This is a genomic window from Shewanella sp. 3_MG-2023 (genome assembly GCF_030548765.1).
Lineage (GTDB): Bacteria > Pseudomonadota > Gammaproteobacteria > Enterobacterales > Shewanellaceae > Shewanella.
The window spans coordinates 57,672-106,806 of the sequence record NZ_JAUOSH010000017.1; the positions used below are offsets into that span (position 1 = coordinate 57,672).

General features: G+C 41.2%; 35 protein-coding genes and 4 tRNA genes (1 of these 39 running past the window's edge). 14 read left to right on the forward strand and 25 right to left on the reverse strand.

All coding sequences use genetic code 11. From position 1 onward, the window contains the following. Window positions 1–691, forward strand: the 3' portion of a protein-coding gene (locus tag Q4591_RS11290; RefSeq protein ID WP_303461097.1) for a methyltransferase. The gene continues 386 nt to the left of window position 1, outside the view; only the last 691 of its 1,077 coding nucleotides appear in the window; its start codon lies beyond the left edge, outside the window; it ends in the stop codon at window positions 689–691. Window positions 692–805: 114 nt separating this feature from the next. Here the strand turns inward: Q4591_RS11290 and yfcC are convergent, their stop codons facing one another. Continuing rightward, complete coding sequence (gene yfcC, locus Q4591_RS11295; protein ID WP_102439871.1) at window positions 806–2,332, reverse strand: putative basic amino acid antiporter YfcC; 1,527 nt, start codon at window positions 2,330–2,332, stop codon at window positions 806–808. A gap of 352 nt (window positions 2,333–2,684) precedes the next feature. After that, the gene (gene focA, locus Q4591_RS11300) at window positions 2,685–3,599 is read right to left on the reverse strand and encodes a formate transporter FocA (protein ID WP_102439872.1); all 915 of its coding nucleotides are present in this window, start codon (window positions 3,597–3,599) and stop codon (window positions 2,685–2,687) included. 531 nt (window positions 3,600–4,130) lie between these two features. Between focA and pflB the strand changes: the two genes are divergently transcribed. Beyond that, window positions 4,131–6,413 carry a formate C-acetyltransferase gene (gene pflB, locus Q4591_RS11305; RefSeq protein WP_102439873.1) on the forward strand — a complete coding sequence of 761 codons (2,283 nt, stop codon included), beginning with the start codon at window positions 4,131–4,133 and terminating at the stop codon, window positions 6,411–6,413. A gap of 88 nt (window positions 6,414–6,501) precedes the next feature. Beyond that, on the forward strand, window positions 6,502–7,233 hold the full coding sequence (gene pflA, locus Q4591_RS11310; RefSeq protein ID WP_102519459.1) for a pyruvate formate lyase 1-activating protein: 732 nt from the start codon (window positions 6,502–6,504) through the stop codon (window positions 7,231–7,233). 55 nt (window positions 7,234–7,288) lie between these two features. Here the strand turns inward: pflA and yfbV are convergent, their stop codons facing one another. Next, window positions 7,289–7,732: a terminus macrodomain insulation protein YfbV gene (gene yfbV, locus Q4591_RS11315; RefSeq protein ID WP_102439875.1), complete on the reverse strand. Its 444-nt coding sequence runs from the start codon at window positions 7,730–7,732 to the stop codon at window positions 7,289–7,291. Between the two features lie 177 nt (window positions 7,733–7,909). On the opposite strand from yfbV, the gene ackA reads away from it, so the two are divergent. The 3 genes from ackA (at window position 7,910) to Q4591_RS11330 (ending at window position 12,600) form a co-directional block, all read left to right on the forward strand. Next, the gene (ackA, locus tag Q4591_RS11320; protein WP_102439876.1) at window positions 7,910–9,109 is read left to right on the forward strand and encodes an acetate kinase; all 1,200 of its coding nucleotides are present in this window, start codon (window positions 7,910–7,912) and stop codon (window positions 9,107–9,109) included. 71 nt (window positions 9,110–9,180) lie between these two features. Further along, the gene (pta, locus tag Q4591_RS11325) at window positions 9,181–11,328 is read left to right on the forward strand and encodes a phosphate acetyltransferase (protein WP_102439877.1); all 2,148 of its coding nucleotides are present in this window, start codon (window positions 9,181–9,183) and stop codon (window positions 11,326–11,328) included. An 822-nt stretch (window positions 11,329–12,150) separates the two neighbouring features. After that, a complete protein-coding gene (locus Q4591_RS11330; RefSeq protein WP_102439878.1) occupies window positions 12,151–12,600 on the forward strand; it encodes a hypothetical protein in 450 nt (149 codons plus the stop codon). A 607-nt stretch (window positions 12,601–13,207) separates the two neighbouring features. Here the strand turns inward: Q4591_RS11330 and hrpA are convergent. The 9 genes from hrpA to norR all read right to left on the reverse strand — a co-directional run bounded on the left by hrpA (window position 13,208) and on the right by norR (window position 24,341). Then, window positions 13,208–17,083, reverse strand: coding sequence for an ATP-dependent RNA helicase HrpA (hrpA, locus tag Q4591_RS11335; protein WP_303461100.1), 3,876 nt, complete (start codon window positions 17,081–17,083; stop codon window positions 13,208–13,210). 82 nt (window positions 17,084–17,165) lie between these two features. Next, window positions 17,166–17,582 (reverse strand): CBS domain-containing protein, encoded by a 417-nt coding sequence (locus tag Q4591_RS11340; RefSeq protein WP_076539977.1) that lies wholly within the window; start codon window positions 17,580–17,582, stop codon window positions 17,166–17,168. A 371-nt stretch (window positions 17,583–17,953) separates the two neighbouring features. Continuing rightward, a complete protein-coding gene (locus Q4591_RS11345) occupies window positions 17,954–18,904 on the reverse strand; it encodes a GGDEF domain-containing protein (protein WP_303461102.1) in 951 nt (316 codons plus the stop codon). A 271-nt stretch (window positions 18,905–19,175) separates the two neighbouring features. Beyond that, window positions 19,176–19,577: an ACT domain-containing protein gene (locus Q4591_RS11350; RefSeq protein ID WP_303461105.1), complete on the reverse strand. Its 402-nt coding sequence runs from the start codon at window positions 19,575–19,577 to the stop codon at window positions 19,176–19,178. Window positions 19,578–19,657: 80 nt separating this feature from the next. After that, a complete protein-coding gene (locus Q4591_RS11355; RefSeq protein ID WP_102439886.1) occupies window positions 19,658–20,251 on the reverse strand; it encodes a hypothetical protein in 594 nt (197 codons plus the stop codon). Window positions 20,252–21,044: 793 nt separating this feature from the next. Then, window positions 21,045–22,085, reverse strand: coding sequence for an isoaspartyl peptidase/L-asparaginase family protein (locus Q4591_RS11360; protein WP_303461107.1), 1,041 nt, complete (start codon window positions 22,083–22,085; stop codon window positions 21,045–21,047). Window positions 22,086–22,202: 117 nt separating this feature from the next. Then, entirely contained in the window at window positions 22,203–22,448 is a 246-nt protein-coding gene (locus tag Q4591_RS11365; protein WP_241903572.1) for an HAD hydrolase-like protein, read from the reverse strand. Window positions 22,449–22,462: 14 nt separating this feature from the next. Next, a complete protein-coding gene (locus Q4591_RS11370; RefSeq protein ID WP_241903570.1) occupies window positions 22,463–22,672 on the reverse strand; it encodes a hypothetical protein in 210 nt (69 codons plus the stop codon). Window positions 22,673–22,751: 79 nt separating this feature from the next. Further along, the gene (gene norR, locus Q4591_RS11375; protein ID WP_303461110.1) at window positions 22,752–24,341 is read right to left on the reverse strand and encodes a nitric oxide reductase transcriptional regulator NorR; all 1,590 of its coding nucleotides are present in this window, start codon (window positions 24,339–24,341) and stop codon (window positions 22,752–22,754) included. A gap of 230 nt (window positions 24,342–24,571) precedes the next feature. On the opposite strand from norR, the gene norV reads away from it, so the two are divergent. From norV to Q4591_RS11395, 4 genes are all read left to right on the forward strand, one after another. After that, window positions 24,572–26,149, forward strand: a complete 1,578-nt coding sequence (gene norV / locus Q4591_RS11380) for an anaerobic nitric oxide reductase flavorubredoxin (RefSeq protein WP_303461112.1) — start codon at window positions 24,572–24,574, stop codon at window positions 26,147–26,149. Continuing rightward, window positions 26,149–27,285 (forward strand): NADH:flavorubredoxin reductase NorW, encoded by a 1,137-nt coding sequence (norW, locus tag Q4591_RS11385; RefSeq protein ID WP_303461113.1) that lies wholly within the window; start codon window positions 26,149–26,151, stop codon window positions 27,283–27,285. The genes norV and norW overlap by 1 nt, the downstream gene beginning before the upstream one ends. 355 nt (window positions 27,286–27,640) lie before the next feature. After that, on the forward strand, window positions 27,641–29,434 hold the full coding sequence (locus Q4591_RS11390) for an autotransporter assembly complex family protein (protein WP_303461124.1): 1,794 nt from the start codon (window positions 27,641–27,643) through the stop codon (window positions 29,432–29,434). After that, complete coding sequence (locus Q4591_RS11395; protein ID WP_303411298.1) at window positions 29,434–33,378, forward strand: translocation/assembly module TamB domain-containing protein; 3,945 nt, start codon at window positions 29,434–29,436, stop codon at window positions 33,376–33,378. The genes Q4591_RS11390 and Q4591_RS11395 overlap by 1 nt, the downstream gene beginning before the upstream one ends. A 67-nt stretch (window positions 33,379–33,445) precedes the next feature. Here Q4591_RS11395 and rplY read toward each other — a convergent pair whose 3' ends face one another. From rplY to Q4591_RS11410, 3 genes are all read right to left on the reverse strand, one after another. Next, window positions 33,446–33,733: a 50S ribosomal protein L25 gene (gene rplY, locus Q4591_RS11400; protein WP_076539958.1), complete on the reverse strand. Its 288-nt coding sequence runs from the start codon at window positions 33,731–33,733 to the stop codon at window positions 33,446–33,448. Between the two features lie 187 nt (window positions 33,734–33,920). Continuing rightward, the gene (locus tag Q4591_RS11405; RefSeq protein WP_102439896.1) at window positions 33,921–34,469 is read right to left on the reverse strand and encodes a DUF882 domain-containing protein; all 549 of its coding nucleotides are present in this window, start codon (window positions 34,467–34,469) and stop codon (window positions 33,921–33,923) included. 150 nt (window positions 34,470–34,619) lie between these two features. Beyond that, on the reverse strand, window positions 34,620–36,047 hold the full coding sequence (locus tag Q4591_RS11410; RefSeq protein ID WP_303461115.1) for a murein L,D-transpeptidase: 1,428 nt from the start codon (window positions 36,045–36,047) through the stop codon (window positions 34,620–34,622). Window positions 36,048–36,286: 239 nt separating this feature from the next. Here Q4591_RS11410 and Q4591_RS11415 point away from each other — a divergent pair, with 239 nt between their 5' ends. Then, window positions 36,287–36,562, forward strand: coding sequence for an HU family DNA-binding protein (locus Q4591_RS11415; RefSeq protein ID WP_076539954.1), 276 nt, complete (start codon window positions 36,287–36,289; stop codon window positions 36,560–36,562). Between the two features lie 129 nt (window positions 36,563–36,691). Continuing rightward, a complete protein-coding gene (locus tag Q4591_RS11420; RefSeq protein ID WP_102476063.1) occupies window positions 36,692–38,575 on the forward strand; it encodes a metallophosphoesterase in 1,884 nt (627 codons plus the stop codon). Window positions 38,576–38,897: 322 nt separating this feature from the next. On the opposite strand, the gene Q4591_RS11425 is transcribed toward Q4591_RS11420, so the two are convergent. From Q4591_RS11425 to Q4591_RS11445, 5 genes are all read right to left on the reverse strand, one after another. Next, window positions 38,898–39,863, reverse strand: coding sequence for a hypothetical protein (locus Q4591_RS11425; protein WP_102476062.1), 966 nt, complete (start codon window positions 39,861–39,863; stop codon window positions 38,898–38,900). 183 nt (window positions 39,864–40,046) lie between these two features. Next, window positions 40,047–41,336 (reverse strand): NTP/NDP exchange transporter, encoded by a 1,290-nt coding sequence (locus Q4591_RS11430; RefSeq protein ID WP_303461118.1) that lies wholly within the window; start codon window positions 41,334–41,336, stop codon window positions 40,047–40,049. 677 nt (window positions 41,337–42,013) lie between these two features. Further along, window positions 42,014–42,099 (reverse strand) — tRNA-Leu (locus Q4591_RS11435). A 203-nt stretch (window positions 42,100–42,302) separates the two neighbouring features. After that, window positions 42,303–42,890, reverse strand: a complete 588-nt coding sequence (locus Q4591_RS11440) for a uracil-DNA glycosylase family protein (RefSeq protein ID WP_102531537.1) — start codon at window positions 42,888–42,890, stop codon at window positions 42,303–42,305. A 60-nt stretch (window positions 42,891–42,950) separates the two neighbouring features. After that, window positions 42,951–44,330, reverse strand: coding sequence for a leucine-rich repeat-containing protein kinase family protein (locus tag Q4591_RS11445; RefSeq protein ID WP_303461120.1), 1,380 nt, complete (start codon window positions 44,328–44,330; stop codon window positions 42,951–42,953). Between the two features lie 140 nt (window positions 44,331–44,470). Between Q4591_RS11445 and yqfB the strand changes: the two genes are divergently transcribed. Both yqfB and Q4591_RS11455 read left to right on the forward strand, forming a co-directional pair. Further along, entirely contained in the window at window positions 44,471–44,791 is a 321-nt protein-coding gene (gene yqfB / locus Q4591_RS11450; RefSeq protein ID WP_102440275.1) for a N(4)-acetylcytidine aminohydrolase, read from the forward strand. A gap of 27 nt (window positions 44,792–44,818) precedes the next feature. Continuing rightward, window positions 44,819–45,532: an SGNH/GDSL hydrolase family protein gene (locus tag Q4591_RS11455; protein ID WP_303411316.1), complete on the forward strand. Its 714-nt coding sequence runs from the start codon at window positions 44,819–44,821 to the stop codon at window positions 45,530–45,532. A gap of 496 nt (window positions 45,533–46,028) precedes the next feature. Here the strand turns inward: Q4591_RS11455 and Q4591_RS11460 are convergent. From Q4591_RS11460 to uvrC, 5 genes are all read right to left on the reverse strand, one after another. Beyond that, a tRNA-Leu gene (locus tag Q4591_RS11460) sits at window positions 46,029–46,114 on the reverse strand. Between the two features lie 45 nt (window positions 46,115–46,159). After that, a tRNA-Cys gene (locus tag Q4591_RS11465) sits at window positions 46,160–46,233 on the reverse strand. Window positions 46,234–46,248: 15 nt separating this feature from the next. Continuing rightward, window positions 46,249–46,324, reverse strand: a tRNA-Gly gene (locus Q4591_RS11470). Between the two features lie 183 nt (window positions 46,325–46,507). Continuing rightward, window positions 46,508–47,056 (reverse strand): CDP-diacylglycerol--glycerol-3-phosphate 3-phosphatidyltransferase, encoded by a 549-nt coding sequence (gene pgsA / locus Q4591_RS11475; protein ID WP_076539933.1) that lies wholly within the window; start codon window positions 47,054–47,056, stop codon window positions 46,508–46,510. A 45-nt stretch (window positions 47,057–47,101) separates the two neighbouring features. Next, window positions 47,102–48,934, reverse strand: a complete 1,833-nt coding sequence (gene uvrC, locus Q4591_RS11480) for an excinuclease ABC subunit UvrC (protein WP_303461122.1) — start codon at window positions 48,932–48,934, stop codon at window positions 47,102–47,104. Window positions 48,935–49,135 lie beyond the last annotated feature (201 nt).

The following is a 49,135-nucleotide window of genomic DNA, read 5'->3' on the forward strand; positions in this document are numbered from 1 at the left end:
AGCTGAAGGCTTAAAATACCTTGGCGATTGGGACACCATTTACCCGGGATTAAGCCAATTACCTGAGCAGGTTAAACGCAGCTGGTTTGAGTTTGACCATTACTATTCCGATCATGCGTTTGATAGTCTTTTACCGTTAATTTTTCGATCTAAGCCTCAACATATTGTTGATGTGGGCGGCAATACAGGTAAGTGGGCGTTTGCTTGCACAGGCTATGATGACCAAGTCAACATCACCATTATGGACTTGCCGGGTCAGTTAACTGTAGCGATGGAAAATGCCAAGATAAATCAGGTTGCCGATCGTGTGCATCCACTTGAAACAGATTTGCTTGATAGTGATAAACCTTTCTATCAACATGCTGATTTATATTGGATGAGCCAATTCTTGGATTGTTTCTCAAAACAGCAAATTATCACTATTTTAAAACGCGCCGCTGCTGCAATGCGCTCTGATAGTGAGTTGTGTATCTTAGAGACTTACTGGGACAGACAACCATACGAAGCGGGTGCCTACTGTGTTAACGCCACCTCACTATATTTTACTGCAATAGCGAATGGTAATAGCCGCATGTATCACAGTAAAGATATGCTAAAAATGATCAGTGAAGCAGGCCTTTATGTGGATGAAGATATAGATAACATTGGCATAGGTCATACTTTGTTACGCTGTAAGAAAAAGCCTTGTTAAGCTCATTTTTAAGTTAATGACTTATTTAGTCGTTATCACAATAAAAAAACGGCATCAATTCATTGATGCCGTTTTTAATAAATGCCATTTATAATAAATAATATCGCGCCTTGTTTAACTGAAGCCTAAATAATGGGCCGTAATCACTGCAATGCTCGAAAGCACCATAAGCGCTACCATAAAGCGCCAAATAAACTTAACCCAATCACCCCAATCCACTCGGCATACGCCTAAAGTCGCCATCAGCGACGCTGAAGTAGGCACTAACACATTGGTAAAGCCGTCGCCTAACTGAAACGCCAGTACTGATACTTGACGAGTCACACCCACAAGATCTGCCAGTGGCGCCATCAATGGCATGGTTAACGCCGCTTGGCCTGAGCCTGAGGTGACGAAGAAATTAAATACCGACTGGAATAACAACATAAACCAAGCAGATAAGGCATTCGGTAGCTGGCCAATCACGCTACCTGCACTGTGCAAAATACTGTTTAGCACACTCGGTTCTGTTGCCCCCCCACTGCCAATTAATAATAAAATGCCAGAAGCTAAACCCACTAATAGTGCAGGCTCGAGCATGGTGCCTGCACCTTGCTTAAAGCTTTGAGCTACTTTATTCATGGTTAAGCCGTTTAGGTTGAACAATATGCCAATAATACCGACTACAATGCCCATGGTAAAAAACTGGCTGGCAATTTCAGGAATAAACCACGCATGAGCAATCACGCCCCAGATAACCCAGCCTATGGTTGCTGCAATGGTTAGTAATACCAATATGTCACCCATATTAAAGCGACTGTCTTTTACTGTTCCTTGCTGGTTATCTCTAAAATGCTGATCACTATGAAAACTAAACGACAAGCTGGGTTGCTTTTGAATTTTACTGGCGTAGCGCATGGTAAAAATAATCCCAATTAAGGTAAAGCCAACCCAAAGCCCAAAGCGTACCCCTGCCCCAGATAATACCGGCACCCCTGAAATGCCTTGAGCAATCGCCACACTAAATGGGTTCATCCACGAACTGGCAAAACCAATTTGTGTCGCAACGTAAGTCACCATCACGGTACATATGCCGTCGTAACCAAGGCGGATCATTAACGGGCAAATGATAATTGCAAAGGCGATTGCCTCTTCGCCCATACCAAAAACCGCCCCGCCTAAAGAAAATAAACTAAAGATAACCGGAATAAATAACTGCTCGTTGCCCTTGGTTTTATCGATTAAGCGTAAAATACCGTTATCAATGGTGCCAGTGGCCATCACCACTCCAAATGAGCCGCCGATCACTAACATGAACATAATCACGCCAATGGCACTGCCCCACTTAGAACCAGAAACTAAGCCTTCAAAGGCGAAGTTAAAAAAGCCCATGCCACCATCACCTTTAAATAGCCCCATTGGGCTAAGTAGTGGCTCACCTTGTTCATCTGTTGCATAGCTAAACGAATTAGGGTCGACAACACTGCGTGTCTTTTCCACACCATCGACAACATAATGTGCCTCTTGGGTAGTAAAGGAGCCAATGGGCACCACATAGGTCAACAGTGCTGCAGCAAAGGCAACAAAGAATATGATCACTAAGGTATCAGGCATTACTTTGGTTGTTTGGGGGGGATTACTGGCTATTTGTTGCTCTAACATTTCATTACCACTGTTATTGTTATTATCAGGTAGGTTTTATTTATAAAATTCTAGCATTTAAATAGTCTTAAATATTGCAGACTTTTAGTTAAAATATCTAAAAATGGCAGGTTAACAATATATTAGCGCCTAAAAAGTAGCCTTAACGCATATTCGTTTGTTATTGAAAAAGTTTAATCGAATAAAAACCAGTCAACAATAAAAGCCTGATGATATTAGTACTTGATATCAAATGCTGCTGAGTTTGAAATTGCTTTGGTAAAAAAGGCTAGCTACAAAAATGCCCAGCAAAGGCTGGGCATTCAAATTAAGACTGACAGTAGTTCTATGCAGACTTCATACTCTAAGGTGCTTAATCGTTTTTAGGCTCAACACGGCTTGTAATAGTGCCGTGACTTGCGCCGTCAGTGCCAAGGGTTAATTTACCTTGTTCAACTAACCAAAAGCCGATGCCAACAAACACCCCACCACCCACTATATTACCTAAGGTTACAGGGATCAGGTTATGAAACACGAAGTTACTCACAGTAAGATCGGCAAATTGTTGCGGGTCTAGGTTAAGTGCTACATAAAAACTATCCGGTGCAAATGAATGGATAGCAATACCAATTGGCACCATAAACATGTTGGCAATACTATGCTCAAAACCGCTGCTCACAAACATGGCTACAGGCAGGATCATCAGTAAGGATTTCGTCAGGAGATCTTTGGTGGCAAAGGTCATCCACACAGCTAAGCACACTAACATGTTACATAAAATACCTAAGGTAAATGCTTGTGACCAAGTGTGATGAATTTTGTGCTGTGCAAGCTTCATTGCACTTAACCCCCATTGACCATCATTGAGTTCAAACATGCGCGCACTCATGATCAGAAACACCATCAATAGTGCGCCGACTAAATTGCCCGCATAAACTCTGGCCCAACAACGTAATTGGGTCGCTGTTTTGACTTTTTTCTGCGCCCAAGGGATCGAGGTTAACACTGTACTAGTAAATAACTCTGTGCCGCACACCACAACTAAAATTAATCCTAAGCTAAACGCAATACCGCCAATAAAGCGTGTCATGCCCCAGCCCATAGTACTGCCGTTAGTCACTGTAATGTAAAACACAAATGCAATCGCAATAAATGCACCGGCAAATATCGATAACATAAATGATTGCCAAGGGCTTTTAGCAACTTTAGCTAAACCAAATGCTTCAGCATTTTGGAAGGTGGTTGGCGTCGCAGCAATTTGCTGTTGATCGCCAGATGCATTTTTCATAAAAACCCCGAGCAAAACTATAAGTTAAATTGGTATGACCAAGAACAAAGATTAAAAAATCTACCAGCACCATGACCCAATTAGATTAACAGCCACTAATTAAGTATCAGTTTTTCTAAAAGGTGCTATAAATCAGTATAGCAAGCAATATAGGGCTAAGCAGCCTTAGCAGCACGCTTGCAAAAGGTTAGCAAGAATAGACCCAATTGATTAAATAAAAAACTTTTTGCTCAAAAACTGTTAAGCACTTAACAGTTTCACTGTTCGCATAGCCAAATTTTATTTTTTTAAGTGAAGTTAACCCAAAGCTATGTTAATCTTTGCAGGGTAAATTGGTCTTACCAATTTAGACAAATGGGAAATTTAGCTTAATCGCTATTACGATAACGGTTAAGCCAACGGATTAGATGCCCTTGCGATCATCCATCAATAGGGATCTCAATTTTTGTTCTGCAAACTTGTTTGTAATAGACATCAACTAACATCAAGTCGCAGTTCAGCAGCAGTTAATTGACGAGAAGGTAAATTACCATGACCGATAAAACAGAGTTATTTGCAAATGCGTGGCAAGGTTTTGAAGCTGGCGACTGGAAAACAGAAGTCAACGTTCGTGACTTTATTCAGAAAAACTACAACCCATATGAAGGTGATGAATCTTTCCTAGCTGGCGCTACCGCAGCTACTGAATCACTTTGGGAAAAAGTGATGGTTGGCATCAAGCAAGAAAATGCAACCCACGCACCTGTTGATTTCGACACAGAAATGGTTTCGACCATTACTTCTCATGATGCTGGTTACATCAATAAAGATTTAGAAACTATCGTTGGTTTGCAAACTGATGCGCCGCTTAAGCGTTCAATGCTGCCAAATGGTGGTATTCGTATGGTTGAAGGCTCTTGTAAAGCTTATGGCCGCGAATTAAACGCAGACGTTAAATACACTTATTCTGAATTACGTAAAACCCATAACCAAGGTGTATTCGATATTTATACTCCTGAAATTATGGCTTGTCGTAAATCTGGTATTTTAACTGGTTTACCTGATGCATATGGCCGTGGCCGTATCATTGGTGATTACCGTCGTATCGCGCTTTACGGTATTGACTACCTAATGCAAGATAAATACGCTCAGTTCTCTTCACTTCAAGCAGGTTTTGAAGCTGGCGAAGATTTAACTTACACAATGCAACTGCGTGAAGAAATTGCAGAGCAACATCGTGCATTGGGTCAAATCAAGAAAATGGCAGCAAAATACGGCTGTGATATTTCTCTTCCTGCGACGAATGCAAAAGAAGCAATCCAATGGACTTACTTTGGTTACCTTGCAGCTGTTAAGAGCCAAAATGGCGCAGCAATGTCATTGGGCCGTACTTCTACTTTCATCGATATCTTCGTTGAACGTGACATCGCTAACGGTGTTATCACTGAAGAACAAGCACAAGAAATGGTTGACCATTTCGTAATGAAACTTCGTATGGTGCGTTTCTTACGTACTCCTGAATACGATGAATTGTTCTCAGGCGACCCAATCTGGGCAACTGAATCAATTGCTGGTATGGGTTTAGACGGTCGTACTTTGGTAACTAAATCAAGCTTCCGTTTCTTACACACGCTTTACAACATGGGCCCAAGCCCTGAGCCAAACATTACCGTATTATGGTCAAATGAGCTGCCACAAGGTTTCAAAAACTACTGTGCAAAAGTATCAATCGATACGAGCTCAATCCAGTACGAAAATGATGACTTAATGCGTCCTGATTTCGAATCAGATGATTACGCAATTGCCTGTTGTGTTAGCCCAATGATTGTGGGTAAACATATGCAGTTCTTCGGTGCCCGTGCCAACTTAGCGAAAACCATGCTTTACGCTATCAACGGCGGTGTTGATGAAAAACTAAAAATCCAAGTTGCACCTAAAGCAGATGCAATCACATCAGAAGTATTAGAATTTGATGATGTAATGGGTCGTTTAGACGGCTTAATGGATTGGTTAGCGACACAATACGTGACAGCACTTAACTCTATCCATTACATGCATGATAAGTATTCATACGAAGCTTCATTAATGGCATTACATGACCGTGATGTACGTCGCACCATGGCATGTGGTATCGCAGGTCTTTCAATTGCAGCCGATTCACTATCTGCAATTAAATACGGTACTGTTAAGCCAATCCGTGACGAAGACGGCATTGCAATTGATTTTGATATTTCTGGTGAATATCCAAAATTTGGTAACAATGACCCACGTGTAGATGACATCGCTTGTGACTTAGTTGAACGTTTCATGGCTAAGATCCGTACCATGAAAATGTACCGTAATGCGATTCCAACACAGTCTATTCTTACTATTACTTCTAACGTTGTATACGGTAAGAAAACGGGTACTACACCTGATGGTCGTCCAGCTGGCGCACCATTTGCTCCGGGTGCTAACCCAATGCATGGTCGTGATGAAAATGGCGCAATCGCTTCATTAACATCAGTAGCTAAACTGCCATTTGCTCACGCACAAGACGGTATTTCTTACACATTCTCTATCGTGCCAAATGCACTAGGTAAAGATGAAGTTGGACGTCGTGCTAACCTTGCATCATTGATGGATGGTTACTTCATGAGCAACGCTAACAGTGAAGGTGGTCAACACTTAAACGTTAACGTAATGAACCGCGAAATGCTTGAAGACGCGATTGTTAACCCTGAAAAATACCCACAGTTAACCATTCGTGTGTCTGGTTATGCGGTACGTTTCAACGCGTTAACACCTGAACAGCAACAAGATGTTATTACACGTACCTTTACTAAAAGCATGTAATATCAACTAAAATCGGTTGTGCTAATATAAGTGATGTCACTATTGCTAATTAGCACAACCTTTTTTCATTTGTTTGTTCGGAGTTCTCATGACCACAGGTCGCATTCACTCAATCGAGTCTTTTGGCACAGTAGATGGCCCAGGCATTCGTTTCGTTGCCTTTATGCAAGGCTGCTTAATGAAATGCCAATACTGCCATAACCGTGACACTTGGGATTTAGATGGTGGTAAAGAGGTCAGTGTTGATGAACTCATGAGCCAAATCATCAGCTACAAACCTTTCTTAAAATCAGGTGGCGTTACAGCAACTGGTGGAGAAGCGATTCTTCAAGCTGATTTCGTAAACGAGCTCTTTAAAGCCTGTAAGCAAAACGATTTGCATACCTGTCTCGATACCAATGGTTTCGTTCGAAAATACACACCGATTATCGATGAACTACTCGATAACACCGACTTAGTATTGCTTGATATCAAGCAAATGAATGATGCCAAACACATTGATTTAACCAAAGTGAGCAACCAACGCACACTGCAATTTGCACAGCACCTTGCTAAGCGTCAGCAAAAAACTTGGGTTAGATATGTTGTGGTTAACGGTTTTACTGAAGATATCGACTCAGCCATTGCCTTGGCAGATTTTATCAAGCCGATGACAAACGTTGAGAAAGTTGAATTACTGCCCTACCACCAGCTTGGCACCCATAAGTGGGAAGCTTTCGGTGAAACCTATCCGTTAGAAGGTGTAGAGCCGCCAAGTAAAGAAACGATGGAAGCCATTAAAGCGGTATTCGTCGAGCGTGGAATAAGTGCCAATTATTAAGTTTCGCTAACTTATGATTGACTCAGTCATTTTTAAAGTGTGTAACCCTTGAAGGCTATAGCTCTTCCCAGTAACTGCGATCTAAACGGTCAAAGGCCACTTTTAAAATCACTGCCATATCTAAGTAACACGCTTTAGGGCCCAACGGTTTATTGCTAATCCCCATTGCGGTTAGCTTTGCACTGAGTTGGTTAGCCCAATCAAATAAGGTCAGTGGCAACGGGTGTCTTGCACGCCAGCCCAACCACAGCAAGCCTTGAACAGGTAAGCTGATAAAAAATAATAAAATGGCAATGGCTTGGGGCAAAAACGCCCATCCATTGACATACACTTGGCTCATTGCAGCCAAAATAGCAAAAAAAGGCATGAACATGATGCCTAAATGGGTTGCCCTTACAACGCGGTATTCAGGGAAATAAAACCCAAGTTGTCGGATCATTGGCCACGTTTTCATATAACGTCGACCATCGCCGATGATTTTGAATACTTTTACGTTCAACGGTATGCCCTAAATCAATTAATAGATACATGCACAATAGCACACAGCCCTATTTAGCCCCAAATTTCAGCTAAATTTATCGGCTAATTTGTAAATCATTAACTATGATTGATTGTTGAAATAACAAGGTTTCACATCAATTTAAATTTTGTTCGATTAGAATGTAAAGGTCTCAACATGTCAGAAAAACTCGTATTGGTTCTCAACTGTGGTAGCTCTTCTTTAAAATTTGCCGTTATTGATGCCGTTTCAGGTGATGATTATATCTCTGGTCTTGCGGAATGTTTCGGTTTAGAAGATTCACGTATTAAATGGAAAGTAAACGGCGCGAAAAATGAAGCTAGTTTAGGTGCATTTACTGCTCACCGTGAAGCGGTTGAATTTATTGTTAAAGATATTCTTGCTGGTCAGCCAGAACTTGCTGCTCAAATCCAAGCTATTGGTCATCGTATTGTTCATGGTGGAGAGAAATACTCTCGTTCAGTGCTTATCACTGAAGATGTGATCAAAGGTATCGAAGACTGTGCATCACTGGCACCACTTCATAACCCTGCACATTTAATTGGTATTCGCGCTGCTATTGCATCATTCCCAAAACTTCCTCAAGTTGCGGTATTTGATACAGCTTTCCACCAAACCATGCCTGAGCGTGCTTATGTTTATGCACTTCCTTACAAACTATACCGTGAACATGGTATTCGTCGTTATGGCATGCACGGTACTAGCCACTTATTTGTTAGCCGCGAAGCCGCTAAAGTATTAAACAAAGACGTTGCTGATACTAATGTTGTCGTTGCCCATCTTGGTAACGGTGCATCTGTTACTGCCATTAAAGGCGGAAAGAGCGTTGATACTTCAATGGGTCTAACACCACTTGAAGGCCTAGTAATGGGTACACGTTGTGGCGATATGGATCCTTCAATCGTGTTCCATTTAGTGAACCAATTAGGTTACACCCTTGATGAAGTTCATAACTTAATCAATAAGCAAAGTGGTTTATTAGGTATTTCAGAGCTGACTAACGACTGCCGCGGTATTGAAGACGGTTATAAAGATGGCCATAAAGGCGCAACCTTAGCATTAGAAATTTTCTGCTACCGTTTAGCTAAGTACATTGCTTCTTACACTGTGCCATTAGGTCGTTTAGATGCTGTTATCTTCACTGGTGGTATCGGTGAAAACTCAGATCTCATCCGTGAAAAAGTACTTAACATGCTGCAAATTTTCAACTTCCAAGTGAATGCAGAAAAGAACACTGCAGCGCGTTTCGGTAATGAAGGTATTATCACTGAAGAAGGCAGCACAGTTGCGATGGTTATCCCAACTAACGAAGAATGGGTTATCGCAGAAGATGCTATCAAGCTGATCACTGCTTAATCGTTAATTGCTTAATTCTTTTTAAAGCCTGTTATTAAACAGGCTTTGTTCAATTTATATTAGAGGTTTTTATGTCTCGTAATATCATGTTAATTCCAATCGGCACAGGTGTAGGTTTAACCTCATTAAGCCTTGGGATGGTACGTGCCTTAGAGCGCAAAGGTGTTAAAGTTCAATTTTTCAAGCCTATCGCGCAAATCCGTAACGGCGATACCGGCCCTGAACGTTCAACCACCATTTTAAGTCACTCTCCAACGGTTAACCCGCTTGAGCCATTTTCAATGGAACATGCTGAGAACCTGATCCGTGCAGAGCAAATTGATGTACTCATGGAGCAAATCATTGCTCGCGCGAGTGAATGTGCATCAAACACTGAGACCATCGTTATTGAAGGTTTAGTGCCAACGCGTAACCACCCTTTCTCAGATGACATTAACTTTGAAATTGCTAAAGCATTAGATGCGGATATCATTTTCATCGCGACTCCGGGTAACGATTCACCTAACGGTCTAATGAACCGCTTAGAAATCGCTTATAACTCTTGGGGCGGCGTTAAAAACAAACGTCTTATTGGTTCTATCATCAATAAAATTGGTGCACCTGTTGATGAAGAAGGCGCAACACGTCCTGACTTATCAGAGATATTTGATCACACCGACATTAACAAAGCTGATTCATCAGCGATGTTCCAACTGCCAGGTAAAAGCCCATTACGCATTTTAGGTAGCGTGCCATATAACCTGGACTTAGTGTCTCCACGTGCATCTGATTTAGCCAAGCATTTACATGCCAAAATCATCAATGCCGGTGAAATGAACACCCGTCGTTTACGTAAAGTGACCTTCTGTGCCCGTAGTATTCCAAACATGGTTACTCATATGCGCACCGACTCATTATTGGTCACCTCAGGGGATCGCTCTGACGTGATTGTCGCAGCCTGTCTTGCCGCCATGAACGGCGTGAAAATTGGTGCGTTATTACTGACTGGTGGTTACGAGCCTGAACCAGAAGTCATGGCATTGTGTGAACGTGCCTTTGATACCGGTTTACCGGTATTCCTTGTAGACAGTAACACATGGCAGACATCGCTTAATATTCAACGTTTTGACCATGAAGTACCGGTTGATGACGCTGTACGTATTGACTACGTTCAAGAATATGTTGCCAGTCATATTGATCAAAGCTGGATTGAAAGCGTTACTGAAAACTCGCCAAGAGAACATCGTTTATCGCCACCAGCATTTAGATACAAGTTAACTGAACTTGCTCGCGCTGCGAAAAAGACCATTGTCCTGCCTGAAGGTGAAGAGCCAAGAACCATTAAAGCTGCCGCTATTTGTGCTGAACGTGGCATTGCCCGTTGTGTACTTTTAGGTAATGCAGAAGAAATTCAACGTATTGCTGCATCACAAGATGTGGTTTTAGGTGAAGGCGTACAAATCATCGATCCACTGCAAGCACGTGAGCGCTATGTAGAAGGTATGCTTGATTTACGTCGTCACAAAGGCCTTACTGAAGTTGTCGCTAAAGAGCAGTTAGAAGATAACATGGTGTTAGGCACCATGATGCTGGCGCAAGATGAAGTTGACGGTATCGTTTCAGGCGCAGTAAATACCACTGCCAATACCATTCGCCCACCGCTGCAGTTAATTAAAACAGCGCCAGGCTCAAGCTTAGTGTCATCTATCTTCTTTATGTTGATGCCTGATCAAGTACTTGTTTATGGTGACTGTGCGATTAACCCAGATCCAAACCCTGATCAATTAGCAGATATTGCCATTCAATCAGCTGAATCTGCTGCTGCATTTGGTATTGAGCCGCGCGTTGCGATGATCAGCTACTCAACGGGTACTTCAGGTACCGGTTCTGATGTTGATAAAGTACGTGAAGCAACCCGTATCGCGAAAGAAAAACGCCCTGACTTAGTCATTGACGGTCCATTACAATATGATGCGGCAGTGATGGAAAATGTGGCCCGCTCTAAAGCGCCTAACAGCCCTGTAGCTGGTAAAGCGACGGTATTCGTATTCCCAGACTTAAATACTGGTAATACGACTTACAAAGCGGTACAGCGTAGTGCTGATCTGATCAGTATTGGTCCAATGCTGCAAGGTATGCGCAAACCAGTAAACGATTTATCACGCGGCGCATTGGTCGATGATATTGTTTACACCATCGCATTGACTGCGATTCAAGCTAAACAAAACGAACAAGCTTAATGACTTTAAGTAGCGCGATGTAAGCTGCGCTAAGTTTTAAGCCGAAAAGCACTAACGTCTAACGCTAGTGCTTTTTTTTTGGGGCCAAATTCATTTAAAACTAAGCCGTAATTACAAAAGCTGAACAATGACAGCCCTGTTATTAGGCTGTAAAACCAAAATTTAAGCTAACAAGCAGGCGACTTTACAACTTGCTACTCTCACTTCCCCTGCTTAAAATACCCTGCCATTAACCGCTACCACCTTAAAAATACCTCAGTAACCTTCTATGGTAAAAACCCTATGCCATTATCAGTAAATTGCTCATCCATGCACGTCATACGTCATACGTCATACGTCATCGAGTAATAAAAATCTGTTGTGGTCTGTAAGCCACTAAATATCCCCAGCAAGAACGCCGCTATTCACACTGCATTTATGACATGAATCTGCATAGGATTTCAGCATTAAACAAGGGTTTGAATTTTCAACGACCTAAAAGGATTTATTACCCAAATGCAAGGATAAAATGATAAAAAAGCAAGTGAAAAGCAAAAAGATTCGAGGGGGAAATTATGATGTTATTTTTTAACCAGCATTGATAACTGTTAATTTTCATGACGTTACGCAGGCCGAATATAGTCTTCAACATAGTTGTCCACAGATTTTGTGGATAACATGAAGTTATACATAGCAGTCTAAGTATTGAGTTACTAAGATATGCCACGGCTGAGTTTTTCAGTCAAGATCTATTTAATATTTTCTGGAATATTTGCGTTATTCTTGTGTCTGAGCCTTTAAATAGCGATACTCAATCATCTTATTTTACCTTATCAACTCATCATGCATAAAATCGTTGTTATTATCTGTTTATTACTTTTAAGTGCCTGCAGTCCTTCTGAACAAAACCCTCAAGGCCGATTAGAAAAACCACTCTCCCCTGAAGAAGTATCATTGGGATTCTTTAATGCTATTTATGTTGATAGAGATATCAATCAAGCCATGATTTATGTCAATCAAGAATTAAAAGATATCATCTCCCATTACCATATTGCCTCAGCAGTACAGCGCCATGTGTTGGGGCTGTCCATGACAGAGGTTAATATGAGTGTTGACGATATCAATATCGACTTTTTCCGCAAATTTACCGATGAAGTTGATGTAAAAGTTAAAATGGAAGGCTTAAAAGGCGGCAACCCTTGGGTTGATGACCGTACCATTAAACTCATTAAAAACGGTAACCGTTGGACCATCACTGGCGTAATAACTGAAAAGGGCCGCATTGACCTGTAAGCGGTCTTTAGCCAACGTGAGTTAAGCTAGGTCGACTCGCGAATTTTAAGCATAAAAAAAGCAGCTGAGGCTGCTTTTTTTATGCTTGTGAAAGAGCTAATACTATTAGTTCGATCCGCTTATTCTTCTTCAGTAGGTAACGACTCTAAAACATCGTCTTTTACTTGGTAATAAGCATTATCATATTCATGAACTTCCATAATAACTCCTATCAATCTTAGGTCGTTTGTAAGGTGCATGGCATGTCTATAATTAGGGGTGACATTTACCAATACAGAGAAGCGCAACCATCGGTCTTCTTAAGGCTAATTGTAGCAAGCCAACACTTTTAATGATACCAATAATTACGAAAAACTTACCAAATCGTATGTTCAATATACAAGATATTCGTTTATATACGATTTTTACGCTCCTAAAACTGAAAGTCTTTCATAAAAGATCACAAATTAGCATTAAATTGTTAGAATTTTAACTTCAACAACAGATTTCACTGTCAGGGCATTTAAACACTTTTCACTCGCGGCGGCGCAAAATTTACCCATAAAAAAACGCGTAAATTACGCGTTTTTATTGGTATTTAAACTTAACAAACAGGATTAGTCACCCATCATGCCTGCTTTATATGCATGACGACCCGTTTTTCAGAAATAGGATAAGCTGTACCAAGTACCTGCGCAAAGCAAGACACTCGGTATTCTTCTATCATCCAGCGGGCTTCAAGCAGTGCTTCTGGCACTGGTTGAGTTTTAGGTACCTTGGCTAATTGCGCTGAAAGTAAGTCCTGAAGTTTACTAATGCTCACCATATGTAAGCGATCACGGGTTGGGTCAACAGGCAGCTTTTCAAGGCGATTCTCTATCGCTTTAAGGTAACGGCCGACATCAGCGAGCCGTTTCCAACCGCAATGCTCAACAAAACCTCTAAACACTAACTTATCAAGCTGGTTGTTGATGTCACTCATCGCAAAGGCAATATCTAAGCTGATCTTGCCTTTTAAGCGTTTTTTGATGCGTTGATAGATAGTCAGCACTTGCTCCACTTGCAGTGAGATTTGTTCAGCATAGCCATTAAGCTCTTGTCTAACCCAATCTTTAGCTTGCTCAAATTGCTGTTCATTGCGCACATCTAATTGTTTTTCATCAAGTAGTTGCTGCACTGATGCCGAAATTATATCGTCAATTAACAACTGTACTTGTCCAAACGGATTAAAATACATCGCAAGCTTGGCTTTGTTAGGCAATGCTTTTTGTAAATGCTTAACCGGTGACGGAATGTTAATCAGCAATAAGCGTCTTAAACCTGCTCTATGATGTCGCTCTGCCTCAAATTCATCATCAAACAGTTTAATCGACACCTGACTTTTCTCGTCAATTAGCGCTGGATATGCTTTAACTTCATAGTTGCCCCTGCGTTTTTGATATTGCTTAGGTAAGTCGCCAAATGACCAAGTAGTAATATCTTTCTTTTCAATGCCATCTTCAGCGACATTGCGAATGGCTTTAGCCACCACACCTTGCAGTTTATCTTTCAAGGCATCGAGATCTTTACCTTGATCTACCAAGCGATGTTTATCATCTTCAATTTTAAAATTCATTGTCAGATGCGCGCTTAACTGGCTTAAATCAAAATCATCAGCGCTAATACGGGTCCCTGTCATTCTTAATAACTGTTTGCACATAGAATCAAGCATTGGCATTGCAAACGGCTCCATCGCTTGTACACAAGCTCGGCCATAATCAGGTGCGGGTACAAAATTACGACGCAGGGTTTTAGGTAATGATTTAATCAGCGCCACTACTTTTTCTTCGCGTAACCCCGGCACTAACCAATCAAAGTCTGCAGTATCAATTTGGTTAATTAACGCCACAGGAATATGAATAGACACGCCATCATCAACCGCCGCGGGCTCAAAGTGATAACTCACTTTTAAGCCCAAGTTGGCTTTATGCCAAATCTCAGGAAAATCCAATGCTGAAACATGGTCAGCACTGCGCTGCATTAACAGCTCTTGGTTAAAATCAAGTAACTCAGGTGAGGCTTTACGGGCTTCTTTCCACCATTTAAAAAACAGTGGCGCGTTATAAATCCCTTGCGGAATTATCGGTTCGTAAAAATCCACCAGCACTTGTTCATCAACTAAAATATCGCGGCGACGTGATTTGTGCTCTAGGGATTCAATATCATTAAGTAGCTGCTGGTTTTTAACAAAAAACGGTTCTTTGGTTTGTAACTGCCCTTCTGCTAATGCGCTGCGAATAAATATCTCCCGCGCTTCCACAGGTTCTATCGGGCCATATTGCACTCGGCGGCGATTAACCACGGTTAAGCCGTAAAGCACTTGGTTTTCAAAAGCGATAACACTGGCGGGTTTGGCTTCAAAGTGCGGCTCGATATGATTTTTCTTAATCAAATGCGCAGCAAGAGGCTCTAACCATTCAGGCTGAATTTTGGCGCAGCAGCGAGCAAATAAACGCGAGGTTTCAGTTAGCTCTGCTGCCATGATCCACTTAGGGCCTTTTTTAGCCAGTGGTGACCCCGGGAACACAAAAAACTTACGGTTACGGGCACCAAGGTACTCGTTATTGGCATCTTTAAAACCAATATGACTCAACAAACCTGACAATAAGGCTTTATGCAGGTTGTCATAACCTGCAGGGGTATCATTTAAACGCCACTTTAAGTCATGCACGGCTTGTTTAAGCTGGGTGTATAAATCTTGCCATTCACGTACCCGTAAATAGGCTAAATATTCTTCACGGCACTGCTTTCTAAATTGGCTTGCCGATAACTCGTTTTTTTGATCTTTAATGTAATTCCACAAATTAACCCAACTGGCAAAGTCAGAGTCTTTATCGGTATAACGTTTGTGACACTCGTCCGCCGCTTGCTTCTTATCTATGGGTCTTTCGCGTGGGTCTTGAATCGACAAACCAGCAGCAATAACCATCACTTCATGTAGACAATTCATATCTTTTGCTTCAAGCACCATACGGGCTAAGCGAGGATCTAACGGGATTTTAGCGAGATTTCGACCCAAGTTTGTCAACACCAGATCTTTGCGCTGCTTTTTAACCGCCTGTAGCTCTTCAAGCAATAAGAAACCATCACGGATGTGTTTCTCTTCTGGCGGCTGAATAAACGGGAATCCAGCGATATCGCCTAAACCAATGGCTAACATCTGCAAAATAACCGATGCTAAGTTAGTACGCAGGATTTCAGGGTCGGTAAATTCCGGACGCTGCATAAAATCCATTTCATCGTATAAACGAATACAAATACCCGCCGCAACACGACCACAACGACCTTGGCGCTGATTAGCACTGGCTTGTGATATTGGTTCAATAGGTAAACGCTGCACCTTAGTGCGGTAACTGTAGCGGCTAATACGCGCTGTGCCGGGATCAATAACATAGCGAATCCCAGGTACCGTTAATGATGTTTCAGCGACATTGGTTGCCAATACAATTCTGCGGCCTACATGACTTTTAAAGACTTTTGATTGCTCGCCATAGGATAAACGCGCATATAGCGGCAGCACTTCTGTATCGCGATAGTTTTGCTTACGCAGCATTTCGGTGGTATCACGAATTTCTCGCTCACCGTTCATGAAAATCAAGATATCACCAGGGCCTTCTGCCATTAACTCATCAACAGCAGAAAAAATACCGTCACTGACATCTAGGTCTGCATCGGTATCACGGACTAATGGCCTGTAGCGAGTCTCAACCGGGAAAGTACGTCCAGATACTTCAATGACAGGGGCTTGATTGAAATGCTTCGAGAAGCGCTCAACATCAATGGTTGCTGAGGTAATAATAACTTTTAAATCAGGACGCTTTTTAAGCACTTGTTTTAAGTAGCCTAAAATGAAATCGATATTGAGGCTACGCTCATGAGCTTCATCAATGATGATGGCATCGTATTGATTCAAGAACTTATCAGAGGTCAATTCCGCTAATAAAATACCGTCGGTCATTAGCTTGATGTAACTATCTGGACTAATGGCATCAGCAAAACGGACTTTAAAGCCAACAACCTCGCCTAGCGGGCTGTTTATCTCTTCAGCGACGCGATTTGCCACACTTCTTGCGGCTAATCGTCTTGGCTGGGTATGGCCAATTAAGCCACGGGTACCAAGGCCTAACTCTAAACAAATTTTTGGTAACTGAGTGGTTTTACCTGAGCCGGTTTCACCAGCAACAATCACCACCTGATTATTGGCAATGGCTGAGGCAATATCATGACGTTTTTGCGATACAGGTAGCGAGTCAGGGTAACTCACTTTAGGAATGTTATTAAGCCTATATTGGGCTTTATCAAACGCTTTAACGGCTTGCTCTGATAACTTAGCCAGGAGTTGATCTTTCTTTTCAGATTGCGGCTCTTTTTTTAACTGAAACAACCGACGACGAATTTTAGCCGCATCGGTTTGATAACATGAGTTTAGGTATGCTTTAGAGAGCGGGTGTTGATCTGAATTCAAATCTAATTCCTAGCAAGTATTTCAAAAAATGCGATCCTAGCAAGGAACTAGACTGAATGGTATTAGTTTAGACTTTTCCTGCCTATGCTGGGGTTAAATAACATTGCTGCATGTACAAATTCATCGCACTTAGTACATTGGTTCGGTTAATGGTGCCAATCACTTTACCGCCTTCTACTACCGGATAAATTTTAGGTTTCGCCCCCAGCATTTGCTCTGCAAGTTGTAAAATACTGCCATCGGGCGATGCGGTTAGTACCTCTGTTTGCATGCAATCTTTCACAGTTTCTGTCATATCGCAGTGATAACTACTTTTAAGCATTACCGACATACAATCTTGCTGAGATAAAAAGCCTACCAATGCGCCGCTATTATCAATAACGGCGGCGCCCGCTTTTTTGTTGCTTAATAAATGCTCCACAGCTGTAGCCAGTGACATATCGGCTTTTAAAAGTACGGGTTGTCGATCCATATAATCAGATATTTTTATTGAATCCATAATATTTACCCCTTAAATCGTTTTTATGCGCTTACGCTTGACCGAACCACTGAAGCTTAATTCATTAAATTCAACAGGCTAAAATGAGATCGTCAGTGACTGCTATTTGTCGGTTCACTTATTTAGTGTAGTCAAATTTAACAACATCAGCAGATTGAATAATTAGATTGCTGTAATAGGGCTTTTAAATTAATTGGCAATAGCATGGAGCAGTTAATGGATCAGGTCAATTAAGCGCTGAGTTAAGCGATGGCAGGCTATAACAGTCATAGCATGAATTGCTGATATAGAGACTTCATATAAAAATCACAGCGACTTTAATTACTGCGTTGCATTTTTGCCACATTAACCCAGCAAGGCACAAGGTAGGACTAGCCAATGACTTTACCGTCCCATTCGTTATCATTTGAAGTAAAGACGATTTGAGGTGAAAACACTGTTCGATTTTTTCCTAATTTCTTAGCTTCATACATCAAATCATCTGCAACTTTTATTAAACCTTCTGCATTTTCTGCATCTGTTGGGAATTTGGCTACCCCAATACTGCATGACAGATTAAAAGTAGTTTGTTCGTATGTAATTGTTTCACTGTTGAGTTCATGAATTTTGCGAGCTAAAGTTTGGATGCCTAAACTATCATTTTCGGTCACCAATATTAAAAATTCATCACCGCCATATCGTGCAATACAATCTGATTTTCGACATGAAAGCTGTAAGCGACTCGCTATCTCTTTTAAAATAGCATCGCCACATGGGTGACCATAGGTGTCATTAATGCCTTTAAACCTATCTACATCAATAAAGAATAAATAAGCATGGCTCCCGCTACGCTGAGCAAGGTTGAGTGTATATCTTGACTGCTGTAAAAAGCTGTTACGGTTGCATAATCCGGTTAAATTATCTGTTTGGGCAAGCTTGGTTGTTTCCGCTTCTAATTCTTTTATTCGGGTGATATCTCGGCTAATCCCAAACATGCCTATTATTTCGTTAGAATCATTAAAAATCGGGGTTTTGCTGGTGCTTATCCAGCACAGCTTCCCATGTTGATCAAAATAAGTTTCTTGCAATGAATCAATAACTTTACCCGCTAATATGTCTTTATCAACCTGTCGATAATGAGCGGCATGATCCTCATCAAAAAGATCAAAGTCTGATTTTCCGATAATATCTTCAAGGTTTTTTATTTGCAGAAGATCCAGAAAAGGTCTGCTGGCATAGGTAAATCGAAAATCCCTGTCTTTAAAATAAATAAAATCTGAGCTGCTTTCTAAAAAGAAAAGAAAATAGTCATTCCCTGACATTTTATTGTGTTTACCTATCATTATTAGCTTAATCCTTTAGTTAAATATAAGCTATAAAACGTCGAAGCAAGATGTCTTCTCAGCCTTTATCCATTTTAAACAAAGCTCGAATTATCACAATTCAAGCTATGATCCATACCAATCAAAGATTTAAAAATAACATTAACACCTAGATTAGGAATTGCAACTTTAGCTGCAGTTTGTTGAATCGTATCAAGGCAGTTTAATACTACAGCTAAGTTAAATATAGTAGCGATGGCCAACTCACTTAAAGCAAGTTGATAGAATTGCTTTAAGTGACTGCACTAAACTCTTTTAAGGCTAAAAGAGCCAACTCGGCCTTAGCTGATGGAACAAAGATATGATCGTGATAATAAGCCGCAATCACGTTAGCACTAATACCATAAGCCGTTAATTTGGCAGATACCGCCGCGGTTAACCCTACAGCTTCAAGACTTGAATGCACTGTTAAGGTTATTTGGCGAAATGAGCCTTCAAACCCTAAACCAGCTTGTTGGGCGGCAGTTTTATCCAACACTAGCGTTAATCCTTCTGCTTCACAAAATGTGGCGACAGGATCAAGGGAAATATAATCAACTAACGCGCCTGAAACCGTACAGAACACAAATTCTGATGGCAGCAGTTGTGGCTCCATCGACTTTAATAGTGCATTTAACTCTGTAATACCTGACATGATGACTCCTCTATTGCTGACACGCTATTATTAATCCTAAAGCTTGGCATAAATCGCTATATCACGGGGCAAGTTAATACTTACTTATTACTGCGGTTTTTAAACATGTTTTTTAGTTTTAATTTTAATGGTTTTAGCTTCATTAGATAATCACGAATAGTGTCAGTTTTTGCAAGAAAAGCATATTCTTGTTCAGTTAATTGTTGCGGCTGATAAGTTCGTATTAAACGATATAAATGGTAATGACTGACCTTTTTGGCAATCAACCAAATTGGCGACCATTCAAAGCTTCGAAATGTAATTCTTTCGAAATCAACCATGCCCAGGTTCTCATCACTGTCTGCTAATAAATCTCGCACAGGCATTGCATGGCGCGCGACACCTTGAGCGAGCATATTGGCAACCATTTCCCGTAACAGGATAATTTGTTTCACTGATAAGGTTTCTGGTGCAGTACCTTTTAAACGACTCATGGTCAGCGTGGTATTTTCATCGTCGAAATGAAGTAGTTTTGGGAAATTATCGAGCCCGATTAATCGTTGTAAGGCTATTTTTTCTCTGAAGTAGCGCTTCTTGTAATCCTTCACCTTTTTGAATGTTTTAATGACAGAGCTAGCCTCAATCACAACGTTCATTTTTGCCGTCTCGTAAACACCATCTTTAACCACTTTCATAACTAGCCTTAATAATACTTAATCTTAAAGAAATTCCTAAATACTACATATCGTCTTTGCATTACTGGCTAACAGCGCCGTTTAGGTATTTGTAGCCTTTTGACTTCAAATCACAACTTGCGTGTATTCATTCAAATTCAATGTAAAAAATGACTTTCCCATTAATCGCCTACCTTCAATATTCATTTACTTAGCTTGTGTCTCACAACCTATGTTTAGTGTTGTGCTTAGCTAGCTTGTTATTGAGGCTGGTACATAATCATAATTCAGTATAACTATACGGTTTTGTGTATCTAACTCACGGATAATTTAGAGGCTTAGCTCATATAAACTCGACTTTTATACTTATGTACAACAGCCATAAAGCAGTAACAAAACAAGCTGTAAACTTTGCAACAAAAACACAAAGCAACGACCATTTTATTTCAAAAATAGAATTATTAACTATAGTCCAACAACAGCTAACGAGTTACCATCAATCACTTTCTATTTGCACTATAGAAACTTTAATCGCTTACCGCTGACTCACGCTTATGTAATACCTATTAGCATTGATCTTGCTAATACAATTCACCACAAGCTCAACATTTGAATAACCCTATTAAGATAAAGGGAATATTTGCCCGCCTCAAGTGATTAATAATCAAGCACAATCACATTAAACAGTTTTAAACAGTTTTAAACAGTTTTAAACAGTTTTAAACAAGGCTTAAAAGAAAAAAGGCACCAAGTGAATACTTGATGCCTTTTTAGCTAGTGCTTAATACTTGTATTAAAAAACGCACTAAAGGGCTTACTTATCTCGCCAAATCATCACTTGGGCTTGTTCACCCTTTTTACGGGTCGCACGGTACATACCTTCGGTATTAAATGGTGTGGCAATATTGCCGCGATGATCAATAGCGATAACCCCGCCGGTGCCACCCGCAGTGATAAGGCGCTGATTAATCACTTCATCGGCAGATTGAATAATGGATTTACCTTGGTATTTCACTTTGGCGCAAATATCCCCAGCCACATGGTAGCGAATAAAATATTCACCATGGCCAGTTGCTGATACTGCACAGACACCGTTTTCAGCATAAGTGCCTGCGCCAATAACGGGTGCGTCACCAATACGACCATAACGCTTATTGGTCATGCCGCCTGTTGATGTACCCGCACTAATATTGCCACTTTTATCCAGAGCTACCGCGCCCACTGTGCCCACTTTAAATTCGACATCGAGTGCATTATGGGAAGCGATATAGTCTTTATTATCTAATTTTGCTTGCTCCATTTTAGCTTTAGCCCGTTGCAATGATTCATAGCGGTGTTGAGTATTAAAAGTCTCATTGGCAACCAGCGGCACCCCTTGGGTTAAGGCAAACTCTTCAGCGCCTTCGCCATAGAGCATCACATGTACTGATTTATCCATCACCAAACGCGCCAAATCAATGGGATTTTTAACGTGCTTAACCCCCGATACAGCGCCTGCATTCATGGTTTTTCCATCCATAATAGAGGCGTCCATTTCATGCTGTTCATTGTGGGTATAAACCGCCCCTTTGCCTGCATTAAAGTATGGCGAATCCTCTAAAACATTAATAGCTTGAGTTACTGCTTCAAGGCTTGAACCGCCCTTTTCTAACACCACATAACCCGTATCAACGGCCTCTTTTAATTTAGCGCGATAGGCTTGTTCTTGTTCAGGGGTAAAACTACTGGCCTTTATCGTGCCTGCACCGCCATGAATAGCGATGGCAAACGGCTTGTCATTGGCAACGCTGCCAAACGATGAAGCAAGTAGTGTAATACATGACAACATGGTTAATTTATTCATTGTTATTCTCATATTTATCAAGGGGAGAAGCGGCTAAGTTTATTGATTCTATGGTAAAAATAGCATTAAGCAACGAAGTTAATAAATTTTGATTATTTAAAAATAGTTTATTAAAGGCTTACTTATGCTTCAGATGCAAAGCTCATTCAATTGTTGAATAGCACTGGCGCCATGAGGAACTTGGAGTCTCGGCTGGTCAGTCAACCAAATTGCGTTAATACCCGCTGCAATCGCTGGCTGAATATCTTTAAGTAAACTGTCCCCTACCATGGTTACTTGAGACTTTTCAGCATCAAGTTTATTAATGATTGACGGCAGGAACTCAACTTCTCCTTTAGAGAAACCAAGGTTTGCTTTGCAAAAATAGCCGCTAATGAATGGATCTAATCCTACACGTTCAAAGCTTGTTTAATGTCAACTTCTGCGGAGTCTGCAGCGCCAGTGGCGACATAAATATCAGCAGATGATGACAAGTAAGCAAGGGTTTCAATTGCGCCATCAACCGCTTTAACCTTTTCCCAATGACACATTTTTCCTTGCTCATCGGTAAAGTCGACCATCAAGGTGTCACCCCAATCAAACAAATAGATAGCTTTCATTTACCTTCCTTGTACTCAACAATATCGGTTAGTCTAATTTAAAACATTACCAACTAAATGTATCAAGAGAATCGTTTACTTACTTTAAATTGAGTCGTTTCATTAATCGATGTAGATTACCGGGGCTTAATCCTAGTGCATTGGCTGTATTGGTCAGTTTTTCATTATTGGCGACATAGGTTTGTTGAATCATTTTAGTTTGAAACAGTTCTGTGGCATTTTTTAAATCCATATGCACATAGGGTTCAAATCCCTTCTGTGATTCAAATGACTGCTGCGATAAACTAGGCTTAGTTACCTGAGTTGATGCATTTGAGGACTCATCTTCAGAGAACATCAGCTGCGTTGTTTGCAGTAAATTAAAATGATGAGGTTTTAGAATTAGGTGCGTTGAATTAGTTTCCGCTTTGGCCAGCACTGCAGCGCGATTCAAAGCGTGCTCTAATTCACGTACATTCCCTTCCCACTGGGTTTGTTGTAACAACGCAAGCACCTGAGTATCCAGTTTAATGCTGGCGACATTCAGTTTGTGCTGGCAACGCTCTGCGAAAAAACCTGCCAGTAATATAATGTCTTTACCGCGTTCTCGTAGTGGCGGTACAAATAAAGGAAACACACTTAAACGATGATATAAGTCAGATCTAAAATGCCCAGCTTTAACCTCTTCATGCATGATGCGATTAGTTGCGGCGATAATGCGCACATCAACTTTAATATTATTATCATCACCAACACGTTGAATATCGCCATACTGCAATGCCCGCAGTAATTTTGCTTGTAATGCTAACGACAGCTCACCCACTTCATCTAAAAATAAAGTGCCATTATTGGCTAGTTCAAACTTACCTTTTCGATGACTAATCGCCCCAGTAAACGCGCCTTTCACATGACCAAATAACTCACTTTCAGCCACAGATTCTGGCAATGCGGCGCAGTTAAGGTAAATAAATGGCTGGGTGCTTCGAGTCGACTTTTCAAAAACAGCATGCGCAACCAGCTCTTTACCCACGCCTGTTTCACCCATAATTAGTACCGACAAATCCGTTTGTGCTACCGCCTCAATATGAGATTTTAGCGCCTGCATGCCTTTCGATTTCCCAATCATCTCATGGTGACTGGCGCTAAAGCTTTGAGGCTTTTCTGAATTAATAACGTCAATATTGCTTTCTAGTTTTTCCACTAATAAGGCGGTATGTAAGCTGTTTGCCGCCAAGGCACTGATTAAACGTAAATCACTGTCTTGAAAGTCATCAAACTGGTGAGGGTCAAAAGCATCGATGGTGACAGCGCCAATTAGGCGACCTTGCTGAATAAGCGGTAAGCCAATGCAGGAGTGAACATGAAGCATTTCATCATGATTCGGGATGAGTCCATCATAGGGGTCGGGTAAATCACTGTCAGGCGGGAATCTGACGATATCACCTGCACGGGCAATCGCTTCTAAGCGAGGATGTTGTTCAATTTCAAAGCGTCTGCCTAACACATCTTCAGTCAAGCCATTGATTGCAAGTGGAATAAACTGTTGCCCTTTGAATAGCAATAGTGCGGCAGCATCGCATTTAAGCTGACTTTGAATGGTCGCCAGTAAGCGCTCAAAGCGGTCTTGCTCTGAAATACTGGAGGAGATATCTAAAGCGACTTGTATCCAATCATTCTTATATTGATCCATATTACCGCCACTTGTTCAAACACATCATTACCTGAGCTCAGCATAGCATTTAATTATCAAATCGATAATTAATTATCCAATTGACAACCAAAATTGATTATCAAAAAGATAATTAATTTAGCTTATTTTTAAGATAACTCACAAAAACAGCATGTTAAAAAGTTGGCCTACTACGTGCAATGTGCTGGACAAGATTCTTATTAAATTATGTTTTATATAAAGGCTGTAATATGACAATTCATGTAAAGAACAACATTCATTGGGTAGGTCAACGCGATTGGGAAGTTCAAGATTTCCATGGTACTGAATATAAAATGACGAAAGGCACTAGCTATAACAGTTATTTAATACGTGAAGAAAAAACCGTCCTTATCGATACGGTAGACCACCGTTTCAGCCTACAGTTTTTACAAAACCTTGAAATGGAAATCGATCTTACCAGTATCGATTATATTGTCATCAACCATGCTGAAGAAGATCATTCAGGTGCTTTAGCGGCGCTAATGGAGCGCATTCCGAATACGCCTATTTATTGTACTGAAGCAGCGATTGATTCGATTGTTGGACACCACCATCACCCAGAGTGGAACTTTAAAACCGTTAAAACCGGCGACAGTTTAGACATCGGTAATGGCAAGCAATTAGTGTTTATTGAAGCGCCAATGCTGCACTGGCCAGACAGCATGATGACTTACATCACCGGTGATGCAGTGCTGTTTAGTAATGATGCCTTTGGACAGCATTACTGTGATGAACATTTATTCAATGACGAAGTCGACCAAGCTGAATTAATGGATCAATGCATGCGTTATTACGCTAACATTTTAACGCCGTTTAGCAGCCTTGTTATTGCCAAAATCAAAGAGGTACTAAGCTTTAATTTACCTGTTGATATGATTGCTACATCGCACGGTATTGTGTGGCGCGATAACCCCATCCAAATTATTGAACAATACCTTGAATGGGCTGATAGCTATCAAGAAGATCGCATCACCATTTTCTATGATTCTATGTCTAACAACACCCGTATGATGGCCGACTCTATCGCCCAAGGTATTCATGATGTCGACCCTGGTGTTGCAGTAAAAGTCTTTAATGTGTCACGCCATGATAAAAATGAAATCCTCACTAACGTATTTCGCTCAAAAGGGGTGTTAGTCGGTTCTTCAACCATGAATAACGTGATGATGCCTAAAATTGCCGGCATGCTAGAAGAAATAACCGGTTTACGATTCAAGCAGAAAAAAGCGGGCGCATTTGGCAGTTATGGCTGGAATGGCGGCGCAGTTGACCGTATTCATTCACGCTTAACCGATGCCGGTTTTGAAACCACGGTAGGCTTAAAAACCAAGTGGCGTCCAGATGGTAAAGCGATGCCAATTTGTCGTGCACACGGCCAACAAATTGCAAAGCAATGGGCATTGCATGAGCTTAATATTACCCCTTTTGTACCAGAGCCCGTTGCTGAGCCGGTACTGTTTAAAGCAGTAGAGCCTCTAGCTGTTACTGCAGAAGTTACTGCTGTAGATGTTGCTGCTGTAGATAATACTAATAGCGTGTCACAAATAACATCCGTTGAAAATGTAGGTGCATCAAACACAACAGCTGAAAGCGAAGCCCATGATAGCGATTGCCAATGCATGATTTGCACTGTGTGTAATTGGGTTTACGATCCTAGCATTGGCGAACCGAATCAAGGCGTGTTACCCGGCACAAGCTGGGCTGAAGTACCTGATTACTTCTTATGTCCAGAATGTAATCTCGGTAAGGATGTATTTGCTGTACATAGCAAGGTTGAGGTTGCGTAATGAATAAACCCATTACCATTATTGGCAGCGGCTTTGCCGCTTACCAGTTGGTGAAAACATTACGCCGTATGGATAGCAATGTTGCCATTACTGTAATTACCGCAGATAAAGGCCATGATTATAACAAGCCAGATTTAAGCCATGTATTCTCTAAAAAGCAGTCTGTTGCTGATGTTATTACTATTCATGCTGATGACTTTAAACAGCAATTTAATGTTGAGTTGTTTGCTGAGCATCACGTGACCAATATTGATACTAATAAACAAATCATCACAGCAAACAACCAAAGTTTTGAGTATCAAAAATTGGTATTTGCCACTGGGGCGACTCCTTTTGTACCGCCCATTACTGGTATGCATGACGGTTTAGCGCTAACGCTTAATAGCCTGAATGATTTTGAACAAAACCAGCAACACATTCAAAATGCTAAATCAGTATTAGTGATTGGTGGCGGCTTGATTGGGGTTGAGGTGGCATTAGATCTTGCCAATGCAGGTAAAAAAGTTACCTTAGTTGAGCCCAATAGCCAGCTGATGCAAATTCAATTGCCTGAGTATGTTGCCCAGAAGCTCACTCAAGCTTTAGAGCTGAAAACCATAAAGGTATATACCGCCACCGGGGTTAGCACAATAGCTCAAACTGATTATGGGGTTGTCGCCACGTTAACTAGCGGCGAGCAAATTGAGATTGAGCAAATTCTTGTGTGCGCTGGTTTAAAACCCAATATAAACCTTGCGCAGCGTGCAAACCTAGAGGTTAACCGCGGCATATGTGTTAACGAGTTCATGCAAACGTCTAATGCTAATATATACGCTTTAGGGGATTGCGCTGAATTTGAAGGGCAAGTAAAAGCGTATTTACAACCGACCTTAATTAGCGCTGCTGCATTAGGGAAAACATTATTGGGAGAAGCAACCAAGGTGACACTGCTAAATATGATGGTCAAGGTTAAAACCCCTAATTACCCCATTCAAATAGGTGGTAAAACCGACTCTAGTTCAGTATCACGTTGGAATCTTGATGTTCAATCTCAAGGCATTGTCGCCAAAGGCTATGACAGCGCCGATAACATGGTGGGATTTGTGGTGACTCGAGATTGTACTCAACAAGCATTCTCTTTGTTAAGACAACTCTAAAAACCTTAATTTAATAGCTTCACCAACACTAAACAACAAAGCAGAACAGTAATTAGTTCTGCTTTTTTATTTGGACGATTAAATCACTCCAACATTAAGGTAAAATCAAGGTAGCTTTGACCTTGCATGGCCAAAACCTATCTTAAGCCGAGCACTGGAATGACTGGTTTTTATATTAATGCTTTAATCAGACGATTCTTTCTATGCATTTCAAAGGTTAATTTCAATCCACAACTTGCCTGTTTCACATATTCTAGCGACAATACAGTATGAGTTTATGGCCTTTATAAGCATCCTATAATTGTTATTTAAATCTTTTCAATATTGCGTTGTCGCCTTTGCTGCCATTGTCACGATGGTACCTAATTTCGCTTGGGCAAAAGATAACTGGTTAACGGTCAAGGTAACGGGCGCATCAGGACGGTTAACCAAAAATATCCAAGCGCATTTAGGCAATAACCCTGATTCTGAAGTACAACGCAGAGCCTATTTATTTACTGTAGAAGACAATGTTAACGCCGCGCTGGAATCCATCGGCCATTATCACGCAAAAGTATCGATTAACGTTGAAGAAGCGACCAAGGGCCCCTGGAAACTTAACATCGATATCGATGAAGGTGCGCCTACCATTGTTCAGTGGATAGACATTAAATTCAGTGAGCAAATGATTGAAGATAACAGCTTTAATCGTTGGCTTGATCAGTTAACTATCAAACCTGGTGATGTGTTAGATCACGGCGTATACCAAGAGTTAAAAAATCAGCTGGTTACATTAGCTATGGCCAGAGGCTACTTCGATGGAAAATTCTCACGGGCTGAAGTGGTGGTTAATCGGGATGTGAATACCGCTAAAATCCACTTGCATTATGACTCAGGTAGACGCTATCAACTGGGTAACGTCGAGTTTCATGGTCATACTCTCAATGATGAGTTCATGAAAAAACTCATCCCGTTTAAACCCAATTCAAATTATTCAACCCGGCGGTTAAATCGATTGAACCGCAACCTTATCGATACTGGCTACTTTAGTAATATCAAAGTGTTACCACAAGTTGATGCCATGACCGACGTCGATGTCCCCATCAGAGTTGACTTAAGCCCAAGACCAACACACTCATTTGAATTAGGTTTGGGTGCCGATATTGGTACCAATGCCGAAAAAACCATTGAGCCAAGGGTCAGGCTCACTTGGCGGATGCCGCAAATTAACAGCTATGGCCATACTCAAGAAACTACTATGGAATGGTCACCTGACAGGCCTAAGTTTTTAACCACCTATACTATTCCGTTAAAGCACCCGTTAGATGATCAGCTACAATTTAAGATTGGATTACTGCGAGATAAATATGGCGTTACCCAAGATTATAATGAAGAAGATAGAAGCTACGATTACACTGGCCAGCTAGAGTCAGAGAAACGTTTACTCGGGGTGATCAGACAACAAACCCTAGCCGACCAATGGCTATTTGGTTATTCACTTGAATATAGCCAAGAGCTTTATAATCAATCCAATATTGATTACGATTCAAAATTCCTTCTTGCAGGCTTTGGTATTGGCAAAACCGTTCGCGGCGATAACACCTTAGACCCCAAGTCGGGCTACCGTCATATTTACAGTATGCAATATGGTGACCCTAATTTAGGCTCTGAAATTCGACTGTTAAAATTTGAAGCTAACTTTAAATGGATTGATACCTTTTTCGAGCGGCATCGTTTTGTAGCCCGACTCGACTTAGGCGCCAACATTGCTGATAGTGACGATATCGCCCAAATATCACCTTCGCTACGTTATTTTACCGGTGGCGATCAGAGTATTCGCGGTTATGGCTACCAAGAGCTAGGGCCATTCATTGAATACACCAACGAAGACGGTAGCACGTCACGCCAGGTTGTCGGCGGTCGTTATTTGATGGTGGGCAGTTTAGAGTATCAATTTTATTTAACTGACACATGGCGACTTGCCAGCTTTGTGGATGCGGGTAACGCTTTTGATACAGAAACATTTGAACCTATTGCCTCCGTCGGCGGCGGCGTTCACTGGATCTCTCCTATCGGGCCCATTAGATTCGATTTAGGTGTCGGCTTGAAAGAAACAGAAACGGTCGATAGATCTTGGCGAATTCATTTAACCATGGGGACGGATTTGTAATGACAGAAAAATCCAAGCTACCCCAGCATCATAACGACCATGAAGCCCATGACGCTACACCACTAGATAAAGTGCCAGCAAAGCCGCCATTAACGCTTTGGGCGCGATTATGGAAATACTTCAAACATACCACTCGAGTGATTATCTATATTCCACTGCTGATTTTAATTTTGCTAGCAGTGCTCATTGGCACGCCTTTCGGCGCACGTATGTCAGTGATGTTAGCCAATCAATTTGTGCCCAATCTCGCATTAGACTTACGCTCTGGCACCATCAATAAGCAACTCGAATTTAACCATGCAAGCTGGTCAATGGATGGCGTAGCGGTAGAGGTTGATGACTTAAGCTTATCTTGGCTGCCAACCTGTTTGTTTAACAAGCAAATTTGTGTCGATAAGTTACACGCAAGTGGCGTGCGGGTACGAGTAGCTACTGATGAGTTTGCCGATGATGTGCCTAGTGAAAGTACCGTTGCAAACGCTCGAACAACTCAAGCTGCATTAGCAGATAATCAGCCAGCTAACACTGATAAAACTAATGAAAGTAAAGATGAAGTACCTGAACCGCTGATTTTACCTGTAGTTATTGGCCTTAACGAATTAGACTTAAACTCAGTTGAGGTCAGCGTAAATGACATGCGCTATAACGCCAGCCGCTTGCAAGGCAAAGCACTATGGAATAGCAAAGGCTTAAGAGTTAATTACCTTTATAGTGACGGTTTGCTGGTTGATATTCCTCTTGCCAGTGATGATGTTGCAGCGCCGAACAATACCACTGAGGTAAATGACGACTGGGCTATGGCAGCATTACCAGTGGTTTATATGTCATTCCCTATTTACCTTGAACAACTGATTAGTAATAACAGCGTGATGGTCTTGGGAGCAAGAACCGATGATTTCGCAAAAATAACCTTAGCAGGCAGCTATGTTGATGACTTAATTGATGTGCAGCAATTAGCCATCACTCATGATTACGGTGAGGCAACATTAGAAGGCGATATCCGTTTAAATCACGATTACCCAATGAATATTAACGCCGATTTTAGCCTTAACAATGTGGCCGAAATTCCTGAATTAACCCAGCAAAAAATCAAACTCAGTGCACACAACGGCTTTGATGATTTAGCCGTTACCCTTGCCGCTGAAGGTGACTTTACCATTAATTTTGACTCAAATATCACTTTGAGTAAGCCCGAAATGCCTTATCGAATTGATATAAGCAAAGCCCAAATTCAGTGGCCTTTGATTAAGCCTGACTATGTCACTGATATCAAAACATTATCAAGTACCGGTGACTTCAACCAACAACATGTTGTCCTTGATGGGCAATTCCTCAGCCCCTATCACCCGCAGCTTGAAGTTAATAGCGCAATGCAGCTATCACATACCAATGTGGATATTGCAGATATTGTCATTAGCTCAGATGCGGGGGATATCGCAGGTCAAGCGAGTCTTGATTGGGGCAATGATTTTAGCTGGCAAGCCAAACTCGACACCACTGATTTACAGCTAGAAAAAATCGATTATCTTTATGAACTCACCGAGCTTAGCAGCCACATCAGTGGGATATTAACCACCACAGGTAAGGTTTCTGATACTAGCTGGGAAGTAAATATTGTAGACAGTGATTTAAGCGGCAGTTTAAATCAGTACCCTCTTAGCGTTAAAGGTCAGGTACAATTTGATAATAACTTCGCCATCAATGCCAAAGACCTACAAGCACAAGCCCTCGGCACAACCCTACTTATCAATGGTCAAGCAGATACAGTATGGGATGTAGATGCATTACTTGATGTACCTGACATCAGCCAGTGGCTACCAGATAGTAAAGGGTCAATTACCGCAAAAATCGATGTCACTGGCGATGCCAAACAACCTATCGTTGATATTAACGGCCAAGTGGCCGATTTTGATTTTGCCGATATGAAGCTCGACAGACTGACATTAACGGGTCACTACTTACCGTTAAATGAGCATCAATTTAGCGTGAATCTCGCCAGTACTGCTTTTAGCTGGAGCGAACTGGACTTAACTGACGTAGAGCTAATCGCCTCAGGAGATCTTGGCCAGCAAACATTGCAACTGTCTACGGGTGGAGAGCTAGCCATTAACACCCAATTGAGCAATATATACACGGCAGATAAACAACGCTTTGATACTGAAGTTAACGCCTTATCCTTAACCAATATGCTCGGAGATTGGCAGTTAGATAAGCCCATCACGATCGTTTGGGATCAACTCAATCAACTTGGCAGCGCCAGTCCTTTTTGCATTAATCACCCCAGCAATAGCCTGTGCCTGATTGAACCTGCAAATTTTGGTACCCAAGGGGATATTCATATTCTTGCACAAGGCACACCTGGCCGCCTACTGCAGCCAATATTACCCGAACGCTTGGTATGGATTGGTGACTCTAGCCTTGATGCCAAACTGAATTGGTCTGAGGTTGAAAAGTTACAAGCAGATGTTGATTTAACCTTATCTGAGGGCAAATTAGAATTAAAGCGCTCAGAGAATGATCGCATCGATATCATTTACGACTTAGTTAACTTACATGTCACATTAGATGAGCAGCAACTAACGGGTCAATTATCAGTGCAAGCAGATAGCATCTCAGATATCAGCAGCCAAGTTAACATCAGCACCCAGCCTTCAAGAGAGCTATCAGGGCATATCAATATTGACGAGTTAGATTTAACTGGCTTACAGGGCTTCTTCCCTGAGCTGGCGACATTACAAGGACTGTTTTCCACTGATTTAACCTTATTAGGCACTTTAAATGAGCCTGAAGTCGGTGGCAAAATGACACTATCAAAAGCAGCTATTGCCACTACAAACAACCCGACTTTGATTGAAAATATCAATTTAATAATGGAGCTCGCTGGCCAACAAGGTAATGTAACAGGCGATTTAACCATGGGGAAAGGCCAGGCAAATATCAATGGTAAGTTGGCTTGGCCAGAGGGTAACTTTAATGGTGAAATTGATATAAAAGGTAAAAAGCTCGCCTTTATTCAGCCCCCTATCGCAATATTGGATATTACTCCTGATGTAAAAATTAACTTTAGTAAAAATCAGCTGGCGATCACGGGCACTGTCGATATTCCTAGCGGGGAAATTACATTAGTTCAACTAGCTGAGGGTGGTGTAGCGATATCTAGCGATGTGGTATTTAAAGACTCGATTTCAGAACAAGAAGAAAAAGTCAGCCCTTACGCTATCGTCGCCGATCTCAATATTAATGTGGGCAAGAACCTTAACATTGATGGCATGGGCTTAAACGGCAAGTTAGAAGGAACATTATTGCTACAGCAACAAGCCTTCAAACCACCGCTGTTATTTGGTGATATTAAAGTGAATAATGGCAGTTATAAATTTATGGGGCAAACCCTAACCATCAGTACTGGTGAAGTGCAGTTTGTTGGCCCAAGCTCAGTACCCAACTTAAATATTGAAGCAGTAAAAGAAATCAAAGATGAAGATCTCACCGCAGGCGTGAGAGTCACAGGCACAGCCATGCAGCCAGTAGTGACCTTGTTTTCAAACCCTGCCAAAGAGCAAGCCGAAATTCTATCCTACATAGTCACCGGCACAGGCTTTGCGAACTCTGGTAATGATCAAAATAATGCTTTAATGATGAGCGCGGCGTTAAGCTTAGGCTCACAGTTTGGCGGCGGCGCAATGAACAACATTGGCTCAACAGCGACGGGCTTAATTGAAAAAATGGGCTTTTCTAATGTACAACTTGATGCCAACGATGAAGGACGCTTTGCCATTAGCGGTTATATTGGCGAAGACTTGATGGTGAAATACGGTATTGGTGTTTTTAACCCCGGCTATGAAATGACGGTAAGGTATTATATTTTTTCACAGCTTTACCTAGAAACCGTATCAGGCAACTTAAATCAATCCTTAGATATTTACTATAGCTTTGATATTGATTAAGCGTTACAAACCAAATTTTAGTCACAAAAAAAGCGCCTTAAGGCGCTTTTTTCATTCAAATTAGCAATTAAGCAAATTTGAAATCGATGTGTTCGATAAGCATTTTGTACGCGTGACGCTGTACAGCTTGTGCACGAACTTTAATTTCTTTGCCATCGATTACGATAGTTAACTCGCTTGTGTAGAAATCTTCATTCAACTGTTGGTTGATGATATCTTTTTGAGCGAATTTGATAGAAATAGGCTCTTTACCTGGACCGTAGATTACAGCAGGAACTAAATTCGCATGACGTAGGCGGCGGCTCGAACCTTTCCCGATTTCAGTACGGATTTCAGCATTGATAGTATAAGACATGTAATTCTCACTTATATAAAATAATTTTTGTTGTTATTTTCGACCAATAACAACTCGTGCTCGTTATAAAACTAAGCGCGCGGATTCTAACACAGCTAAATAGCGTCAACAAGCATCACGCCGGTATTTTATCCACATGAACTAACTATATAGCCTTTAAATCATGCTAAATATCAGGCCGTGGGTTTTACCAGCTTCTTACCGGGCCAGTATCAAGGTGAATAAAACCAGAACGAGGGTAATAACCAACCCCGCCCATTTTTAACGACATTGCTGCATCACGTAAGGTTTTAAGAGCAATGCCGGGTATGGCTAAATCCATTGCCATTCCCTTCATATGATAACTTTTCTTGGCAACACCATTACTGTTGGCCGCTAACATATTATTGGTGATCGGAGAGCGATAACCAGAAATCACATGAATTTCATCTGAGTTATTCAGTGTCTGTTGAAGCTTATACAGGATTTCATATAAACGCTTATCCATCGGCGCCGCTTGGTTTTGTCTATGGTCACGTAATACATTGCTAAAAAGCGTTAAGGTATCACTGCGATATTCACCATCAACCCAAAAACTGCCTTGCCCGCGCTCACCAGTATGACGGTTGTAAAAGCTCAGATCACGCTGCCCTATTGTAGATCGGCTTGCTTGAGCGGAATTAGAAAACATTGAAGCGACAGCCACCCCACTAATTCCAAGGATTAACTGCCTACGCGAAGGACAAACTAACGACATTAACTCACCACTTTTTAAAAATTCAAACGGTGCACTTTTTGCACAAACGAGGATGAATTTAAAGCTTATGGCAAACAATAGCAACTCTAAAAGAACATAAGTTATGTATAAATCATGTGCAGTTTAGCAACTTCTAATAAGGTCAGGCACTTAACGTGACGTCAACTGTAATGGGCTTGTTGCATTATTTGCCACTACTGTTTTATCTGTGTTATTTAAATGATAAATATCATTTCGATATTGGGCCAAGTTATCTTCACCAACCCAAGCATTCCAATACACTATATGCACAGGAATGGTCTGTGACAGCGAAAACCATTGAGTATTTTTTTGATTAGACTGCATACGCGCCCAAGTGCGTTTATCTATTACCACATTATCCGCGAACCACTCAGCCAATTGCTGCACTTTTTCAATGCGAATACAGCCCGATGAAAGCGCTCGATTTGCCTTATTAAAAAGCCATTTATCTGGTGTGTCATGTAAGTATATATTCAGATCATTTTTAAAATGAAATTTATAACGCCCCAACGCATTAATTTCCCCGGGTCGCTGCACCAAACGATATGGAAAGGCTGCAGTTGCGGCCATTTGCCATTCATCAGCGGTTTTATCAATTTTAATCCCAGCTCGATCAAAAACATCAAATTGTCGATCGCGAAAATAATCACCATCTTTAGCCACTTTAGGCAAGATATCCCGTCGTAACAGCTTTTTAGGTACTGTCCAAGTAGGATTAATGACCACATTGGATATTTGTCCTGACATCACAGGGGTTCTTCGATAGGCCTTGCCGACAATTACTCGAGAGGTCATGGCGATTTGACTATCATTGACTAGCACCATTTCAAAGGCGGGAATATTTACCAATAAATAACGCTCTGACAGTTGATGTTGATAACTGGTTTTAGCCACAAAATTACTGGCAAGTAATATGGCGCGCTGTTTAGGTGTTTGGTTTAACCAATGTAAGGTATTGGGACCAATAACAGCATCGGCTTTTAAGCCATGACGCTGCTGAAATGACACCACCGCGTTCGCTATAGTGTCATCATAAATATGTTGCGCTTCTGAACGAGATGATAAGTCCCCAAGTAACCATAAACGCTGTGAAATAGCACTGATAGTCTGATGGCTATCGCCAGGCCGTAAAAAACCGCCGGGGACAATTGGCTGCCATTCATGGCGGTTATCAAGCCACATTAATCGTCTAATATGGTTAAGAACTCTCAAGTAATCATCTACCGGAGGCTCTAAAGAAAAAACTTTCTTTTGAAGTGAAGCGTTGGAAGCAAGATTGCGATACTGCAGTTCAACAGACTTATCAGCCCAAAACCTATCAACTTCATTTTGTATTGTGTCGATATATTCAAGCTTTTCAGCCTCTGTACCCTGGCGCAGAATCGTTAAATATGCTTGCCATTGAACACTGGAGTCAGTCAACGAAATCAATAATACATGTTGCGCAAGGGTGTTATAAACCGCATCCGAAGCCGCAATCTTAGTCATTGGCGTAAAATACAAGAATAATATCACTGCAAAAGATAACACAACTCGATGAAAACAGCATCTCACCATGAATTATCCTCCTAAATACTGACTACGAGCTTTTGAGTATGGCAAAGAAATACCATCCTTGTGTTACATAAAATATGACACTGTTAAAAGATAATACGAAAGTTGGAGATAGATAGCGGATTTAGCGCAGCAATTCGACAGTGGTAGAGCTGTGATAAGTCGAGTTCTGTTAAACGATGGGCATAACTGCTATAAACAAACTCCGCAATACTTATTACGTTAATTTCACAGCAGTTAATATGAATAAAAAACAACTCATGCAAGTGATGGCCTCGGACATCGGTATCTCACAATCTCAAGCGAAAATTCAAATCGATCAAATTGTTTCTCAGATCCATAAAGCACTTACCGAAGGTGAAAAAGTTTACATTCCGCAATTTGGCACATTTGAATTACGCTACCATTTAGCGAAAAATGGCTACAACCCACAAACCGGTGAAGCAATGGAAATTCCAGGATTTAACCAACCAAGCTTTAAAGCTGCGCCTGGATTGAAAAAACTCATCAATCAGTAATAAAGCCATAATCCCATTTCAAAGGCCTTGTTTTACTAGCAATAGCAGCAAGGCTTTTACCAATAACTACACCATTTCATAATCATCTTCTAAACTTAAAGTCAAAGTCACCTTACCCAGCGCTCAACCATGAACCTTAACCATGCTGTGATAAGTGTTGTTCTACTGCTATGCACTTTTATTCCATTACAGGAAACCTCAGCCTCCTACGAGAGCTTTGAGCTATCAACAACAGCAAAAATTATTGTTGTTGGTGACATCCATGGCGACTATGGTGAATTTGAAACATTAATTCGTGCAGCAGGCATTATCGATGACCAACTGAACTGGCAAGCTGGCGACACTCAGCTAGTCAGTGTCGGCGATCTGCTGGATAGAGGCCCTGACTCCCGCAAAGTAATGGACTTGTTTATGCGTTTAGAGCAACAGGCCACCGCAGCAGGAGGCGCAGTACATCTTGTGTTGGGTAATCATGAATTGATGAACCTTATCCGTGAACTTAACTACGTACCCACTGATGAATATAAACACTACCTGGATGATGAATCTGCGGACGTACGCGAAAATTACTGGCAGCAATACCTTTCATATGCAACTGAAACCAGTGCCGGAATGAGTCAGCAATCGCTATTATCGACCTTTAACACTGAATACCCTCCCGGCTACTTTGGCCATATGCAGCTCTTTTCTACCAAGGGTAAATATGGCCGTTGGCTGTTGAGCAAGCCCAGTATATTAAAGATCAATGAGGTGCTATTTCTCCATGGTGGACTTTCTGCCAAGTTCCCTCTGTCAACCTTAGCCGAAGTAAACAACGAATCAGCAAAAGTAATACATGATTACATGGAAGCTTTTGAGCAATTAAAACTCCAAGGCGCATTAAGTCACCTTGATGATTTCTTTAGTCGCCAAGAAAAAATAGCACGGCGGTTACTATCTGCAGGCTCTGACGAACATAAATCCTTGTACCAAAGCTTTGTTAATCTCAGCCAGTCTTTTTACCTCGATGGAGAAAGTCAATTCTGGTATAGAGGCTCAGCTCTTTGCCATCCAATCTTTGAGGAAGAGATACTTGATCGCGTTTTGCAACACTATAAGGCCAAACAATTGGTGATTGGTCACACAACCACGAGTAGCCGCGTTTTTGAAAGCAGAATGAAGGGCAAGGTGATCAATACTGACACTGGACTGTACCGAAAATATTATCAGGGCAATCCAATGTTATTAGCCATTAACAAAGATGAACTTCAACAATTTGATGGTAATCAATGGCGTCCTTTTGAGGTTGACGATGGTCAATACCGTGAGATTTACCAAGGCCACAGCTATCAGGACTGGGAACAGTTATTAACACAGGCAATTATCACTAAACTTGAGCCTATAGGGACTGGTGTGACACAGTCGAAAAAAGCTTATTTGGAACATAACGGACTGCGTTTCAAAGCTATTTTTAAAACTGAAAATATCATCCCCAGAAATGCCTCTAAAGATAAATATCGCAATACCGACAGTTATAAATACGAAATAGCAGCGTACAGGATAGCCCGTCACCTTGGATTGAATATGATCCCGCCAACGGTACTTCGAACCATCAAAAATAAACAGGGCTCGCTACAATTGTGGATAGATGACACTTTTAACGAAAAAAATCGCATCGAGGATGAACGTTATCCAAGCGAGTATTGCGTTCTGTCATACCAAGCCAGCCTGATGAATATGTTTGATATTTTAATTTTCAATGTAGATAGAACCCAAAGCAATATTCTCTATACAGAAGCGGATTGGATGATGTGGATGATAGACCACTCTCGAAGCTTTAGAACTGGCAAACACGCACCAAAATATTTAAAGGCGGCACGTTTGCGTCACTCGCTAAAAATTGAACATCAATTAAAAAACTTAGACTATCAAAGCCTAGATAAACTCACTAATGGCCTACTCAAGAGAAAACAAATCAAGGCGTTACTCAAACGTCGTGATCTGTTATTAAAAAAGCTGGCAGAACATGAGTAAAAATCCTCATTAACTACGCTCGCTACCTTAAGCCGCTTAAGTGATTTATGCCATACCTGTCAGTAATTCCGTGTTTATTTTCAATATAAGAGCTTAAGCAAAAGCGCTGTACTAGCCCATAAACGCCAAATACTCTAATTAAGATAAAGAGTTAACCAAACTCATAGAGAGGATAACAGGCAAGATACTGATATTGACTTAAATGATTGTAGATTTACTGAGGCTGTAACCAAGAGATTGTAAGCCCCTGTAAATAGCGCTATATTACAGCGGGTTTGACATGTCATCTTTTAAGCCGTCTTCGAACTTAATCGCTTAACCTTCACCAAACCCGATGCCAAAGCCCCGAGCTGTAATATTCTTCATCAGTCATGCCACTCTTTCGCTGCTGTTCCTCAAAATGTTGTTTTACTTTTTGAAAGCGATGCTCAATAGATTCCAATCTGAGGTGAGCTAATTGTTGCTCAGATAGACCACTCGCTCGGAGTCTTTTTTCTAGTTCTTCAATTTTCCAATCTCTCATCCCTTGCATAAACTGCATGCTAATAGCATCTGACTTTAACTTACTTAGCTTACAAGTTCGGATGTCTAGCCGAGGCCCTCGATAAAAAGATCTAGAGTGATCGATGGCCCAAATTTTACCAAGATAAGCTTTTTTCCTGTCCGTCACTTCATTTGGGTCTTCAAATCTTTCATTCAGATCGACTAAAAGGTTGCCAGCATGCCTGTCAACATTGCCAATAATACAATCGAATGTTTTGATTTCTTTTATTTGGTGATTTTTATATTCGGCGGATCCCGGGTAAGGCAGGCTAAGAGCAGTTAAATCGTAAAGCACGACACTATTCTCTACCCATAATTGCAAACTGCCTTTTCTCAATTTTTTACTCGGTTTTAGCCCTTTTTTCCCTATTGGTATACTTCGAAGCACTGTCGCAGGAATAATATTAAGGCCAAGGTATTTTGAAATAATATATGCTGCTAATTCATTGTAGTAGCTATCGTAATACATTAAACCAACGTTACCTCTAGCATAATCTTTTACTGTTTTATCTCGAAAGGCGGCACGTATCTGTACACTATTTTTGACTAAACCTACCCTGCGAATTTCCATAATACTTTCTTTTGTCGTGAACGCTTTAGCAACACTTTTAGAAAGATTAATATCGCCATCATTTAATAAGTCAAAGATAACCGTTTCATCTCGGATTAAAGGAACGGTTACAGCGTGAGACAAGAAAGCGACTAAATATATCGTCAGAAAAAAAGCCATCTTCAAATATTGCATATTGCGCTCCTTCTATTCAATCGATGAGATATCACGCTGGTAAAGTCTATTTTTAAGCATAAAGGATGACACTTATATCAATATGTTTAGCCGCAATAATCCACAGATAATAAATCAATTGCTGACAATGCAACGACTTAACATTAGCGACCACTTAGCGAAAAGTCAGGATTAAAATTGGCATTAATCATGTTCACTGACCAATTGCTTATGCTTGCGAGCAAGGTTAAATGCCAATACTATCCAAAACAGGGAAAGCACCAGATTAACCGCTGCAAACTCATAATGATCAAGCTTGAATACTTTAAGGCCAATAAAGATGATCACCACATGAGCCAAATCTCCCAAACGCCAACAAAATGCATCGATCACAGTCTTCCCTTCAAAAATTTGTTGCTTATTTAAAGGCAGAAACAGTGCATGCCGGGCAGTATTTTGTAATGAATAATCTATGCTATTTTCAGCAATCTTTATTAGCTTAAATAGGGTGAATATAGGGATAAAAGTCGCTAATCCATAGCCCACAAAAGCGACAAAGGGTAAAATTAGAATGGCACCATGTATATGGATCCACTGGAATATTCGAGAAACCAGTAATAACTGAATTATCATGCTGAATAAGTTTACCCAAGTGTAAAAGTCACTGTAAAACTCACCTATAATCAGTTTGACATCGGCTCCCTGCTGCGCATGAATTTGCACCCATTTGGCCAGAATGTATTCTCCTGTAGTATTCACACAGTTGAGTAACACTACAAACCCAGCAATCACCAACAAGTAACGATTATTCAGTACGGTATCAAAACCTGCTTTGAATGAATGACCATGGTAGTCATTTGTTTGTTTTTTTTTAGATTTCAGTCCAATTAATTTGGGTAACCACATGGTCGCGATAAGTAAAACCGCAGCGACGAGCATCAAGCCTTCAGCGCCAACAAGCTTAAATAGATGTTTGCTAATTTGCGCACCTAATAATGATCCTAAAGATGCCCCTGCTGCAATAAAAGCAAACAAGCGTTTACCCTCATCTGGACTGTAAATATCTGCAGCATAGGCCCAGAACTGGGCAATTAACAGCACATTGATCACACCTAGCCAAACGAAGAAAGGGATTGAAATAGGCACCTTAAACAAATAAAGCCCCCAGAATAATAACAAGCTCACAGCCACAGCTAAGGTGACTCGGGGCAATATTTCATTCGTTCCCTGAGTCCTTATCCAGCTAGCGTATAAAGGCACCAATATCATTAACACCAATGCTTGAATCGCTATCGTGTAAGTGCGTATTTCAGCGGTGTGTTCAGAGAGGATGAGTGCTTCACGGATAGGCTTTAAAATGTAATACAGCAACAGTAGCAAACAGGCGTAAGCGGAGAGCATCAAGGTTGACTTACCTTCTCCCGGTTGCACATGAGTAAACAATCTCATTAAGCGTTCTAGGTAACTTAAGTCGTTCCTGCTGTTTGCTTCCATACCTGTAAATAATACCTTGTTTACTTTCAGGGTATCGAAAAGCTTAGCAGAGGCATGTGTACTGTCAAATATGTAAAGCTAAAGGCAACACTCATCCCAGCGACGTAAAGATATTGATTGAGAGGATTTTTTATCGTCTAAAAATCCGATATGGCTAATTGATTTAATACATTAATTTAGCAAGAACAATTCAAATAAGTCCGTCAACAATAGTCGATGAATCTGATTGATTTCGTCGTTTTAACACACCTGATACGGATCAGGATTTCAACACAAAGTTTCAATGTAACGCGGCTAAATTTAGCTGTGTTCACTCGTGGTACTCGCCAGACTTGAACGAGCAAATATCACTATTTCACAAACTTCAGATACAAAAAGGTCAGACTTGAACCGGCACGCCCTATTTTAAAACGATGAGGGATTGTTATATCTTGTCATTCATTTAGCAAATTTCAGATACAAAAAAGCCTCAACTAATGTTGAGGCATTTTGGCACCATACTGACGTATATTTTTGATAATAAAACTGATGGTACCCGAGGCCGGACTTGAACCGGCACGCCCTATTTTAAAACGATGAGGGATTGTTATATCTTGTCATTCATTGAGCAAATTTCAGACACAAAAAAGCCCCGACTAATGTCGAGGCTTTTTTGCACCATACTTACGTATGTAATATGGTACCCGAGGCCAGACTTGAACTGGCACGCCTATTAAGCGAGGGATTTTAAATCCCTTGTGTCTACCGATTCCACCACTCGGGCAAACTTGTTGTAACTTGTCGAAACAAGCTACGGAATCTGTTTTCAATTGCTGCAATTGCTTGCTGCCGCTGAACTTGGTGCATACTTTACTGGTTTTTCAGAATGGATCAATAAAAAAATGAAACTTATTGTTCAAGTGCTGACTTTGCAATCAATTCGTCTAAAAACATAGCTAAATTAGCCCTTTCAATTAAATATTTCACTTAAGCATGCAAAATATTCTGCACTGTCGATTTTATTACTGGTAATAAATCTTCAGCAAACCATGGATTTTTTGCTAACCAAATATTGTTGCGAGGACTTGGATGAGGCAATGCAATGATGCCCGAAGGTAAATTACGCCAATGTTTAACAGTTTCTGTCAGCGTTTGTTGCCTGTTTGGCAAGTGATAGTCTTGAGCATACTTGCCTATAAGCAAAGTTAACTTCACATCAGTTAAGTGGTTAAGTAAGGGTTGCCGCCACGTTTGGGCGCACATTTTCATTGGCGCTAAATCACCGTTTTTCCCCTTACCGGGATAACAAAAGCCCATGGGTAAAATCGCAATCTGTTTAGGGTCGTAAAGGGTGTCTTTGTCGATGCCTAACCAATCTCGTAACCTGTCACCACTTTTATCATCAAACGGGATGCCAGACTTATGCACCGCAAGGCCTGGAGCTTGCCCAGCAATAAGAATACGCGCTAGCGGATCAATTTGAATCACTGGGTTAACGCCATGGGGCAACGCATGCTGGCAAAGCTGGCATTGACGTACCTGTGCAACTAAAGACGTTAATGACGCTGCAGGCATAACGCTCCCCTATCCTGTTTATAAATTTAACTATCTGGGCCTAAATATAAGCGACGATTGTTAATCCAATAACTGCTGTTGAATGGTGGCTAATTGCTGCTGGATATGAATAAACTGAGGTCGCATCGCTACGTCAGCCTGCAAACAACTAGACACTATTTGGCTTAATTGGCTAATGATCTGACTATCTGCAGTTGCTAACCTTAACTGGTTATTATCATGGCCTGTAAATTCATTAAAATGCCCCAATATGTCATCTAGCATATTACCTAATGCTCTGACTTCAATGGCTTGCATATACGCTGCTTGCTCTACTGCAAGCGCTGACAAGTCCGTTGCTGCGCCAAAATCACCAAATAGCATATTGGCATCACTATCAATCATGGTGTTGTGAGCGTATATATCGCCATGACTGACTTTATGTTGATGTAAATGGGCTAGCGCAGCTGCCATACTGCGCATAACGGTGACGATTTGCCTTAGGGATATGTCCATGTCATCACAAAAGGTATCGCGAGTACAGGTTTCCAGTGACGGCGGTAAACCCAAGTTGTAATAACGCTGAGGAATGAGCTCCATGACTAAACCAAGATTGTCAGCATCAGCAATAAAGCCAAGTACGCCAATTAAATTAGGATGAAAGCCTGCTTGCAAACAGCAATGTAATTCATCTTTTGGGTAACCATCTGATGTCACCGCACCTCTGAATATTTTCACCGCTACGTCCAGTGCTGTGCCAGAGTCCTGCTGCCATTGTGCTTGATAAATCACCCCTGAAGCGCCTTGGCCTAATTGCTCCCCTAATGATAACTGCGCCATTGGCGTTAACGCACAACCACTATTAACAGCAGCGTCATCACTATTGATAACAGGCGCTGTTATAGGATTGCCACTAAATGCCAACCAAGCTAAATTGGGCAGTTTGAATAACCAATCTGGAATAACAGTCAATTCATTGGCTGAAATACGTAATAGCTCTAGTGATGTACATTGACTCATTGATGGCGGCAAATTGTTGAGCTTATTGCCTGCCATGGCAAACTTCTGTAGTCGATGTAGCTTGCCAATGGATTGAGGTAATTGCTCAATGTTATTGTCAGTGAGAATTAACCAGCGGGTATCAACAGGAAAACAATCTTCGGCAACTGTAGTTATTTGATTGGCTTTAAAACCGATCATTTCAAGCTTTGGGCATTTAGCAATGACATCTGGGATGTCAGTAAAACAATTAAACGATAGGAATAAAATTTTAAGCTGTTGCAACTGCTCAAACTCATCAGGTAGCGATGATAAACGGTTATTCGACAAATCAAGCACTTCAAGGGAATCAGCAAGCTTAATAATTTCCATGGGAAAACTGGTTAACCCTTCAGCTATCTGTAATCGTTTTATCTTGTTTTGGTGTAATTCACCAGACTGTAATTGAGCCAAAGTATGCAATGGAAATATCCTAAAATAAGCAGTAAGTCGCAATGGCGCTCATGATAAGCCAAACAGATAAACAAGTTAAGGCAAACCTCAGTAAACTGATTTACTATAACGCACAATAAACCTGCAATTAATAAAGGCTCAAAGCCACTATGCCAGCACTTAACAGCATCACTTTTTTCAGCCGCTTTGAAACAGACATTCTGTCAGGCGCTAAAACTATTACCTTACGCGATGACAGTGAATCCCACTTTATTGCAGGTGAAACGTTAACCGTATCCACCTTTGAGGAAGATAAATGGTTTTGCGACATCAAGGTTATTTCCGTTAATACAGTGCCATTTACACAATTAACCGACTTGCATGCGCAGCAAGAAAATATGCCCTTGGCAGTATTAAAAGCCTTAATACAGGAAGTGTATCCGGGTATTGAACAGCTTTATGAAATCAAATTTAAGGTCGTAACCCCTTAAATAAGCACATAACAAAGGAATGTAACATTGCACTATCTAACACTAATATTTTTATGGCCTATTTATTTAGTACAGGCTATTTGGGTAAAAAAAACCACCATAAAATTACCAGAGCCAAGCGGCAAGCGCGTTAATGCCTCATGCCGTTCGCCACAATTGTCGCTACTGATCCTAGGTGACTCTGCTGCAGCGGGAGTTGGGGTAAGCCACCAGCAACAAGCACTGGCGGGAAACATGGTTAAGCGGCTCTCTAATGATTATCAGCTCAATTGGCAACTGGTGGCCCAAAGTGGCTATAGCACCCAAAACTGCCTCAATAAAGTCAAACTCATGACCCATCAAAATCAGCTAACAAAAGCAGATGTTATTGTGATCTCTCTGGGCGTAAATGATGTGCTGAGTCCAATATCGGCAAAAACATGGATATTACAATTAAGCGAGTTGTGCGCATTGATCACATCAAAGTTAGGAGGAACACAAATTATCATTACTAATGTGCCTCCAATGGATCGATTTCCAGCGTTACCACAGCCTTTTAGGTGGTTTTTAGGCGCAAGAAGCCGAGAGTTCAACTTAGCTCTTTCTAATTGGGTTCAAACAAGCTCACTGCCATGCGAACAACTTAATATGGAATTGACGTTAGCTGATGCGCCAATGGCCATTGATGGGTTTCATCCAAGTGAGGTTATTTATGCCCACTGGGGACAACAAGCATGCGACATGATTAAGGTGAAAGCGTAAGCCAGACTTCAACCACACCCCTTCAAAATAACTTTAAGAAATGAAATTGATATAGCCAAATTGCAAACACAAAAAAGCCCCAACTAATGTTGAGGCTTTTTCGCACCATACTCTTTAATACTAAAAGTCGTATATAAACGCTTTATAGAAGAATAATGGTACCCGAGGCCAGACTTGAACTGGCACGCCCTATTTTAGAACGACGAGGGATTTTTTAGTAAAATCATTCATTCCAACAAATTTCAGATACAAAAAAAACCAACTTACGTTGAGGCTTTTTTGTACCATACACCTTAATACTAAGTCGTATGTAAGCGCTTTATAGAAGAATAATGGTACCCGAGGCCAGACTTGAACTGGCACGCCCTATCTTAAAACGACGAGGGATTTTTTAGTAAAATCATTCATTCCAACAAATTTCAGATACAAAAAAGCCCCAACTTACGTTGAGGCTTTTTTGTACCATACACCTTAATACTAAGTCGTATGTAAATGATGGTACCCGAGGCCAGACTTGAACTGGCACGCCTATTAAGCGAGGGATTTTAAATCCCTTGTGTCTACCGATTCCACCACTCGGGCATAAGTGTTGTTTTAATTGTTAATATAACAACTAAACAAAATTTGTGGAGGCGCGACCCGGAGTCGAACCGAGGTCGACGGATTTGCAATCCGCAGCATAGCCATTCTGCCATCGCGCCGATATAAACATGATTTGGAGCGACATATCGGGTTCGAACCGATGACCTATACCTTGGCAAGGTATCGCTCTACCAACTGAGCTAATGTCGCGTAAATCATTTGTTTATCTTTTCAAATAAACCTGATGTCTTGTAGCTAAAACCTTTTGGTTATAAGCCGAAGCATCCTTGTCTACGGGGGTGCATTCTACCGATTTCAGTGTCGGTGTCAATTGCTGTTTTCAACAAAATTAACTGAGTGAACACTAAGTAAACGTATTGAAGTTTTATTGCGCTACTCAGCCGTTAAGTCTTTCCATGCTGCAGAAATATAGCTCATCATCGACCAGAAAGTCAGCACTGCAGCAATATAAAACAAGCCATAAGCCACATCGGTCAAAAATTCATTCGGCTGCCAGATCAAACCAACAATCGCCGCCATTTGCGCCGCCGTTTTGTATTTACCAATCCATGATACTGCGACAACACCGCGTTTACCGATTTCTGCCATCCATTCACGTAGCGCAGAAATCACAATTTCTCGGCCGATCATGAATAATGCCGCTAAGGTTAGATAAATATTATCATTTTGCTGCACTAGTAATACTAACGCCGTGGTCACCATTATTTTATCGGCAACCGGGTCAAGAAAAGCACCAAAGCGAGTCGACTGCTTTAATTTTCGCGCCGCATAACCGTCTAACGCATCAGTTACCGCAGCAAGCCAAAAGATAAATGCCGAAGCAAAAGGGGCCCACGAATAGGGAAGATAAAACACAACAACAAATACCGGCAATAAAACAAGCCGAAATAAAGTTAATGCTATAGGTAAATTAAAAGGCATGAACGAAACCAAATAGTCAGAAGCAGCGCCAATCTTGCCTTAATTTTATCCCCCTCGCAATGCATCATGGATTGTTTGTGCCATTTCTAGGCTAATTCCAGGAACTTTTGTTAATTCAGCGACACTTGCGCCCTTCACTTCTTGAATACCGCCCAAATGTTGTAACAATAGTTTGCGCCGTTTAGGCCCCACACCAGCAATGGATTCTAGCGTCGATGTATTTCGGGTTTTCTGGCGCTTATTTCTATGGCCTGTAATTGCAAAGCGGTGGGACTCATCACGGATATGCAAAATTAAATGAAATGCTGGTGAATCACTGGGTAATTCAAAGGTATCTTCCGAGCCACCAAACACAAAGGTTTCAAGCCCTGCTTTACGACCTTCGCCTTTCGTTACCCCGATCAGTAAAGGCGCATTATCTAAATGCACACATTTTTCATCAACTATTTGCTTTGCAATACGTAACTGGCCTAAACCACCATCAATAAATACAATATCTGGCACCTTACCCTTGCTATCAATTTTATCAAATCGGCGACTTAAGGCTTGTTCCATGGCAGCATAGTCATCACCACCGGTAATGCCATTAATATTGTAGCGGCGATAATCGGACTTGTGAGGCCCCTCACGGTTAAACACCACACAAGAGGCAACGGTACTTTCGCCCATGGTATGGCTGATATCAAAACATTCCATCCGCTGGATTGGGTGACCTAGCTCTAATGCTTCTTCTAATAATTGAAAGCGCTGCTCAACGGTATTTTTGTGGGACAGGCGCGTATTAACCGCATTGGTGGCATTGGTTAGTGCTAGACGTAAAAAGTTTGCTCGCTCACCTCTGACATGTGTTTTGATTTCAAACTTTCGTTCTAATGCCGCAGATATAGTTTGTTGTAATCTAGTTAGTTCTTCAAAGGAGTGACTTAATAATACTTCTTTAGGAATTGTGCGCTGGATGTCGGCATTTAAATAAAACTGCCCCAGAAAAGAGACGAGTACTTCTTCAAGCTCAGTTTGTGCTGGCACGGTTGGATAATAGCTGCGACTGCCAAAGATTTTACCATCTCGTATAAATAATAAATGAAAACAAACGATACCTGATGCGTAATGTACCCCTATCACGTCCATATCGCCTTTGTGATTAGACACTTCTTGCTGCTCAGCCACTCGCCTTAGGGCGGTGATTTGATCGCGAAATTGCGCTGCATGTTCGTACTCTAGCTCATTGGCAGCCTTATCCATCTTCACCACTAGCTCACTGATCACTTGCTGATCTTTGCCTTTTAAAAACAGGCTGGCTAATTTCACTTGCTCGGAATATTCATCATCGCTTACGCGACCAACACAGGGTGCACTGCAGCGATCTAATTGATACTGCAAGCAAGGTCGAGAGCGCGACTTATAATAAAGATCATCACACTGACGAATAGGAAACAGCTTTTGCATCAGATGTAAGCTTTCTCTAACTGCACCGCCATTTGGATATGGGCCAAAATAATGGCCTTTTTCACGCTTAGGGCCACGGTGATAAGCAAGTCGTGGATGCTTATGGCCACTGAGCAAAATGTAAGGATAGGATTTGTCATCACGCAGCAATACATTGTATTTGGGCATGTATTGCTTGATGTAATCATTTTCGAGCAATAACGCATCGGTTTCACTGTGGGTCAGTGTGACATCAATATTGGCAATACGTGCCACTAATGCTTGAGTTTTTACATGGGGAATATTGGCTCTGAAATAAGATGATAAGCGCTTTTTAAGATCTTTTGCTTTACCAACATAAATGACTTCGCCCTTGTCATCGTACATCCGATAAACACCTGGCGAAGAAGAAACATTCTTGAGAAATAACTTTGGATTAAAACGAGATGGCATCAACTATCCTAAAATAGGTGTGAAATACCAGTTTGATTCAACACCTATTAACTAAAAAGAACTGGCATCAAGCATTTTGTAGCGAATCGCCAAACGGGTCAACTCTACATCACCACCAATATTCCACCCCTAGAAATTTTTTATGACAAAAACCCTTGACAATTTTTTATGACAATCTACCTTTGATATGTGGGTAACATA

What these genes read in the sequence shown, in the direction of transcription:
- yfcC (WP_102439871.1), bottom strand. Translation starts at nt 2,332, where the DNA reads ATGTTAGAGCAACAAATAGCCAGTAATCCCCCCCAAACAACCAAAGTA.
- focA (WP_102439872.1), bottom strand. Translation starts at nt 3,599, where the DNA reads ATGAAAAATGCATCTGGCGATCAACAGCAAATTGCTGCGACGCCAACC.
- pflB (WP_102439873.1), top strand. Translation starts at nt 4,131, where the DNA reads ATGACCGATAAAACAGAGTTATTTGCAAATGCGTGGCAAGGTTTTGAA.
- pflA (WP_102519459.1), top strand. Translation starts at nt 6,502, where the DNA reads ATGACCACAGGTCGCATTCACTCAATCGAGTCTTTTGGCACAGTAGAT.
- ackA (WP_102439876.1), top strand. Translation starts at nt 7,910, where the DNA reads ATGTCAGAAAAACTCGTATTGGTTCTCAACTGTGGTAGCTCTTCTTTA.
- pta (WP_102439877.1), top strand. Translation starts at nt 9,181, where the DNA reads ATGTCTCGTAATATCATGTTAATTCCAATCGGCACAGGTGTAGGTTTA.
- Q4591_RS11330 (WP_102439878.1), top strand. Translation starts at nt 12,151, where the DNA reads ATGCATAAAATCGTTGTTATTATCTGTTTATTACTTTTAAGTGCCTGC.
- Q4591_RS11340 (WP_076539977.1), bottom strand. Translation starts at nt 17,582, where the DNA reads ATGGATTCAATAAAAATATCTGATTATATGGATCGACAACCCGTACTT.
- Q4591_RS11345 (WP_303461102.1), bottom strand. Translation starts at nt 18,904, where the DNA reads ATGATAGGTAAACACAATAAAATGTCAGGGAATGACTATTTTCTTTTC.
- Q4591_RS11350 (WP_303461105.1), bottom strand. Translation starts at nt 19,577, where the DNA reads ATGTCAGGTATTACAGAGTTAAATGCACTATTAAAGTCGATGGAGCCA.
- Q4591_RS11355 (WP_102439886.1), bottom strand. Translation starts at nt 20,251, where the DNA reads ATGAAAGTGGTTAAAGATGGTGTTTACGAGACGGCAAAAATGAACGTT.
- Q4591_RS11360 (WP_303461107.1), bottom strand. Translation starts at nt 22,085, where the DNA reads ATGAGAATAACAATGAATAAATTAACCATGTTGTCATGTATTACACTA.
- Q4591_RS11370 (WP_241903570.1), bottom strand. Translation starts at nt 22,672, where the DNA reads ATGAAAGCTATCTATTTGTTTGATTGGGGTGACACCTTGATGGTCGAC.
- norR (WP_303461110.1), bottom strand. Translation starts at nt 24,341, where the DNA reads ATGGATCAATATAAGAATGATTGGATACAAGTCGCTTTAGATATCTCC.
- norV (WP_303461112.1), top strand. Translation starts at nt 24,572, where the DNA reads ATGACAATTCATGTAAAGAACAACATTCATTGGGTAGGTCAACGCGAT.
- norW (WP_303461113.1), top strand. Translation starts at nt 26,149, where the DNA reads ATGAATAAACCCATTACCATTATTGGCAGCGGCTTTGCCGCTTACCAG.
- Q4591_RS11390 (WP_303461124.1), top strand. Translation starts at nt 27,641, where the DNA reads ATGGTACCTAATTTCGCTTGGGCAAAAGATAACTGGTTAACGGTCAAG.
- Q4591_RS11395 (WP_303411298.1), top strand. Translation starts at nt 29,434, where the DNA reads ATGACAGAAAAATCCAAGCTACCCCAGCATCATAACGACCATGAAGCC.
- rplY (WP_076539958.1), bottom strand. Translation starts at nt 33,733, where the DNA reads ATGTCTTATACTATCAATGCTGAAATCCGTACTGAAATCGGGAAAGGT.
- Q4591_RS11405 (WP_102439896.1), bottom strand. Translation starts at nt 34,469, where the DNA reads ATGTCGTTAGTTTGTCCTTCGCGTAGGCAGTTAATCCTTGGAATTAGT.
- Q4591_RS11410 (WP_303461115.1), bottom strand. Translation starts at nt 36,047, where the DNA reads ATGGTGAGATGCTGTTTTCATCGAGTTGTGTTATCTTTTGCAGTGATA.
- Q4591_RS11415 (WP_076539954.1), top strand. Translation starts at nt 36,287, where the DNA reads ATGAATAAAAAACAACTCATGCAAGTGATGGCCTCGGACATCGGTATC.
- Q4591_RS11420 (WP_102476063.1), top strand. Translation starts at nt 36,692, where the DNA reads ATGAACCTTAACCATGCTGTGATAAGTGTTGTTCTACTGCTATGCACT.
- Q4591_RS11425 (WP_102476062.1), bottom strand. Translation starts at nt 39,863, where the DNA reads ATGCAATATTTGAAGATGGCTTTTTTTCTGACGATATATTTAGTCGCT.
- Q4591_RS11430 (WP_303461118.1), bottom strand. Translation starts at nt 41,336, where the DNA reads ATGGAAGCAAACAGCAGGAACGACTTAAGTTACCTAGAACGCTTAATG.
- Q4591_RS11440 (WP_102531537.1), bottom strand. Translation starts at nt 42,890, where the DNA reads ATGCCTGCAGCGTCATTAACGTCTTTAGTTGCACAGGTACGTCAATGC.
- yqfB (WP_102440275.1), top strand. Translation starts at nt 44,471, where the DNA reads ATGCCAGCACTTAACAGCATCACTTTTTTCAGCCGCTTTGAAACAGAC.
- pgsA (WP_076539933.1), bottom strand. Translation starts at nt 47,056, where the DNA reads ATGCCTTTTAATTTACCTATAGCATTAACTTTATTTCGGCTTGTTTTA.
- uvrC (WP_303461122.1), bottom strand. Translation starts at nt 48,934, where the DNA reads ATGCCATCTCGTTTTAATCCAAAGTTATTTCTCAAGAATGTTTCTTCT.